The organism is Arthrobacter sp. EM1 (assembly GCF_029964055.1).
Classification (GTDB): Bacteria; Actinomycetota; Actinomycetes; order Actinomycetales; family Micrococcaceae; genus Arthrobacter.
The window spans coordinates 2927917-2983522 of record NZ_CP124836.1 but is presented as its reverse complement, the minus strand read 5'-3'; the positions used below and the strand labels follow the sequence as shown (position 1 = coordinate 2983522).

At 66.4% G+C, this 55606-nt stretch carries 58 protein-coding genes and 1 pseudogene (2 of these 59 running past the window's edge); 38 read left to right on the top strand and 21 right to left on the bottom strand.

The genetic code is table 11. From position 1 onward, the window contains the following. A protein-coding gene (locus QI450_RS13790; protein WP_226775476.1) for a DEAD/DEAH box helicase crosses the window boundary here: on the bottom strand, nucleotides 1-420 show its start. Its footprint begins 1968 nt before the window's first position; only the first 420 of its 2388 coding nucleotides appear in the window; its start codon is at nucleotides 418-420; its stop codon lies beyond the left edge, outside the window. Between the two features lie 57 nt (nucleotides 421-477). Further along, nucleotides 478-1170, bottom strand: coding sequence for a GNAT family N-acetyltransferase (locus QI450_RS13785; protein WP_226775477.1), 693 nt, complete (start codon nucleotides 1168-1170; stop codon nucleotides 478-480). Nucleotides 1171-1384: 214 nt separating this feature from the next. Between QI450_RS13785 and QI450_RS13780 the strand changes: the two genes are divergently transcribed. Beyond that, nucleotides 1385-2278 (top strand): rhodanese-related sulfurtransferase, encoded by an 894-nt coding sequence (locus QI450_RS13780; protein WP_226775478.1) that lies wholly within the window; start codon nucleotides 1385-1387, stop codon nucleotides 2276-2278. 39 nt (nucleotides 2279-2317) lie between these two features. On the opposite strand, the gene QI450_RS13775 is transcribed toward QI450_RS13780, so the two are convergent. Further along, nucleotides 2318-2800, bottom strand: coding sequence for a hypothetical protein (locus QI450_RS13775; RefSeq protein WP_226775479.1), 483 nt, complete (start codon nucleotides 2798-2800; stop codon nucleotides 2318-2320). A gap of 163 nt (nucleotides 2801-2963) precedes the next feature. On the opposite strand from QI450_RS13775, the gene QI450_RS13770 reads away from it, so the two are divergent. Continuing rightward, nucleotides 2964-3815, top strand: coding sequence for a TipAS antibiotic-recognition domain-containing protein (locus QI450_RS13770; RefSeq protein ID WP_226775480.1), 852 nt, complete (start codon nucleotides 2964-2966; stop codon nucleotides 3813-3815). Between the two features lie 35 nt (nucleotides 3816-3850). After that, complete coding sequence (locus tag QI450_RS13765) at nucleotides 3851-5485, top strand: methyltransferase (RefSeq protein ID WP_226775481.1); 1635 nt, start codon at nucleotides 3851-3853, stop codon at nucleotides 5483-5485. A 27-nt stretch (nucleotides 5486-5512) separates the two neighbouring features. Here QI450_RS13765 and QI450_RS13760 read toward each other — a convergent pair. After that, nucleotides 5513-6769 (bottom strand): annotated as a pseudogene (locus QI450_RS13760) (MFS transporter); the annotation flags it as partial. A gap of 78 nt (nucleotides 6770-6847) precedes the next feature. Here QI450_RS13760 and QI450_RS13755 point away from each other — a divergent pair. The 8 genes from QI450_RS13755 (at nucleotide 6848) to QI450_RS13720 (ending at nucleotide 15559) form a co-directional block, all read left to right on the top strand. Continuing rightward, on the top strand, nucleotides 6848-7516 hold the full coding sequence (locus tag QI450_RS13755; protein ID WP_226775482.1) for a winged helix-turn-helix domain-containing protein: 669 nt from the start codon (nucleotides 6848-6850) through the stop codon (nucleotides 7514-7516). A 182-nt stretch (nucleotides 7517-7698) separates the two neighbouring features. Beyond that, a complete protein-coding gene (gene topA / locus QI450_RS13750; RefSeq protein WP_226775483.1) occupies nucleotides 7699-10437 on the top strand; it encodes a type I DNA topoisomerase in 2739 nt (912 codons plus the stop codon). Between the two features lie 129 nt (nucleotides 10438-10566). After that, nucleotides 10567-11607 carry a type IV toxin-antitoxin system AbiEi family antitoxin domain-containing protein gene (locus tag QI450_RS13745; protein WP_226775484.1) on the top strand — a complete coding sequence of 347 codons (1041 nt, stop codon included), beginning with the start codon at nucleotides 10567-10569 and terminating at the stop codon, nucleotides 11605-11607. Between the two features lie 111 nt (nucleotides 11608-11718). Beyond that, entirely contained in the window at nucleotides 11719-12168 is a 450-nt protein-coding gene (locus QI450_RS13740) for an SseB family protein (RefSeq protein WP_226775485.1), read from the top strand. A gap of 61 nt (nucleotides 12169-12229) precedes the next feature. Continuing rightward, nucleotides 12230-13273, top strand: coding sequence for a Ppx/GppA family phosphatase (locus QI450_RS13735; RefSeq protein WP_226775486.1), 1044 nt, complete (start codon nucleotides 12230-12232; stop codon nucleotides 13271-13273). Nucleotides 13274-13374: 101 nt separating this feature from the next. Beyond that, a complete protein-coding gene (locus tag QI450_RS13730; protein ID WP_226775487.1) occupies nucleotides 13375-13716 on the top strand; it encodes a YciI family protein in 342 nt (113 codons plus the stop codon). A gap of 367 nt (nucleotides 13717-14083) precedes the next feature. Beyond that, nucleotides 14084-14917: a pyrroline-5-carboxylate reductase gene (gene proC, locus QI450_RS13725; protein ID WP_226775488.1), complete on the top strand. Its 834-nt coding sequence runs from the start codon at nucleotides 14084-14086 to the stop codon at nucleotides 14915-14917. 57 nt (nucleotides 14918-14974) lie between these two features. Continuing rightward, a complete protein-coding gene (locus QI450_RS13720) occupies nucleotides 14975-15559 on the top strand; it encodes an HhH-GPD-type base excision DNA repair protein (RefSeq protein ID WP_226775489.1) in 585 nt (194 codons plus the stop codon). Between the two features lie 76 nt (nucleotides 15560-15635). On the opposite strand, the gene QI450_RS13715 is transcribed toward QI450_RS13720, so the two are convergent. Both QI450_RS13715 and QI450_RS13710 read right to left on the bottom strand, forming a co-directional pair. Beyond that, nucleotides 15636-16274, bottom strand: a complete 639-nt coding sequence (locus QI450_RS13715) for a TrkA family potassium uptake protein (RefSeq protein WP_024365693.1) — start codon at nucleotides 16272-16274, stop codon at nucleotides 15636-15638. Between the two features lie 40 nt (nucleotides 16275-16314). After that, nucleotides 16315-17748 carry a potassium transporter TrkG gene (locus tag QI450_RS13710; RefSeq protein ID WP_226775490.1) on the bottom strand — a complete coding sequence of 478 codons (1434 nt, stop codon included), beginning with the start codon at nucleotides 17746-17748 and terminating at the stop codon, nucleotides 16315-16317. 102 nt (nucleotides 17749-17850) lie between these two features. Between QI450_RS13710 and QI450_RS13705 the strand changes: the two genes are divergently transcribed. Together QI450_RS13705 and QI450_RS13700 are read left to right on the top strand one after the other, a co-directional pair. Beyond that, the gene (locus QI450_RS13705; protein WP_226775491.1) at nucleotides 17851-19074 is read left to right on the top strand and encodes an acetoin utilization protein AcuC; all 1224 of its coding nucleotides are present in this window, start codon (nucleotides 17851-17853) and stop codon (nucleotides 19072-19074) included. A gap of 98 nt (nucleotides 19075-19172) precedes the next feature. After that, nucleotides 19173-19670, top strand: coding sequence for a metalloregulator ArsR/SmtB family transcription factor (locus QI450_RS13700; protein WP_226775492.1), 498 nt, complete (start codon nucleotides 19173-19175; stop codon nucleotides 19668-19670). 13 nt (nucleotides 19671-19683) lie between these two features. On the opposite strand, the gene QI450_RS13695 is transcribed toward QI450_RS13700, so the two are convergent. Then, nucleotides 19684-21012: an alpha-hydroxy acid oxidase gene (locus QI450_RS13695; protein WP_282468031.1), complete on the bottom strand. Its 1329-nt coding sequence runs from the start codon at nucleotides 21010-21012 to the stop codon at nucleotides 19684-19686. Between the two features lie 123 nt (nucleotides 21013-21135). Between QI450_RS13695 and QI450_RS13690 the strand changes: the two genes are divergently transcribed. From QI450_RS13690 to QI450_RS13670, 5 genes are all read left to right on the top strand, one after another. Next, complete coding sequence (locus QI450_RS13690) at nucleotides 21136-21861, top strand: FCD domain-containing protein (RefSeq protein WP_226775493.1); 726 nt, start codon at nucleotides 21136-21138, stop codon at nucleotides 21859-21861. Between the two features lie 269 nt (nucleotides 21862-22130). Next, complete coding sequence (locus QI450_RS13685) at nucleotides 22131-23243, top strand: 3-deoxy-7-phosphoheptulonate synthase (protein WP_226774183.1); 1113 nt, start codon at nucleotides 22131-22133, stop codon at nucleotides 23241-23243. A 186-nt stretch (nucleotides 23244-23429) separates the two neighbouring features. Continuing rightward, nucleotides 23430-23642 (top strand): helix-turn-helix domain-containing protein, encoded by a 213-nt coding sequence (locus QI450_RS13680; RefSeq protein WP_024365616.1) that lies wholly within the window; start codon nucleotides 23430-23432, stop codon nucleotides 23640-23642. Nucleotides 23643-23842: 200 nt separating this feature from the next. Then, entirely contained in the window at nucleotides 23843-23941 is a 99-nt protein-coding gene (locus tag QI450_RS13675) for an AURKAIP1/COX24 domain-containing protein (protein ID WP_003792170.1), read from the top strand. Between the two features lie 14 nt (nucleotides 23942-23955). After that, nucleotides 23956-24081, top strand: coding sequence for a hypothetical protein (locus QI450_RS13670; RefSeq protein ID WP_282358640.1), 126 nt, complete (start codon nucleotides 23956-23958; stop codon nucleotides 24079-24081). Between the two features lie 68 nt (nucleotides 24082-24149). Here QI450_RS13670 and QI450_RS13665 read toward each other — a convergent pair whose 3' ends face one another. Further along, nucleotides 24150-24968, bottom strand: coding sequence for an HAD-IB family hydrolase (locus QI450_RS13665; protein WP_226774184.1), 819 nt, complete (start codon nucleotides 24966-24968; stop codon nucleotides 24150-24152). A 112-nt stretch (nucleotides 24969-25080) separates the two neighbouring features. Between QI450_RS13665 and QI450_RS13660 the strand changes: the two genes are divergently transcribed. Both QI450_RS13660 and QI450_RS13655 read left to right on the top strand, forming a co-directional pair. Next, nucleotides 25081-25341 (top strand): glutaredoxin family protein, encoded by a 261-nt coding sequence (locus tag QI450_RS13660; protein ID WP_226774185.1) that lies wholly within the window; start codon nucleotides 25081-25083, stop codon nucleotides 25339-25341. Nucleotides 25342-25425: 84 nt separating this feature from the next. Next, nucleotides 25426-26121 (top strand): redox-sensing transcriptional repressor Rex, encoded by a 696-nt coding sequence (locus QI450_RS13655; RefSeq protein WP_226774186.1) that lies wholly within the window; start codon nucleotides 25426-25428, stop codon nucleotides 26119-26121. Nucleotides 26122-26185: 64 nt separating this feature from the next. On the opposite strand, the gene QI450_RS13650 is transcribed toward QI450_RS13655, so the two are convergent. Then, nucleotides 26186-26974 (bottom strand): hypothetical protein, encoded by a 789-nt coding sequence (locus tag QI450_RS13650; protein WP_282468030.1) that lies wholly within the window; start codon nucleotides 26972-26974, stop codon nucleotides 26186-26188. A gap of 371 nt (nucleotides 26975-27345) precedes the next feature. Continuing rightward, entirely contained in the window at nucleotides 27346-27894 is a 549-nt protein-coding gene (locus QI450_RS13645; RefSeq protein ID WP_226773292.1) for a YceI family protein, read from the bottom strand. Between the two features lie 211 nt (nucleotides 27895-28105). On the opposite strand from QI450_RS13645, the gene QI450_RS13640 reads away from it, so the two are divergent. The 5 genes from QI450_RS13640 to ccsB are packed head-to-tail and all read left to right on the top strand — an operon-like array spanning nucleotide 28106 to nucleotide 33144. Continuing rightward, nucleotides 28106-28771: a histidine phosphatase family protein gene (locus QI450_RS13640; RefSeq protein WP_226773293.1), complete on the top strand. Its 666-nt coding sequence runs from the start codon at nucleotides 28106-28108 to the stop codon at nucleotides 28769-28771. Nucleotides 28772-28773: 2 nt separating this feature from the next. Then, entirely contained in the window at nucleotides 28774-29394 is a 621-nt protein-coding gene (locus QI450_RS13635; RefSeq protein ID WP_226773294.1) for a TlpA disulfide reductase family protein, read from the top strand. A gap of 14 nt (nucleotides 29395-29408) precedes the next feature. Beyond that, nucleotides 29409-30164, top strand: a complete 756-nt coding sequence (locus QI450_RS13630) for a cytochrome c biogenesis CcdA family protein (RefSeq protein ID WP_226773295.1) — start codon at nucleotides 29409-29411, stop codon at nucleotides 30162-30164. Beyond that, nucleotides 30164-32035: a cytochrome c biogenesis protein ResB gene (locus QI450_RS13625; protein ID WP_226773296.1), complete on the top strand. Its 1872-nt coding sequence runs from the start codon at nucleotides 30164-30166 to the stop codon at nucleotides 32033-32035. Before QI450_RS13630 ends, QI450_RS13625 begins: the two co-directional genes overlap by 1 nt. Then, entirely contained in the window at nucleotides 32035-33144 is a 1110-nt protein-coding gene (gene ccsB, locus QI450_RS13620) for a c-type cytochrome biogenesis protein CcsB (protein WP_226773297.1), read from the top strand. Before QI450_RS13625 ends, ccsB begins: the two co-directional genes overlap by 1 nt. A gap of 234 nt (nucleotides 33145-33378) precedes the next feature. On the opposite strand, the gene QI450_RS13615 is transcribed toward ccsB, so the two are convergent. Beyond that, nucleotides 33379-33795 carry a PLD nuclease N-terminal domain-containing protein gene (locus tag QI450_RS13615; protein ID WP_226773116.1) on the bottom strand — a complete coding sequence of 139 codons (417 nt, stop codon included), beginning with the start codon at nucleotides 33793-33795 and terminating at the stop codon, nucleotides 33379-33381. A gap of 110 nt (nucleotides 33796-33905) precedes the next feature. Between QI450_RS13615 and QI450_RS13610 the strand changes: the two genes are divergently transcribed. After that, complete coding sequence (locus QI450_RS13610; RefSeq protein WP_226773117.1) at nucleotides 33906-34214, top strand: DUF4229 domain-containing protein; 309 nt, start codon at nucleotides 33906-33908, stop codon at nucleotides 34212-34214. Between the two features lie 52 nt (nucleotides 34215-34266). Here QI450_RS13610 and QI450_RS13605 read toward each other — a convergent pair whose 3' ends face one another. The 5 genes from QI450_RS13605 to QI450_RS13585 all read right to left on the bottom strand — a co-directional run bounded on the left by QI450_RS13605 (nucleotide 34267) and on the right by QI450_RS13585 (nucleotide 38687). Then, nucleotides 34267-35148, bottom strand: a complete 882-nt coding sequence (locus QI450_RS13605) for a 1,4-dihydroxy-2-naphthoate polyprenyltransferase (protein WP_226773118.1) — start codon at nucleotides 35146-35148, stop codon at nucleotides 34267-34269. Nucleotides 35149-35197: 49 nt separating this feature from the next. After that, the gene (locus QI450_RS13600) at nucleotides 35198-36352 is read right to left on the bottom strand and encodes an AMP-binding protein (RefSeq protein WP_226773119.1); all 1155 of its coding nucleotides are present in this window, start codon (nucleotides 36350-36352) and stop codon (nucleotides 35198-35200) included. Between the two features lie 10 nt (nucleotides 36353-36362). Next, nucleotides 36363-37316 carry a 1,4-dihydroxy-2-naphthoyl-CoA synthase gene (locus tag QI450_RS13595; RefSeq protein WP_226773120.1) on the bottom strand — a complete coding sequence of 318 codons (954 nt, stop codon included), beginning with the start codon at nucleotides 37314-37316 and terminating at the stop codon, nucleotides 36363-36365. 21 nt (nucleotides 37317-37337) lie between these two features. Further along, nucleotides 37338-37778 carry a VOC family protein gene (locus QI450_RS13590; protein WP_226773121.1) on the bottom strand — a complete coding sequence of 147 codons (441 nt, stop codon included), beginning with the start codon at nucleotides 37776-37778 and terminating at the stop codon, nucleotides 37338-37340. A gap of 150 nt (nucleotides 37779-37928) precedes the next feature. Then, entirely contained in the window at nucleotides 37929-38687 is a 759-nt protein-coding gene (locus QI450_RS13585; RefSeq protein WP_226773122.1) for a CPBP family intramembrane glutamic endopeptidase, read from the bottom strand. 143 nt (nucleotides 38688-38830) lie between these two features. Between QI450_RS13585 and QI450_RS13580 the strand changes: the two genes are divergently transcribed. Next, on the top strand, nucleotides 38831-40477 hold the full coding sequence (locus QI450_RS13580; RefSeq protein ID WP_226773123.1) for an ABC-F family ATP-binding cassette domain-containing protein: 1647 nt from the start codon (nucleotides 38831-38833) through the stop codon (nucleotides 40475-40477). A gap of 273 nt (nucleotides 40478-40750) precedes the next feature. Continuing rightward, nucleotides 40751-42211: an amino acid permease gene (locus QI450_RS13575; protein ID WP_226773124.1), complete on the top strand. Its 1461-nt coding sequence runs from the start codon at nucleotides 40751-40753 to the stop codon at nucleotides 42209-42211. Nucleotides 42212-42372: 161 nt separating this feature from the next. Here QI450_RS13575 and QI450_RS13570 read toward each other — a convergent pair whose 3' ends face one another. Beyond that, on the bottom strand, nucleotides 42373-42549 hold the full coding sequence (locus tag QI450_RS13570; protein ID WP_226773145.1) for a CsbD family protein: 177 nt from the start codon (nucleotides 42547-42549) through the stop codon (nucleotides 42373-42375). 134 nt (nucleotides 42550-42683) lie between these two features. Between QI450_RS13570 and QI450_RS13565 the strand changes: the two genes are divergently transcribed. The 5 genes from QI450_RS13565 to QI450_RS13545 all read left to right on the top strand — a co-directional run bounded on the left by QI450_RS13565 (nucleotide 42684) and on the right by QI450_RS13545 (nucleotide 46921). Beyond that, nucleotides 42684-43142 carry an SRPBCC family protein gene (locus QI450_RS13565; protein WP_226773125.1) on the top strand — a complete coding sequence of 153 codons (459 nt, stop codon included), beginning with the start codon at nucleotides 42684-42686 and terminating at the stop codon, nucleotides 43140-43142. Beyond that, on the top strand, nucleotides 43142-43819 hold the full coding sequence (locus tag QI450_RS13560; RefSeq protein ID WP_226773126.1) for a pentapeptide repeat-containing protein: 678 nt from the start codon (nucleotides 43142-43144) through the stop codon (nucleotides 43817-43819). Before QI450_RS13565 ends, QI450_RS13560 begins: the two co-directional genes overlap by 1 nt. A 155-nt stretch (nucleotides 43820-43974) precedes the next feature. Continuing rightward, the gene (locus tag QI450_RS13555) at nucleotides 43975-45204 is read left to right on the top strand and encodes an acetyl-CoA C-acyltransferase (RefSeq protein ID WP_226773127.1); all 1230 of its coding nucleotides are present in this window, start codon (nucleotides 43975-43977) and stop codon (nucleotides 45202-45204) included. Further along, nucleotides 45204-46031 (top strand): enoyl-CoA hydratase/isomerase family protein, encoded by an 828-nt coding sequence (locus QI450_RS13550; protein ID WP_226773128.1) that lies wholly within the window; start codon nucleotides 45204-45206, stop codon nucleotides 46029-46031. Before QI450_RS13555 ends, QI450_RS13550 begins: the two co-directional genes overlap by 1 nt. A 2-nt stretch (nucleotides 46032-46033) precedes the next feature. Beyond that, entirely contained in the window at nucleotides 46034-46921 is an 888-nt protein-coding gene (locus tag QI450_RS13545) for a 3-hydroxyacyl-CoA dehydrogenase family protein (protein WP_226773129.1), read from the top strand. A gap of 9 nt (nucleotides 46922-46930) precedes the next feature. On the opposite strand, the gene QI450_RS13540 is transcribed toward QI450_RS13545, so the two are convergent. Beyond that, on the bottom strand, nucleotides 46931-47164 hold the full coding sequence (locus QI450_RS13540) for a DUF6480 family protein (RefSeq protein ID WP_226773130.1): 234 nt from the start codon (nucleotides 47162-47164) through the stop codon (nucleotides 46931-46933). Nucleotides 47165-47191: 27 nt separating this feature from the next. Then, nucleotides 47192-47632 (bottom strand): SRPBCC family protein, encoded by a 441-nt coding sequence (locus QI450_RS13535; RefSeq protein WP_226773131.1) that lies wholly within the window; start codon nucleotides 47630-47632, stop codon nucleotides 47192-47194. A 117-nt stretch (nucleotides 47633-47749) separates the two neighbouring features. On the opposite strand from QI450_RS13535, the gene QI450_RS13530 reads away from it, so the two are divergent. Genes QI450_RS13530 through QI450_RS13520 form a run of 3 tightly spaced genes read left to right on the top strand, consistent with a single transcriptional unit; the run spans nucleotide 47750 to nucleotide 51774 of the window. Further along, the gene (locus QI450_RS13530; RefSeq protein ID WP_226773132.1) at nucleotides 47750-48364 is read left to right on the top strand and encodes a GNAT family protein; all 615 of its coding nucleotides are present in this window, start codon (nucleotides 47750-47752) and stop codon (nucleotides 48362-48364) included. A gap of 17 nt (nucleotides 48365-48381) precedes the next feature. Next, nucleotides 48382-49062, top strand: coding sequence for a tyrosine-protein phosphatase (locus tag QI450_RS13525; protein ID WP_226773146.1), 681 nt, complete (start codon nucleotides 48382-48384; stop codon nucleotides 49060-49062). A gap of 9 nt (nucleotides 49063-49071) precedes the next feature. Further along, nucleotides 49072-51774, top strand: a complete 2703-nt coding sequence (locus QI450_RS13520) for a S1 family peptidase (RefSeq protein WP_226773133.1) — start codon at nucleotides 49072-49074, stop codon at nucleotides 51772-51774. Between the two features lie 40 nt (nucleotides 51775-51814). Here QI450_RS13520 and QI450_RS13515 read toward each other — a convergent pair whose 3' ends face one another. Next, nucleotides 51815-52231, bottom strand: coding sequence for a PaaI family thioesterase (locus tag QI450_RS13515; RefSeq protein WP_226773134.1), 417 nt, complete (start codon nucleotides 52229-52231; stop codon nucleotides 51815-51817). Nucleotides 52232-52393: 162 nt separating this feature from the next. On the opposite strand from QI450_RS13515, the gene paaZ reads away from it, so the two are divergent. Together paaZ and QI450_RS13505 are read left to right on the top strand one after the other, a co-directional pair. Next, nucleotides 52394-54505: a phenylacetic acid degradation bifunctional protein PaaZ gene (paaZ, locus tag QI450_RS13510; protein ID WP_226773135.1), complete on the top strand. Its 2112-nt coding sequence runs from the start codon at nucleotides 52394-52396 to the stop codon at nucleotides 54503-54505. A gap of 240 nt (nucleotides 54506-54745) precedes the next feature. Continuing rightward, nucleotides 54746-55153 (top strand): VOC family protein, encoded by a 408-nt coding sequence (locus QI450_RS13505; protein ID WP_226773136.1) that lies wholly within the window; start codon nucleotides 54746-54748, stop codon nucleotides 55151-55153. Between the two features lie 61 nt (nucleotides 55154-55214). Here the strand turns inward: QI450_RS13505 and QI450_RS13500 are convergent, their stop codons facing one another. Further along, nucleotides 55215-55606: the 3' end of a DUF427 domain-containing protein gene (locus tag QI450_RS13500; RefSeq protein WP_226773137.1), read on the bottom strand. 466 nt of this gene lie beyond the right edge of the window; 392 of the gene's 858 nt are visible here — the last part of the coding sequence; its start codon lies beyond the right edge, outside the window — the gene reads right to left on this strand; it ends in the stop codon at nucleotides 55215-55217.

Sequence of the window (55606 nt, the reverse complement as noted above, 5' to 3'; positions counted from 1 at the left end):
GGTGGGAATCTTCAGCGCCCGGATGGCAGCCAACTGGTCGGCAGCCAGAGCCTTGGTGGGGGAAAGATACAGTGTGACCGCGCCGTCGTCGTGGATCTTGCCCGGGTCGGCGAGGACCCGCAGTTCCGACCGGTGGATGGCATCTAGTGCCGGCAACTGGTAGGCCAGCGATTTGCCGGAGGCAGTGCCGGTCGCGATCACCACGTGTTCGCCGGCATGGGCGAGGTCGGCGGCCTGGATCTGGTGCCGGTAGGGCTCGTGAATGCCGAGCGAGCCATAGGCGTTTACCACGTCGGTGTGGGCCCAATCGGGCCACGGGGCATGCACGGCCTCGCGGGCGGCGATGGTACGCACATGGCGGAGCTGTTCCGGGTCCGGGCCGCGGCCCAGCAACGGAATCAGGGACTCATGCGGGTTCACTCAGCCATTCTTTCACCCGGCCTCAAATCGGCTTGGCGCGGGCGCTTCAGCTGCGCTTCAGCCGACCGACAAGTCGGCGCCTTCGTCCGAGGCGGACAGCATCAGGACCTGGCAGACCGGCGTCCAGCCGAGGTGCGAGTACAACTGCTGCCCGTCCAGCGATGCGAGCAACAATCCGGTTTGCACGTCGTGTTCGAAAGCCTGGGCGGCCAGGGCCCGCATGATGAAGCTGCCAAGACCCCGGCGCTGGTACCGAGGGTTGGTGACGATCTTGTCGAAGATTGCGGTGTGGTCCACAACGAACAGACGCCCGCTCGCGGCCACTTCATCACCGGCATAGACGACAGTATGGTGGACGCCGTCAGCCCGGGACGGTACCCAGCGAAGGTCATCATCCGGTAGCCATGGGTCCTCGGCGTCCTGGGTCTCCATGTCCACGATCATCATGCTCTGCGAGGCTGATGTGACGTTGAGGCCGTGTTCTTTCGCGAGACTGGTATACTTCGCCGGGTTATTGCTCAAAATGGTCAGGATCCGTGCGGGCACTTCCAGCGTGGCGGCGGCCAGCTGCGCAAACTCCGGATCCGAGGGATCATGGGCGAAATATTCCCACTCGGTGGTGGTGTCATCCCTGAAGGCTGCAGGAAACCTGCCCTCTCTGCGTGTCTCGTAACCCCGGCAGCCAGCCCAGCCTGCCACCCAGGTTTCCAGCAGATGGGTGGTGTCCTCAACCATGCGCTCAAGACTCATGTGATGAGCGTATTGCAGCCCTGCCGCAAGCAACAGGGTTCCGGTCCGGGAACCGGTCCAGCTGACCCAATTGTGACCGGCAGGGTTACCGGTCGGACGAAAGGGGCGGGTACGCACCGGTGTCCGGACGGCGGGTACGGGCGGCCAGCTTGCGGCGGAGCGGCTGGCACGGCTGACGGATCACCGGGCCTGACCCAGCCGGTACCCTTAAAATGTGGCTCTGAACAGAATTGTGCTTTTTTACGGCTTCACCCCGCTCCCGGACCCGGAGGCTGTCCGGCTCTGGCAGCGTGCCCTCTGCGAGAAACTTGGGCTCACGGGCCGCATCATCCTTTCCAAGGACGGCATCAACGCAACCGTTGGCGGTGAGATCGGCGCGGTCAAACAATACGTTAAAACCACGCGCGAATACCCGGGGTTCCATGGCGTCGACGTGAAATGGTCCGAGGGCGGCGCCGCGGATTTCCCCCGGCTCAGCGTCAGAGTCCGCGACGAGATTGTCTCCTTCGGCGCGCCCGGGGAGCTCAGGGTAGATGCCAGCGGTGTGGTCGGCGGCGGCACGCACCTCAAACCCGCGGAACTGCACGAGCTTGTGGAATCGAGGCGGGAGGCCGGCGAGGAGGTCGTCTTTTTTGATGGCCGCAACGGTTTCGAAGCCCAGATCGGCAAATTCAAGAACGCCGTCGTCCCGGATGTGGCCACTACCCACGACTTCATCAAAGAACTCGATTCGGGCAAGTATGACGGGCTTAAGGACAAGCCCGTGGTCACGTACTGCACCGGCGGCATCCGCTGCGAAGTCCTCTCCAGCCTGATGGTGAACCGTGGTTTCACAGAGGTCTACCAGCTCGACGGCGGGATTGTCCGATACGGCGAAACGTTCAAGGACGAAGGCCTCTGGGAGGGGTCCCTTTACGTGTTCGATAAGCGTATGCACCTTGAATTCAGTGCCGAGGCCAAGACCATCGGCGAATGCGTCCGCTGTGCGGCGCCGACGAGCAAGTTTGAGAACTGCTCCAACGCGGCCTGCCGCACGTTGACGCTGTATTGCGCGGAGTGCGCTGCCAGCCCTGCAACGCTCCGGTGTCCGGACGGCTGCGCGGCCTAAATCCCGCGCTCCGCATACCAGACCCGCCGGGTCCTGCCGCTACGGCGCGGGTGTCAGCTGGTAGGCGTAAAGGAGCGGAGCGTCGACGCTGGACGTGCTGATCTGCACCGTTCCGGCGGCCGGGACTTTGATCCGTGACGTCTCGCGGCTGCCGTTGCAGGCGGCCCCGGCCTCGGTCAGCCTGGCGCCGTCCAGGGAGACTTCGAAGAAGGCCTTGCCGCCGCCGTCGCAGCTTATGGTCAGCACGTAGTTTCCCGCGCCGATCCCGGTGGCGGATTTGACGATCGGATCCCGCTTGAGGATTTTCCCGGCGTCGTCGAGCACAATTCCGCCAGCAGCGGGAAGGGCCGTGGCCTTCCAGGCGGTCACGTCGGTTGATTCGACGGAGCCCGCTGCGGAACATGCTGTCGCGGCCAGGACGACGGCGGCACCTGCCGCGGCGCTGAGGGCACCACGCCGAAGGGATCGGGCGGGCCGCACGCGGGTCAGGGAACGCCGGAGGCCAGGAATATGAAGGAACATTCCTCAAACTTACCGCCGTTGACGCCGGCACCGGATTCCGCATCGACCCGGTGGCCGCCAGCGCTTGGCCCGCCGCAGCACACAGGGCTTGACGTTGACGTAACGTCAACCTCTAACATCGAAGGAACGGCCCGGAAGCGGCTGCAGCCCAAGGGTCAGCCAGATGGAATGGTCCGTGCAGCACATCGCCAGGATCGCCGGGACCACCAGTCGGACGCTGCGTCACTATGACGACCTCGGACTGCTTAAACCCAGCAGGACGGGTAACAACGGCTACCGGTTCTACGACCAGGCTTCCCTGCTCCGGCTGCGGCGGATCCTGTTGCTGCGGGACCTCGGGCTTGGGCTTCCGGCCATCGCCGAGGTCCCCGGCCACGAGCCCGATGCCGAAAAGGCGCTCGACCGGCACCTGGACTGGCTGCGGCAGGAACAGCAGAGGCTGGCCCGCCAGATCAGCTCGGTCCGGCGCACGATTGCAGAGCTGAAAGCAGGAGGAGAGATTATGGCAGCGACGATGTTTGACGGTTTTGACCACACCAAGTTCCAGGATGAGGTGGAGCAGCGCTGGGGCGCGGAGACGTACGCGACGAGTGACGCCTGGTGGCGGGGGATGAGCCAGGCCGAGAAAGACGCCTGGAAGCAGCATTCCCGGCAGTTGGGCAACGACTGGATTGCGGCAGCGGAGTCGGGTATCCCGGCCGACGGCAGCGAGGCGCAGGAGCTGGCCCGCCGACAGGTCGAATGGCTTGTCGGCATTCCCGGAACACCCGCAGCACCCGCAGCACCCGGAACACCCGCAGCACCCGCAGCACCCGGAACACCCGCAGCACCCGCAGCACCCGGAACACCCGCAGCACCGTCCGCCGGCGGCGGCGGCGGCGACGTCAAAGGCTACGTCACCGGTCTGGCCGAGATGTACGTTGCCGATCCCCGCTTCGCCGCGAATTACGGCGGCGAAGCGGGGGCATCCTTTGTCCGTGACGCCCTCCGCATCCACGCCGGCAAACACTTCTAGGATAGACACCGCCGGGCCGGGACTAAACTTGTCCGGTGACTCCTTCAACGCACTTCACGGCCGGCACCACCCCCGACGCCCCGCGCAGCGATCTGCCCGGCCTGCTCGATTCGCTGGCCGCGGACCTGCGCCGCATCGGCTACACCGTTGACGGCGTGGCAGAACTTCTCGGCGCCGCAGCGCACGGCGCCCTAAGCCGTGACCAACTCGTTCCGGCGCTGATCAGCACGGAAAAGGCCCGCTCGGGGGAGGGAACGACGGGGGCACTCGCCGCCGTCGTCCGGTTCTGGCTGCTGGCCGAACCGCAGACCGGTGCCACACTCGATGCCGCGCTGCCCGGCATCCGCACAGCAGGCCTGCTGGAGCTCGGTCTCGTGGAGCCTTCCGAGGGTGGCCTGATACGGGCGAAAGTCGATCTCCGGCCGTACGGCTGGGACGGAACCCCGGGCGAGGACTCCGATGGCCGCGGCGGGGCGGAGCTCTGGGTGGCCAGCGACCTCGCCGCCCACCAGCAACCCGGTGTGCTCCGCCGCGACCATGTGCTCGGAATCGGGCAGGCATCCACTACCCTCGTGCAGGTTACCGCCCGGCGGCATGTGGCCCGGGCCCTGGACCTCGGGACCGGCTGCGGTATCCAGACGTTCCACTTGCTGCACCACGCCGACCACGTGACTGCTACCGACATTTCCGCACGGGCCCTTGCCTTCACCCGCTTCAACCTGCTGCTCAACGCCGGTGGGCTGCACCTTGACCCCCTCGACCTGGAAGCCCGGGTGAGCCTGCGCCAGGGCTCGCTGCTCGATCCGGTGGCGGGCGAGGAGTTTGAGCTGGTGGTCTCCAACCCGCCGTTTGTGATCACGCCGCGAAGCTCGGGGGAGGCCGCCGCAGACCAGTTCACCTATCGCGACGGCGGCCTGCCGGGCGATGACATCGTCGCCGGGCTGGTCCGGGACCTTCCGTCGGTCCTGACGCCCGGCGGGACGGCCCAGTTGCTGGGAAACTGGGAAATCCCGGCCGGGGCCGAGTGGGCCGAACGGCCGCAGGGCTGGGCCGGACCGGATGCGGACGTCTGGTTCATCCAGCGTGAGCAGGTCAGCCCGGAACAGTACGCAGAAACCTGGCTGCAGGACGCCTCCTCGGCGCGTGACCGGCTGCTCTACCAGGATTCCTACGCCGCCTACCTTAACGACTTCGCTGCCCGCGACGTTGATGCCATCGGTTTCGGCATGATCTGGCTGCGGCGCCCCGCCGGAGGTTCCCCGGTACTGAGGCGCTTCGAGGAGATCACCTATCCGATTGAGCAGCCCGTTGGTCCGTACCTCGGTGCGGCCGTGGAACGCGCAGACTGGCTGGCGGCCCACGAGTTGGCCGCCACGCACCTGTTGGTGGCGGAGGACGTTACCGAGGAGCGGCACCAGCGCCCCGGCGCCGAACACCCCGGCGTGATCCTGCTGCGCCAGGGTGCCGGCTTGCGCCGCACCAACCTGCTCAGCACCGAGCTCGCCGGTTTTGTCTCAGCCTGCGACGGGGATCTGTCCGTCAGCCAGATCATCGGCGCCCTTGAGGCGCTGCTTGGCGGCGGCGAGGGGTGGGACAGCCGGGCCTTCGACGCCGGGCTCCGCGCCGAAGTGGCGAATCTGGTCCGGGACGGCTTCCTGCTTCCGGCCTGACGCGGCCGGAGCGATTGGCGCGGCGTCGCTGCCGAAGCGCGGCAAGACATATGCGGCGACTGCCAGCCCGGCCAGCACCCCGCAGGCGCCGGCGACGAGGAAGCTCGCCCGGATGGGGAACAACGCGCCGAGCAGCCCGCCCAGCGCCAGCGCCCCGATGGAGACGGCCCGGGTCAGTCCGCCGATGACCGCCATCGCCTGGCCCCGGCCGCTTTCGGCGACCCGCAGGATCACAATCGCCCCGAAACACGCGTTCAGCGCACCACAGGCCGCCCCCATCGCGGTGTAGGCGGCAAAAAGCAGTTCCAGGCTGGGCACCAGCGCCATGATTCCCAGGAAGGCGGAGGTCAGGGCCATCGAGACCAGCAGTGCGCGCAGGCGGGTTGCGGCGGTCTTGATGCGGCTGGCAAGCACCGCCCCGGAGGCCATCCCGAGTCCGAAGAACGCGACCAGCAGCCCGTACTGCGTTTCGGTGGCGCCGAACTCGTCACGGGCGAGAAACACTTCAAGGACATTGGTCGCCTCACCGACCGCAATGAAGAACAGCACACCCAGGATCAGGGACCAGACCAGGCCGTCCCGCCGGATTCGGCGCAGGCCGTCCAGCAAAGCGGGGTTCGTCTTGCCCGCCCGCTCGGCGGCCGTGCCCCGGCGCGTCCGGATGAGCAGGGCGCCGGCGGCCATCGCCAGGTAGCACCCGCTGGCCACGGCAAAGACGAGGCCGGATCCGCCCCAGCCGCTGAGCAGGCCTCCCGTTGCCGGTCCCGCCATGCTGGCGATCATAATGGTTGCCTGCATGGTGCCCAGAGCCCGGGGGGTCCGGTCTTCACCGACGAGCCGGGGCAGCAGGGCCTGCCAGGTAGGGCCGGCCACAGCCTGCGCGGCGTCGAGGAGGAAGGTCATCGCGAAGAGGGCCGGAAGGTAATTTTCCACGTACTGCAGGCTCAGCCCCATGCCGGCGACAGCCGCGGCACTGACCACGGCGGACGCCGTCGCCAACGTCCGGGAATCACGCGTGTCCGCCAACCGGCCGGCCCACGGGGCGAGCAGCGCCAGCGGGAGCGCGGAGCAGAACAGGTAGGCTGCCACCAGCCAGGGCCCTGCCACGGCGGTCTGGCCGGTCGCGGCCAGGTTCTGCAGGTGCAGCATCACGCTGATGATGACGGCGCCCGCGCCGGCCGTGGCGACAAAGCGGGAGCCGCTGGCAAGGACGAAATCGCGGTTCCGCCAGAGCGGCTGCGCAGCACGGGATGCACCCGGCGGGGTCTGAAGGGCCTGTTTCATTAATAGAAAAATACCCGCGGGGGATTAGCATGTCAAGCATTTCTTTCATAGTTTGGCCGTGCTCGGTAGACTGGTGGAGTGAATGCAGAAACCCCCATTGCTGACTCACCGGTCCCTGCGGGCACAACGCGCCGGCAACGCCCGGAGAAGAACGTCGAGATCACCGACCCGAAGGCGATCCGGGCGCTGGCCCATGCGGCCCGGCTGGAGGTCATTTCCGAACTGTATGCAACCCAGGTCAGCCGGACGGCCACGGAACTCGCCGCCCAGACGGGGCTCACGCCGAGCGCGATGAGCTACCACCTGCGTGCCCTGCAGAAATGGGGGATTGTGGTGCCCGCCGCCACCGCCGGCGATGCGCGTGAGCGCCGCTGGCAAGCCGCGGGGACCGACTTCACCATCAATTCAGGCGGCGGAGTAGCGAGCCCCGAGTTCGCCGTGCTGGACCTTGAACTGGACGCTTACCGACGTCGGGTTAAGGCCTATGCCGGCACCCGGGACGAGCAGCGCCGGCGCGGCGACCCCGTGGACGGAGCCTCTTCGGTGGTGCTGGCCAGCAATCTGCTCTACCTGACGACTGACCAGCGTGCGGAGCTTAACAGCCGGCTTTTTCAGCTGCTGCGCGACTATGAGCTTGAGGACCCGGACCAGGTCCCCGAAGGGGCGGAACGGATGGCGACCATGTGGTCGATGATCCCGGATGACCGGGGCCGGCCTCCGCAACGGGCCACGCAGAGTCCTGGCTGAAGGCGTTGCCGGGCCGGGGCTGCTGCGCCCCGCCGCGCGTTGCCGGGCCGGGGTTCATGACGCCCGGAAGTCGTGCCCGCATGCCCGCCATTTCGGGCCGAATGCGCGGGAATCCGCAAAATATGGTGAACTAGGCGGGTATGGGCGCATCTGCCCGAGCAACCTTTTTCTGTAGGAGCACAGTGCCAAGCAAGGCCAAAACCGGCAAGAAACTCGTGATTGTGGAGTCTCCCGCCAAGAGCAAGACCATCGCCAAGTACCTCGGCGAGGGCTTCATCGTCGAGGCCTCCGTTGGTCACATCCGGGACCTCCCGCAGCCCTCGGAATTGCCCGCGGAACTGAAGAAGACCTCGGTGGGGAAGTTCGCCGTCGACATTGATAACGACTTCAAGCCGTACTACGTGGTCTCCCCGGACAAGAAGAAGAAAGTCGCGGAACTCAAGGCCCAGCTTAAGGACGCCGACGCTCTTTACCTCGCAACCGACGGGGACCGCGAGGGCGAGGCCATCGCGTGGCACCTGCTGGAGGTCCTCAAGCCCAAGGTTCCGGTCTACCGCATGACCTTCGGCGAAATTACCAAGGAAGCCATCCACCGGGCGATGGACAACCTGCGCGATGTCGACCAGGACCTCGTGGACGCGCAGGAGACCCGGCGTGTGCTGGACCGTCTCTACGGCTATGAGATCTCCCCGGTGCTCTGGCGCAAAGTGGCCCGCGGGCTCTCCGCCGGCCGGGTGCAGTCGGTTGTAACCCGCATGGTGGTGGCGCGGGAGCGTGAGCGGATGGCTTTTACAGCCGCCTCGTACTGGGACCTGACCGGCCAGTTCGGCGCAGGGTCCGGTTCGTTCAAAGCCAAACTGGCCCTCGTCGACGGCGCCAAGGTCGCCAGCGGCCGCGACTTCAACGACAGCGGCGAGCTCACCTCCCGCAACGCCGTGCACCTCAATGAGGAGCTGGCCAGATCCCTGGCCGCGGGACTGCAGGGCGCCGACTTCCGCGTCCGCTCCGTCGATACCAAGCCGTACACCCGCCGGCCGGCCGCGCCGTTCACCACGTCCACATTGCAGCAGGAGGCGGGCCGCAAGCTGCGCTTCTCCTCGAAAAGCACCATGCAGGTGGCCCAGCGGCTCTACGAAAACGGCTACATCACCTATATGCGCACGGACTCCTCCGCGCTGAGCAATGAGGCCGTCACGGCCGCAAGGCGCCAGGCCTCCGAACTGTACGGTGCTGAATACGTCCCGGCTTCGCCGCGCGTCTACAGCGGCAAGGCGGCCAACGCGCAGGAAGCCCACGAGGCCATCCGGCCCGCCGGTGACTCCTTCCGTACGCCGGCCCAGGTGGCCAAGCAGCTTTCCGGCGACGAATTCCGCCTCTACGAACTGATCTGGAAGCGCACCGTCGCCTCGCAGATGGCCGATGCCAAGGGCTCCACCGCCACGATCCGCCTTGGTGCGGTGACCTCCGGTGGTGCAGCCGAACGACGCGACGCCGAGTTCTCGGCCTCCGGCACCGTGATCACCTTCCCCGGTTTCCTTGCCGCGTACGAAGAAGGCAAGGATGAAAGCCGGGGCGACGAGGACTCCGAGGAAGCCCGACGGTTGCCCAACGTGGCCAAGGACGACGCGCTCACGGCATCGGATATCATCGCCGTCGGACATGAGACGTCGCCGCCGCCCCGCTTTACTGAAGCGTCCCTGACCGCCGAGCTGGAAAAGAAGGGCATTGGCCGCCCGTCCACCTACGCCTCGACGATCTCCACCATCCAGGACCGCGGCTACGTCCGGAAGCAGGGGTCCGCGCTGGTCCCGAGCTGGATCGCGTTCTCCGTGGTCCGGCTGCTCGAGCAGCACTTCCACGACTACGTGGACTACGAATTCACCGCCGACATGGAAGCGGACTTGGACAAGATTGCCAACGGCCAGGCGGCGGGTCCGGCCTGGCTCAAGCACTTCTATTTCGGCGAGGATTCTGATCCCGGCCTGCTGAGCATCGTCAACAACCTCGGCGAGATTGACGCGAGGGACATCAACTCGATTCCGATCACCGACGCCATCACGCTCCGGGTCGGAAAATTCGGCCCGTATTTGGAAAGCTCCGTTCCAATGGTCGATCCGAAGACCGGCGAAGTGGTTGATGCGGCCCGCGCCAACGTCCCCGAGGACCTGGCACCGGACGAGCTCACCGCGGCCAAGGCGGTCGAGCTGATGGAAACCGCTGCCCCCGAAGAGCGGGTGCTCGGCGCGGACCCGCATACCGGACACACCGTCGTCGCGAAAAATGGCCGCTACGGCGCCTACGTCACCGAGATCATCCCGGAGATGACCGAGGAGCAGCTCGCCAACCAGCCGGTCGAGTATTACAAAAACGGAAAGCCGAAGCCCGCGAAGAAGCCCGTAAAGGCCAAACCCCGCACCGGGTCGCTGTTCGCATCGATGAGCGTCGAATCCATCAGCCTGACTGAGGCCCTGGAGCTTATGAGCTTGCCCCGGGTCCTCGGACAGGACGCCGAAGGCAATCCGATCACGGTGCAGAACGGCCGCTTTGGCCCGTATTTGAAAAAGGGCACAGACTCCCGGTCCATCGGCTCGGAGGAGGAAATCTTCACCATCACCCTCGAGCAGGCCCTGGAGATCTACTCCCAGCCGAAGCAGCGAGGCGCCCGGGCAGCCGTGCCGCCGCTGGCAGAGTTCGGTCCGGACCCGGTCTCGGAGAAGAACATCGTGGTGAAGGAAGGCCGCTTCGGCCCCTACATCACCGACGGAGTCACCAATATCACAGTTCCCCGCTCCACCTCGGTGGAGGAGCTTACCCGCGAACAGGCTGTCGAACTGCTCGCGGACAAGCGGGCCAGGGGGCCGGTCAAGCGCACGACGGCGGCTCGCAAGGCTCCGGCCCGCAAAGCCGCAGCCAAGAAGTAGCCTGCCTCGCGGGTTCCGTCCCGGCTCGACGTGTCAAAACGTCGGCGGCGGACGGGGGCCGCGAGCGGTTGTCCACATGGCCGGCGGGAGGGGTGCCCGGGCCCTGGTAACCGCGAAATGCTGGGCGGCATGGGACCCTCCGAGCCATACCCGACCGACCAGCTTGCCGTGGCTATGGGCCAGCGGGCACCTAACGCAGGCCCAGGCCGGCCAGCGCCCACCGGACCACCAGCACCGGCGGGCGCGCCCGCCCTGCGGGCCGGGGTACTGCCGGTGGGCAGGCTGTGGCGCACCGAGGAACTGCGGGACCATGGAATTTCTGCCAGCCGGGTGCGGCAGTTATTGGAGCAGGGTGCCATTCTCCGGGTCCGTCGGGGGTGCTATGTCCTGGGCAGCTTCTGGTCCTCCCTGGACCGGGACGGGATTTCCCGGACCAGGATCGACGCCTACGCACACAGGACGCTGACAACCTCCACCGGCAGCTTTGTTTTCAGCCATACGACGGCAGCCAGGCTCCACTGCCTGTTTCTCTGGCAGGTGGACGATACGATCCACCTCACGGTGCCGTTCCTGCCTTCGTCCGGTGGCCACGCGGGCGACGTCATTGCGCACACTCGTCCGGTGCCGGCAGAAGATGTCACGGAAATCCAAGGCTACCGGGTGACATCCCTCGCGCGCACCGCACTCGAGTGCTGCCTGATCCTCAACTTCCGCCAGGGCCTGATTCTTATGGATCATGCCCTTCGGCTTGGTCTCGACCCCGGGGAGCTGGAGCGCCAGGCGGGCCAGCTCCGCCGGGTCCCCGGCATCGGTTCGCTTCGGAAGGTGCTCGCTTGTGCGGACGCCCGGTCCGAGTCGCCCGGTGAGACCCTCGCCCGGGACCTGATTCGACGGCTGCGGTTGCCCGCACCCGTGCTGCAGTTCGAAGTCCGGACCAGGTTGGGGCTGTTCCGGACGGATTGTGCATGGCCGGACCGGCGGGTGGCACTGGAATTTGATGGCCGGCGGAAATACTTTGATTACGCGCCCACGGCGGAGGCAGTCTTCCAGGAGCGGCGCCGAGAAAAGGCCTTGATGGAACTCGGGTGGAAGGTGGTCCGGGTCGAGTGGCGGGACCTGTTCCGCGAAAGCGAGTTCAAAACCAGGCTGCTCCGGGCCCTGGACTCGTGAAGTGCTCGCGGGTTCAGTCCGTGCTCGCGGTGTCAAAACGTCGACGGCGGACGGAACCCGCGAGTCACACTCTCGTTTGCGGACCGGGGCGCAACGTGATCGAGTAGGAGTATGACTGAACAGCCCGATCACTTGGACCTCCAGCCGCTCAACGACCTCGAAGAGAAGCTTGCCCGGGGCGAACAGCCGGACGCCAACCCCGTTGACGTCATTCTGGCTTTCCTCAACAACGAGGTCTACATCGTCAGCTCCGAGGCGCTCGAAGGGGCCGACGCCAAGGTTGAGCCGCTGGTGCTTGCCAACTCCGCTGGAAGCCCCGTCCTGGCGGTGTTCTCGCACCCCAGCCGCGTCTCCGAGCAGTACCTGACGGCCGCACCCAACGTCCTTGGCACCCAAGGCGCCGCGATCCTCGGAAACCTTGGCGAGGATCTTGGGATGGTCATAAACCCCGGTGCTGCCTTCGGCTTTGAGATCGACCCGGAAGGCGTAGCCAACATCCGACGCGACTTCAAGCCCGCCGACGAGCCGGACGAGGCCTCCGGCCGGGACCACCAGCCGTAACCAGGGCCCGGCCGCTGCCGGCCCGTTAGGCGGGCGGCGCTCCCCGGGGAATAATGGCCCTATGCGTCTAGGCGTCCTCGATATTGGCTCAAACACTGTCCACCTCCTGCTTGTGGATGCCCACCCGGGGGCGCGTCCGGTGCCGTTCGCCTCGCATAAGCGCCCCCTGTCCCTCGTGCAGTTTCTCGAGCCCGACGGCAGTATCAACGACGCCGGCCAGCGTGAGCTGATCGAGTTCGTCCTCGAGGCGTGGGAATTCGCGGCCAAGCACAAGGCCGAAGACTTGCTGGCGTTCTGTACCTCCGCCATCCGCGAGGCTGCCAACGGGTCCGCAGTGCTGGCCCGGGTCAAGCATGAGACCACCGTGACGCTGCGGGAACTGACCGGCAGCGAAGAGGCCTCCATGACTTTCTTCGCCGTGCGCCGCTGGTACGGCTGGGGCGCCGGACCCGTGCTGAACCTGGACATCGGCGGCGGTTCTTTCGAGATGGCGTACGGCGAGGACGAGCTCCCAGAATATGCGACGTCGGTCCCGCTTGGTGCGAGCCGACTGACCCGGGACTGGCTGGAACAGGACCCGCCCTCGGCCAAGAGCGTGAAGGAGCTTCGCCGCTACATCCGGGCCACACTCAAGCCGGTGGTGCGCGACTTCGCGAAGCTGGGCAAGGCCAACCATGTCGCTGGCACGTCCAAGACGTTCCGCTCGCTGGCCCGGATCGCCGGGGCGGCGCCCAGTGGCGCCGGGCCATACGTTAAGCGTGAGCTCTTCGCGACGGATCTGGGCTTGTGGGCGCAGCGTATCTCGGCCATGGAGGTTGAGGACCGGCTAAACCTTCCGGGTGTTTCCGAAGCGCGCGCTCCCCAGCTGCTGGCTGGGGCCCTGGTGGCGGAGGCCGCCCTCGAAATGTTTGAGTTTCGCAGCCTGGAGATCTGCCCGTGGGCTCTTCGCGAAGGCCTCATCCTCCGCCGGTTGGATCAGCTGGTCTTCGAAGGTCCGCTGCAGCCGGCGCCCCATGTGACCCAGTCCGGCCACCCTGCTGAGCCGCAGTTGCCCGAGCCGGAGCCGGCGGAGGTAAACAAGTCCCGGCCCGCGGTCGTCCGGTGAACGATTTCCTGGCCGCGGGTTGTCGATCCGGCCGCCGGCCGTTCGTCTAGTAGTTGAGAGGCCGGCAGGGAGCCGGCCGATTCGCCAGGGAGGACAGCACCATGGCGCAGTACCTGCTCAGCCTCTACCAGCCCGTAAGCCCGGCCCCGGCCCCGGAAGTCCTTGGGCCCATCATGGCTGACCTTGCGGCCCTGAACCGCGAAATGAGGGCGGCCGGAGTCTGGTTGTTCGCCGCTGGCCTTCATCCCACCGATACCGCCACGGTCGTGCGGCAGCAGGGCACCGAGGTGCTCATCACGCACGGTCCCTTCGCCGAAGCCAAGGAACATCTCGGTGGGTTCACCGTCATCGACGCAGAGGATCTCGACGCCGCGCTGGTTTGGGCAGGCAAACTGGCCCGCGCCACGACCCTCCCCATCGAAGTACGACCGATCCAGCACTAGGCACCACCGGCAATGGCCTGCGACCCCGAGCCCGAACCACCTCCTGAGTCCGCTGGGACGCCGGCGGCGGAGGCGGATATTGCCCGGGTAATTGCGGCTGCCGCGTCCGGGCCGCGGTACCGGGGGAGGGGGTATCCCCCGCGGTGAATGACGACGTCGTTTAACGAACGAAGGCACCGGCCGTCCGCTGCGGGAAAATGGGGGGAAACCCGCTGCAGACGACCGGTGCCCGGCAGGCATCCGCATGCCTGCTGCATCACTCGCACCCTCAATGAGGTAACTACGACGTTAGTCACGGATGTTGTGAAGACGCTGGCGCAAGGGTGAGAACTGGCTGTGAATCGGGCCCGACTGCCATGATGGGTGCATGAGTAACCGAATCGCATTCCTGGGCTGTGGATCAATGAACGAGGCCATCCTTGGCGGACTGATCGCGGGCGGTGCTGACCCGGCGGACATCGTCGCCACCGTCCGCCGCGCTGACCGCGCCGCCGAACTCGCGGAACGGCATCACGGCATTACAGCCATCGCCGGGGCGGAAGAGCCGGACAACAACAAACAGGCTGCCACCGGGGCCGACGTCGTGATCCTGGGCGTCAAGCCGGTGGGGATCGCGGACCTTGCCCGCGAGATCGGCGAGGCGCTGGCACCGGACACGGTTGTCATCAGCGTCGCGGCGGCCGTGTCACTGGAGCAGCTGGAAGCCGCGCTGCCGGCTGGCCAACCAGTGATCCGGACCATGCCCAACACCCCTGCGAAGCTGGGCCGCGGGGTGGTGTCCGTGTCGCCGGGCACCCACTGCTCCCCGGCCCAGCTGCAACTGGCCAAGGACGTCCTGGCCGCCGCCGGCACCGTCGTCGAGATCCCCGAACACCAGGTGGACGCGCTGTCCGCGATCAGCGGCTCCGGCCCGGCGTACGCGTTCTATCTGGCCGAAGCCATGGCCGACGCCGGCGTCGAACTGGGACTTGACCGTGAGCTCTCGCTGCTCATTGCCCGGGAAACCGTCGCCGGGGCAGGCTTTATGCTGGCCGAGCCGGACGCAGATCCGTCGGCGCTGCGCAAGGCCGTCACCAGCCCCAACGGCACTACCGAGCGGGCCATCGCCACTTTTGACGCGCGCGGCCTGCCCGGGATCATTGCCGACGGCGCGCGGGCAGCCGCCGAACGGGCCGGGGAAATCACCAAACAGCTGGCCTAGCTGCGACGCCGGCGCAAGCCAATGACGGAAACCGGACCTGATGGCAGGATAGGACCCATGGAACTGCACATCACAGGGGATCCCGCAGCGGACAAACTCCTCAGCGACGACGCGTTCGCGCTGCTCACCGGCATGCTGCTGGACCAACAGGTGACAATGGAGTCGGCCTTTGCCGGTCCCGAAAAGATCCGGACGCGCATCGGGTCGATGGACCCCGCGGCGATCGCCCGGTACGCTCCGCAGGAGTTCGTTGAGGTGTTCAAGGAGCGCCCGGCCGTCCACCGTTTTCCCGGATCAATGGCCGGCCGCGTCCAGGCCCTGGCCGAAACGGTGCACAGTGACTGGAACGGGGACGCCACCGCCATCTGGACCAAGGGGGACCCCGACGGGCCGGAAGTGCTGCGCCGGCTCAGGGCATTGCCAGGGTTCGGCGAGCAAAAAGCCAAGATCTTCCTGGCGCTGCTGGGAAAGCAGTGCGGCCTCCAGGCCAAGGGCTGGCGCGAGGCCGCCGGCCATTACGGCCAAAAAGACGCCTTCCTGTCCGTCGCCGACATTGTTGATCCGGAGTCGCTGAGCAAGGTGCGCTCCAGCAAACAGGCCGCCAAAGCCGCCGCCAAGGCTGCGAAGACCGGCGGGAACTGATCCTTCGCGATACCTTGCGTGGCATCCGTAATCCGTGGCTGAGGTGGGCCCGGCGCCGGACGCGGCTTGAGCTGCCCTACGGCCGGGCCGCGAACCGCTCCAGCAGGTCCACGTGGCCGGAAACGATGAGCATGTCCCGTGAAGAAACCTTCGTCTCCGGACGGGCGTAGGTGAAGTCCTCGCCCGGGGACTTCACCCCTACAATCGTGACCCCGTACTTTGACCGAACCTTCGATTCGTCCAGGGTAAAGCCCACGGTCTCACGCGGCGGGTACATCTTCACGATCGCGAAGTCGTCGTCGAACTCGATGAAGTCCAGCATCCGCCCGGAGACCAGGTGCGCCGCCCGGACACCCGCATCGGCCTCCGGGTAGATCACGTGGTTGGCGCCGATCCGGGTCAGGATCTTGCCGTGCGAGGGCGTGATGGCCTTGACCCACAGGTGCTCGATGCCCAGGTCCACCAGGTTCACCGTGATCAGCACCGACGATTCGATCGAGGTGCCCACTCCCACCACGGCGGAGCTGAATTCCTGCGCGCCAAGCTGGCGGAGGGCGTCAATGTTGGTGGCGTCGGCTTCGACGACGTGGGTCAGGACGCCGGACCATTTCTGTACGAGGTTCCGGTCGCGTTCGATCGCCAGCACCTCACGGCCCTGCTTGACCAGTTGTTCTGCGGTGGAGGCGCCGAAACGGCCCAGCCCGATCACCAGCACGGGTGCATTGTGGGCGGGACGGTTGGCGGCGCTTGAGGAACTAGCCAATGATCGGTCTCTCTTCCGGGTAGTGGAACAGCTGGCTGCGCTGGCGCAGCGCCAGTGCAGCCGCAAGGGTAACCGTCCCGACGCGACCCGCAAACATCAGGACGGTGAGGACGTAGACGCCGGACGGGGGAAGTTCGGCACTGAGATTCGTGCTGAGGCCCACCGTGGCGAAAGCGGAAATCGTCTCAAAAAGCACCCGGTCCAGGGACGCGCCGCTGATCTGAAGCAGCAGCATGGCGGACACCGCAACGAGTGTGGCCCCCGCGACGATGACCGAGATGGCCACGCGCATGGTTCCCTGCGGGATGGTGCGGCCGTACACCTTCACATCCGAATCGCCGCGGGCCTCGGCGACGATTGCCAGGAACATTACGGCGATGGTGGTCACCTTGATGCCGCCGGCCGTGGATGCCGAGCCGCCGCCGGCGAACATCAGCGCATCGGTCAGCAGCATGGTGGTGGAATCCATCTGGTTCTGGTCCACCAGGTTGAAGCCACCGGAACGGGTCATCACGGATGCGAACAGCGAATGAATGACCTTGTCCCCGACGTTCATTCCTCCGATGGTCCTCAGGTTCTGCCATTCCATCAGGCCCCACAGGAGGGTGCCGCCGACCAGCAGGATCACGGATACCTGGATGGTTAGTTTGGTGTGCAGGTTCCATTTCTTCCAGTTCAGGCCGTTCTGCTGGAGCACCATCACCACAGGGAAGCCCAGGCTGCCGAGGAAGACACCAATCATCAACGGAACGAGGATCCACAAATCCGTTTCGTACGGCACGATGCCGTCCGAATGGGGCGTAAACCCGGCGTTGTTGAACGAGGAAATAGCGTAGAACACACCGTGCCAGACAGACTGGCCGAAGCTTTCGCCGAGGGCCAGGAATCGGGGGATGAGAGCCAGCGCCAGGACGCCTTCGATGGACACTGAAGTGACAATGACGATCCGTAGCAGGGTGCCGACCTCCCCGAGCCGGCCGGCGTTGTTCATGGCCTCCTGAGCGATGAGCTTGCCGCGGACGCCGAGTTTCTTGCTGACCATCAGGGCCAAGAGCGAGGCGAGCGTCAGGGTGCCGAGGCCGCCGACGAAAATACCGACCAGGATCACAAGCTGGCCGAAGAAGGACCAGTGCACGGCGGTGGACACCACTGTCAGGCCGGTGACGCAGACGGCCGACACGGCGGTGAACATCGCCTGGTGCAGGGCGGTGGGGTCCCCGGTCGCTGAGGACACCGGGAGGGAGAGCAGCGTAGTAAATACCAGTATGACCATGCCGAACGCCGACAGGGCCAGCCGTGCCGGGGAGGTGTTGGCGATGTTGTCGATGAAGTCGCGAACGCGGGTGAAGATCCACAGGCCTTCCCGCTCCGGAGTGCCGGGGTGCCAGTTGGCCGGGCTCGTGGACCTCGACTGGCTTTGCGTCATGGGTGGCTTATCCTCGCTTGAAACTGCTTCCTTGAGTAGTAAACCACTAAACCCCGCGCAATGACGGTGGGCAGGCCTCCACGCTCGGGTAGCCTGTGACTGATGACATATCTGCCGGGGCTCGCGCAGTCCGCACTGCCGACGACGGTGGTGTGGGATCCTGCCATGACCGCCTACAACTTCGGCCACAGCCACCCGATGGCCCCGGAGCGGATGGAACTTACCGCCAGGCTCGCCCAAAGCCTCGGACTTTTGGACTTGGACCACGTCACCGTAGCGGCTCCGGAAGTCGCAAGCGATGCCGAACTGTGCACCGTCCACAGCCCGGAATTCGTCGCCGCCGTGCGGCGCGTAAGTGCGGATCCCGGGACCCCGGACATCGAACGCGGGCTCGGGACCGAGGATGACCCGGCCTTTGCCGGCATGCACGAGGCCAGCGCCCGGCTGGCCGGCGCCTCACTCCTGGCCGCCGCCGCGATCCTCGACGGCAGCGCCGTGCGGGCGGTGAACTTCGGCGGGGGCATGCACCATGCTGCCCGCAACCGTGCGAGCGGTTTCTGCATCTACAACGATGCGGCCCTCGCCATCCAGCGGCTGCTCGACGGCGGGATGCAGCGTGTGGTGTACATCGACATCGACGCCCACCACGGCGACGGTACGCAGAGCATTTTCTGGAACGATCCGCGTGTCCTGACTATTTCCCTGCACGAGACCGGGCTGACCCTGTTCCCGGGCACGGGTTTCGCCAATGAAATCGGCGGACCCAACGCGCAGGGCAGCGCCGTGAACGTCGCCCTGCCGGCCGGAACAGGTGACGGCGGCTGGCTGCGGGCCTTCCACGCCGTTGTGCCGCAGCTGGTGGGCGCCTTCCAACCGGAGGCCATCGTCAGCCAGCACGGCTGCGACTCGCACCGGTTGGACCCGCTGACGCATCTCAACATCAGCGTCGACGGCCAGCGGGAGGCCGCCACCGCGATCGGCAATCTCGCGGCCCGCTATTGCGAGAACCGCTGGATTTCCACCGGCGGAGGCGGCTACAACGTTATTACTGTGGTGCCTCGGTCCTGGAGCCACCTGATCGCCATCGCGGCCGGGCGGCCTGTCTCGCTACATACCCCGGTACCGGAGGACTGGCGCCGCTACGTCTTGGACAAGTACGGCGCCAAATATGGTGTCGCCGCACCGGAAATCATGGGCGACGGCGTCGACCTCTGGTGGCGCTCCTGGGAAGTCGGCTTCGACCCGAACGACGACGTGGACCGGACCGTGATGGCCACCCGCAAGGAAGTCTTCCCGCTCTATGGCCTGGATCCCTGGTTCGACTAGGGCAGTTCCCGAAGCGGGACCGGTGCGCGGCCTGCCGGCGCCACCGGGCCCGCGATTTAGTGGATGCCATCCGGCGTATATGTCGCTAGTGTGGAGGAATGGTGACAGACGACGTATTTGCCGTCATTGCTGAGGCAACCCGGCGTGACATTCTGGTTTCCCTCCGCGAGGGGGACAAGGCAGTGGGGGAACTGGTCCAGGAACTCGAGGCCAGCCAGCCCACCATTTCCAAACATCTGAAAGTGCTCCGCGAGGCGGACCTGGTGAGCATGCGTGCCCAGGGCCAGAAGCGTTACTACGCGTTGAACCCCAAACCGCTGGCCGGTGTCGCCAGCTGGCTGGAGACGTTCGACGTCGGCCGTCCCGCCGACGCTGAAACGTCCGCCCTTGCCGCTGCAGTGCCTGCCTCGGTGCCGGCTGCCCCTGCGCTGTCGGAACTCCCGGCTGGCAGCGCACTGAGCCCCGCCGTCGTCCTCCCCGTCGGCACCGCCGGGGACGACAAGCGGCCGCAGCAGATCGGCCGCTCTGTTGGCCGCGCCGCCACCCGAGCCGCTGACCTGCTGGCGAACCTGCCGAAGTTCGGCCGCAGGAAATAGCTGGGCGGGCGGGCTACTTGGCGAGCAGCCGCACGTGGTCCGGGGTCAGCTCCGAGATCCGGCTGACGCCCAGCAAGGCCATGGTCCGGAGCATATCCGTCTCCAGGATCGCGATGGCCCGGTCCACACCGGCCCGGCCGCCCGCCATCAGTCCGTAGAGGTAGGCGCGGCCGATCAGGGTGAAATCGGCGCCCAGGGCCAGGGCAGCGATGATGTCCGCCCCGCTCATGATGCCGGTATCCAGAATGATCGCTGCGTCGCTGTGGTCCGCCTGGAAGGCAGTTGCGACCTCCGGAAGAAGATGGAACGGGACCGGAGCCCGGTCCAGCTGCCGGCCGCCGTGGTTGGAGATCACGACGCCGTCGGCGCCGTGGTCAACCACCTTGCGGGCATCCTCGACCGTTTGGATGCCCTTGACCACAAGCTTGCCCTTCCAGGTTGCGCGCAGCCAGTCCAGGTCCTCGAACGTCAGTGTGGGATCAAACATCGAATTGATCAGGTCCGCGACGGTGCCGGTATAGCGCGAGAGCGAGGCAAATGTCAGCGGCTCATGGGTCAGGAAATTGAACCACCACGCCGGCCGGTAGGAGGCATCTGCAACCGTCTTCAGCGTCAGGGCCGGCGGGATCGTCATGCCGTTGCGGACGTCCCGGAGGCGGGCGCCCGCGACGGCGGTGTCCACGGTAACCATCAGGGTGTCGTTTCCGGCCCTGGCCGCGCGTTCGATCAGCTCCAGCGAGCGGTCCCGGTCCGTCCACAGGTAGAGCTGGAACCAGTTCCGGCCTCCCGGTGCGGCAGCGGCCACGTCCTCGATCGAGGCAGTGCCCATAGTGGAGAGTGTGTAGGGGATTCCGGCCGCAGCGGCGGCCTGGGAGCCGGCGTACTCGCCCTCGGACTGCATCATCCGGGTGAAGCCAGTTGGCGCGATACCCACCGGCAGTCGGGATGGCTTACCGAGGATCTGCGTGCCAAGGTCCACCTGGGAGACGTCGCGCAGGATGCCTGGCCTGAACTCAATATCCAGGAACGCCTGGCGGGCACGGCGCAGGGTGATCTCGGCTTCGGCCGCGCCGTCCGTGTAGTCGAACGGGGCCTGCGGGGTGCGGCGCTTGGCCATGTCCCGGAGATCCCAGATGGTGCTGGCCCGGCCCAGCCTGGCGGCACGGCCGAACCCGGGCTTCTTGAACTGCATCAGCGGGGCGAGGTCCGAGTACTTCGGGACGCGGCGCTTGAGGGCCGCGGGAACGCTGCCCGGGGTGGCCACGGCGGGACGGCGGTCAGCGCCGGTGTCTGTTGGCTGGGTGGGAGCCTCGGGGTTGCCGGGCTCGATGGTCTGCGTCATTGCTGCCTCCGGGCAGGTCTCGTCGTCCTGGGTGTCGGGTCCACACAAAGAATATGCCGGCGGGGAATGTGGTCCGACCACATTCTAAGTCTATGGTCCAACCACATCAAGTAGGCTGGTGATATGCGCACCCACCAGCTTGTCCTGACCTGGATTGAGGGCCAGCTCTCCAGCGGTCGGCTCGCCCTGGGCGGACGCCTGCCGCCCGAACGCGCCCTGGCCGAGCAACTCAAGGTCTCCCGTACCTCCGTCCGTGAGGCCATCCGGGTTCTGGAAGCCATGGGAGTGCTCAGGGCCGGGGTCGGGTCGGGCCCGGAGGCGGGCACTATTGTCATCGCAGACCCCACAGCAGCCCTGGGCGCCGCCCTCCGGCTGCACGTGGCCACCTCCCACCTGCCGGTTAAGGACATCGTGGAGACGCGTGTGCTGCTGGAGTCCTGGGCCGCAGCCCGCGCCCGTCCGGATTCGCCGGCACTCGCGGAGGCGGCAAGCCTGCTGGAAAAAATGGAGGACTGTGCCGGGACAGAGACGTTCCTGGCGCTGGATGTGCAATTCCACCTGGCGCTGGCGGATGCCGCGGGCAACGCCGTGGTCAGCGCGATGATGGGCTCCCTCCGCGAAGCCATCCAGGACTACGCCGGCGGGTTAACCGGCAACCTTCCGGACTGGAACGCCACGGCTGCACGGCTTCGCGTGGAACACCGAAGCATACTTTCCGCCATCACCGGCCGCGACGGCGGCCGGGCGGCCCGGCTGGTGGCGGACCATATCGAGGGTTACTACGCGGAAGCCGGGGTGCGGCCCGGGGTGCGACCCAGTGTGGGACCCAGTGTGGGATCCGGGGTGTGATTCGGCGTGTGATCCGGCGTGTGGTCTGCTGCGAAGGCGGCAATGTTACGCGCCCGTTTTTCCGTCACGGCAAGCGCCGGGCTATTGTCGGGCCATGACTAATCGTTGGTATGCGTATTTTTCGTTGGCTCTGGAGGGGCCCGCGTCTAGCTAACACGCAAGCAACCTTCCTTCAGAGCCAACAGGGCAGAGATTATTCTCTGCCCTTCGCCATTTCCCGGCGGGTTCTGATCAGGGCCCGCTCCGCACCTCGGAACAGGACCCGCCCCATGAGTATCGAAGCAGCCCCAGAGTCCCACCAATCCACCTCGAACCTGCGCGTGAGCGAGTTCACCCCGCTCCCCACCCCGCAGGAGATCGCTGCTGATTTGCCGCTGGATGCCCGACTGGCCGACGTCGTGGCCCGCGGCCGGGACGAGGTCCGCGCCGTGATGGACGGCGTCGACGACCGCCTGCTGGTTATTGTTGGCCCCTGCTCCATCCACGACCCCGAGGCTGGCCTGGAATACGCCCGCCGGCTGGTCAGCCAGGCCGAGAGGCACCGCGAAGACCTGCTGATCGTAATGCGCACCTACTTCGAGAAGCCCCGCACCACTGTGGGGTGGAAGGGCCTAATCAATGACCCCCGGCTGGACGGCAGCCACGACATCGCCGCAGGCCTGCGAGCGGCCCGGTCTTTCCTGCGCCAGGTCACCGGGCTCGGTCTCCCCGCCGCCACGGAGTTCCTGGAACCCATCAGCCCGCAGTACATGGCGGACCTCGTCGCCTGGGGCGCGATCGGTGCCCGCACCACGGAGAGCCAGATCCACCGCCAGCTGGCGTCCGGGCTGTCGATGCCGATCGGCTTCAAGAACGGGACCGACGGCGACCTGCAGGTGGCGCTCGACGCGTGCAGTGCCGCGGCAGCCGCCCAGGCGTTCCTCGGGATCGACGGTGCAGGCCGGGCCGCACTGGTCGCCACCGCCGGCAACCCGGACACCCACATCATCCTCCGCGGCGGACGCGGAGGACCGAACTACTCCGTCGTGGACATCGAGGTCGCCACCGCCAAATTGGCCGCCACGCGGCTGAACCCCCGGCTGATCGTTGATGCGAGCCATGCCAACAGCGGCAAGGATCACCGCCGGCAGGCTGAAGTTGCCCTGGAAATCGGCGCCCGGCTGGCGGGCGGCGGCAGCATGGGGGGAGCCATTGCCGGCGTGATGCTGGAGAGCTTCCTGGTCGGCGGGGCGCAAAGCCTTGACGTTGCCGAGCATGCCGCCGGAACGGACAAGTTGGTCTACGGCCAGAGCGTGACGGACGCCTGCATGGACTGGGATGTTACGGAATCGGTGTTGGCGTCGCTGGCGGATTCCGCTCGTGTGCGCCGGACCCGCGCCTAAACATTGGCGCGCCCGGACAGCCAGGGGAAATCAGTCCGAGCGCCGGCAGCTTAGCGGTAACTCTTTCACATTGGCACCATCAGCCCCTAGAGTATCTAACACATGGTTGTTTGATGGCTCAGCATCGGCACACCGCCATGTCGTTCAGATGCGGCTGCCGTTCGCTTGAGTAAAGGAAACAGGGAAATGTCTTCGGAGGCTAACTTCTCCAACGCCCGCTTCTTGACCGTGGCTGAAGTCGCGGACGTGATGCGGGTGTCCAAAATGACCGTGTACCGGCTTGTTCATTCCGGCGAGATGCCGGCAGTCCGGTTCGGGCGCTCCTACCGGGTGCCGGAAACCGCCGTGGAGCAGTACCTCAAGGGCGCTGTCGTCGACGGACACACGGAAACGGCCTGATTCCCTGCGTTCTTTTCACCGGAAATCACAGCGTCCGGCCGCCCGGGCCGGTCTGCGGTCGTAGTCTGCCCCCGATAGGCGGTACCCTGTTAAGGAACGTTTTACGTCATTGTAAGAACCTGTCAGTTGTACAGTCTGCTGCTTAGCCCGCGGATCCTTTCCAACAGGCAGGTACTGCATCTAGCCGGTAAGGAACTTTCGTGGGTTCAGTTATTAAGAAGCGTCGCAAGCGTATGGCCAAGAAGAAGCACCGCAAGCTGCTTCGCAAGACGCGCCACCAGCGTCGCAATAAGAAGTAGAAATACTTCGCACTATGTCAATGCCCGTTGCCTTCCCGGCAGCGGGCATTTTCTTTGGCTTGTCGCGCCAGCTGGCGACGCCGGACGCGCGCTGGCGCAGGCGCCGCAAGGAAACGCGAGCGACGTACGGATTCGCGTAGCGCTCGGCCCGAAGTGCACCGCCCGGGTAGAAGCGCGTCGGAAAGCGGCGTGGCAGGGATGTCCGCGGTCAGATAGAGGGGCCGCGGAAGCGGGAGAACCCCCGCCAGAGGCCGTAGACGGCGCCGCCAACCGTGGCGGCCTTGAGCCCCAGGGTGGCGGCGCGGCGGCCGGAACGGAAGTCGTAGACCGGCCAGTTGTGTTCGCGGGCGTGACGGCGGAGCCGGGAATCCGGGTTGATGGCCACGGGGTGGCCCACCATGCTCAGCAGCGGGATGTCGTTGTGCGAATCGCTGTAGGCCCAGCACCGGGCCAGGTCCAGGCCCTCGGCATCGGCTACCGCCCTGACGGCCACCGCTTTGGCGGGACCATGCAGGATTTCGCCGACCAGCCGCCCGGTGTAGGACCCGTCCACGATTTCGCCCACGGTGCCGAGGGCTCCGGTGAGGCCCAGCCTGGTGGAGATCACCGTGGCCACCTCGATCGGCGTCGCCGTGACAAGCCAGACCCGGCGGCCTACCCGGAGGTGCTGCTCCGCCAGCGCCTTGGCGCCCGGCCAGATCCGGGATTCAATCATTTCGTCATAGACTTCTTCGCCGAGTGCCTCGATGTCCGCAACGGTGATACCGGCGGCGAGCGCCAGGGCGGTATCCCGGACGGCGTGGACGTCATCCATTTTCTCGCCGCGGAGCACAAACATCAGTTGCTTCCAGCCGATCCCGGCCGCCTCGCGGAGGGTGAATGCCCCGCGCTGGTGCATTTTGCGGGCCACATGGAACAGGCTGGCCCCGCGCATCAGGGTGTTGTCGACGTCGAAGAACGCGGCTTCGCCGTGCTGCGCCGCGGCAGCAGGTTCTGCGGCCGCGGCGGCGTACTTCTCTTCGGACATGCCACGAGTCTAGTCACCGACGGGTCCGGTTTTGTCCCGGCGGCTCACCGCGGAGTGGCTTGGCTCCGCGGCGGCGTCGACGCCGGACGGGCCGCCGGGCTACCGTGGAGCCATGCCAAGCCCCGACGTCGTCCTCATCACCAAAGCTGACTGCCACCTGTGCTCGGCGGCGCGCGCCGCCGTCGACCGCGTCACAAAGAGCCTGGGAATCGGATGGCGCGAACAGCTGGTGGACGACGACGCCGAACTGCGGGAGCGCTTTGCCGAGGAGATTCCCGTGGTGCTGGTGGATGGTGTCCAGCGGGACTTCTGGAAGATCGACGAAGTCCGGCTGGACCGGACGCTGCGGCGGGCGCTGGGCCAGCAGCCCTGACCCGTCGCCGGAGCCGGGCGCTTTGTTCGCCGAACTGCGGGGGCCCTAGAGTGGAAGTCACAACGCGACTCAATGGAGCAGATAGTGACTTCGCTGGATTCATCCCCTGAGGCCGTGCCGGGGGGATCAGGGACTGCCGCCAAGCAGATTCCGCCCGCGGCCGTGTCCCGGCTGACCATCTATCTGCGCGCCCTGACCACCTTGCTTGCGGAGGGGGTTGACCGCGTCTCGTCCGAGTCGCTGGCCGAGGCCTCGGGCGTCAGCTCCTCCACCCTCCGCAAAGACCTTTCCTACGTCGGGTCCTACGGGACCCGCGGCGTGGGCTACGAAGTGCAGTTCCTCAACAGGCATATAGCAGCGGCCCTGGGCCTGACGCACGACTGGAAAGTGGCCATCGTCGGCGCCGGAAACCTGGGTAAGGCGCTGGCCCGGTACGGTGGCTTCGAATCCCGGGGCTTCGATATTGTGGCGATCTTCGATGCGGACCAGATGGTGGTGGGCAGCGAAGTGGGCTGGCTGCGGGTCAGCGACGCCGCCGACCTGGAGCCGGTACTGCAACGCACGGGCGCGAACATGGTAGTGCTGGCCCTGCCGGCCGCCGTTGCACAGGACGTCTGCGAGCGGGTGATTGCCGCCGGGGTGCGAAGCATTCTCAGTTTTGCCCCGGTGATGCTGCAGGTTCCGCCGGGGGTCAACCTGAGAAAAGTGGATATGGCCACCGAACTGCAGATCCTCGCCTACCACGCACAAAGGGCGCAGGACCCGGAGGTTGCTGGCTAGTTAAAGTCAGCCCGTCCGGCTCCCGCGCCCCTTGCGCCGTTGCCCGGCTAGTAGCTGGTGCGCGCTAGTTCGGTTTGCCCGGCTGCCCATAGGGGTTGGCGAACGGCTGCTGCTTGCTGAAGTACGGGGCCGTTGCCGGCAGGTACAACATCACGATGCCGGCGATGCCCAGCAGGACTGCCAGGGTGCCGATGCTGAGCGGGAAGAGGCTGAACAGGGAGAGGGCAGCGAAGACGGTGCCCAGGATCCTGGCCCAGTTTTTGCCTTTGCGCACGTTCAAGGCCACGAGGGCATAGAGCCCGGCGCTGATCACTGCGAAGACCACGATGCTGCCCACCAGGGCACCCCTGAGGTCTTCGAACCGGATATCAGCCCCGCTGGCAGACATCTGCTGTTCAAACATGGCCCGCGTTCCGGGAGTGTCCAGGGTGCCGACCGCCAGCAGCAGGGAGATGATCCACACCGCGCCCGATGCGACGATGAGCCAGAAAGCGGTGTTGACCAGCTGCGGCATGGCGGGTTTGGCCTGCAGCTGCCCGGAGGGGTACTGGGCATAGGGGGACTGGTTGTACTGCGGCTGGTTGTACTGCGGCTGTCCATACGGCGGCGGGTTCTGGCCGTACTGCGGGGCCTGCGGGGAGTTTTGGCCGTACTGCGGGGCAGCCTGCTGGCCGTAGGGCGGTGCCGAGGGCGCCTGGCCATACTCCGGAGCGGCAGGCGACACCTGGCCGTACTGCGGGGCGGAGGGCGGCTGCTGGCCGTGCTGGGGATCGTTCTGGCCGTAGTGGGGCGCCGGCTGTTCGCCGGGGGCGGGGGAGTCCGGGTTTGACGGCGGGACGGGCGGGATACTCATGGGCGTTCCTTTGCATGGCACTCTGGTTCGGATACCGGAAACAGATTCCTGCCCTGCCCCCAGCCTGGATTCCTCCCACCGTACCGCGGGCCGGTGCCCGCGCGGATCATTCTCGAGGCGTATTCTCTGCGCGTGGCCGGGCCGTCACCTGGCCGTCAACGGGCCATCACCGGGGCTCTCCGGCATGGCGAACCCGGGAAGCTCCGGCTAGCAGTCCCGACCCGGAGGCCATGGGGTGGGTGCCGCCCAAACGCGGCCGATTCGACAAAGCCCCGGCCGCCGACTTAACGCAACACCCCGCTCCGTCACGGGGATGAAGCGGGGTGTAAGCGGCCGGCGCCGGAGCCGGCCGGCCGGTGGTTAGCTGCCGGCTAGGCTGCGGGGGCGATGAAGGCCAGTTCGAGGTTGACGGCCACCTTGTCACTGACGAGGACACCGCCGGCTTCGAGGACCGCGTTCCAGGTCAGGCCGAAGTCCTTGCGGCTGATTGTGGTTTCTGCGGACAGGCCGGCGCGGGTCATGCCGAAGGGGTCGACGGCAACGCCGTTGAACTCGGTCGCCAGGGCCACGGGGCGGGTGACACCCTTGATGGTGAGCTCGCCCTGGAGTTCATAGCTGTCGCCCTTGGGCACGATGCCGGTGGAAACGAAGGAGATTTCCGGGAACTTCTCGACGTCGAAGAAGTCTTCGCCGCGCACGTGGCCGTCGCGGTTTGCGTCGCCGGAGTCGAAGCTGGCGGTCTTGATCGTGGCGTGGACCGTGGACTCGGCCACGTTCTCGGCGAGGCCAAGGGTGGCCTCCGCATCCTTGAACTGGCCGCGGACCTTGCTGATGCCGGCGTGGCGGACGGTGAAGGCAATCTCGCTGTGCGAGTTGTCAAGGGTCCAGGTGCCGGTGGTGACGTTAGTGGGAAGTGCCATGGTGTTTCTCCTTGAGTCGGGTGGGTCGTACGGTAGGTCTGATCGTCAGCTGAAACTTCATTGGTTGAAGTCTCAACTAAGCGCTGCACCCAGTATAAACATGCATTTGCATCTTTTATTCCAACCCCGGGGAACATTTCTGAAAACTCTTGAGTTCTACTTCTTGTAGAAGATTTCGTCATTAGCCCTGCCCTTTGAGAAACTGGTACACATGCCCCAAGCCACTGTCCATTTGCTCCGCCACGGCGAGGTCTACAACCCCGAGGGCGTCCTGTACGGCAGGCTGCCCGAATTCCACCTCTCCGATCTTGGCCGGGAGATGGCCCGGACGCTCGCTGACCACTTCCGTGCCAGCTCTGCCCAGGGGGCAAAGATCGTCCACCTCGCCGCCTCGCCGCTGACCCGCGCCCAGGAAACGGCGCAGCCCATCGCCGAGGCGCTAAACCTCGACATCACCACCGAGGCGCGGATTATCGAGGCGGCCAATTATTTCGAGGGCCTCCACGTCGACAAGGCGGAGATCCTCAAGCCGAAGCACTGGCCGATGCTGCGCAACCCGTTCCGGCCCTCCTGGGGCGAGTCCTATAAGGACCAGGCGGCCCGGGTTATGGCCGCAGTACAGGACGCCCGGCTCCGCGCCATCGAACTCGGTGGAACGGGCGCAGAGGCCATCCTCGTCAGCCACCAGCTGCCCATCTGGGCCACCCGGCTCAGCGCCGAGGGTAAACCGCTCTGGCATGATCCGCGCAAACGTGAATGCACCCTGACTTCGGTCACCTCGTTGGTGTTCGGCGACGCCGGGAACCTCCTGCGGGTCGAGTACAGCGAACCCGCGGCAGCCCTTCTTCCCGGTGCCTCCAGCACCCCTGGAGCTTGAGCATGAACCGAAACCACACGGCCGCGTCGCCCGTGAGCCGCCGCAACGTCCTGACGGCCGGCGGCGCGGCGCTCGCCGTCGTGCTGGGACTCTCCGGCTGCGCGCAGGAGGACGCCCTGGCCCAGCAGGCCAGGGCGGGCGACAACAAGAACTACGTGGCCGGCGACGGGTCGGTCACGGAATTCGCGGCCGCCGACCGCAAGAACCCCGTTGCCATCAAGGGCACACTCTTCGACGGTACCGAGGTAACGGCAGAGGCCTTCCCCGGGCAGGTCACCGTGCTCAACTTCTGGTTCGCGGCCTGCGCTCCGTGCCGGGTGGAGGCGCCCGCGCTCGAAGAGCTGCATCAGGAGTTCAAGAGCCAGGGCGTTCAGTTCTTCGGGGTCAACCTCCGGGACGAGAAGGCCACCGCGGACGCCTTCGACAAGACGTTTAGCCTGAGCTACCCGAGTTTTAATGACAAAGACGGCGCTGTGCTCCTGGCCGTGTCCGGTCTGGTCCCCCCGGGAGCCGTGCCCACCACTCTTGTGCTCGACAAACAGGGCCGCGTGGCGTCCCGTGTGCTTGGCGAGATCCAAAAGGGCACCCTCAAGTCCCTTATCGCCGCTGCCGTGGCCGAGTAGCGGGCAGGAGCACTGTGAACAGCCCCTTCGCTGAAGCCATCCTGAGCGGTTCACTGCTGCTTGCCATCCCGGTGGCGCTGCTGGCCGGCTTTGTCTCTTTCCTTTCCCCGTGTGTGCTTCCGCTGGTCCCCGGTTATCTGGGCTACGTCACGGGACTGACCGGCGTTGACCTGCAGAAGCAGAGGCGCGGCCGCATGCTGGCGGGGATCGGGCTCTTTGTCCTGGGTTTCTCGGTGGTCTTTGTCCTGCTCGGCGGGGCGTTCGGCCAGCTGGGGACGCTGATCACCGGAACCCAGAATGCCTGGATCACCCAGGTGCTGGGCCTCCTAGTGGTCGTTATGGGTGTGGTGTTTATGGGTGGCTTCGGCTGGCTCCAACGCGACGCCAAGATCCAATCGAAACCGCCGGCCGGGCTGTGGGGCGCGCCGCTGCTGGGCATCACCTTCGGCCTCGGCTGGGCACCGTGCATCGGCCCCACCTACTCCGCGGTCCAGCTGCTGAGCCTCTCCGGTGGTTCCTCGGCGGCCAAGGGAGCCTTCCTGGCGTTCGTCTACAGCCTGGGCCTGGGGATCCCCTTCCTGCTGATCGCGCTGGCGGTGCGCCGGGGCGTTGGCGTGATGTCCTTCTTCCGCAGGCACCGGCTCGCCATCCAGCGCATCGGCGGCGCAATCCTGGTGGGCCTTGGCCTGCTGATGGCAAGCGGCGTATGGGGGCACTGGGTTTCCGAGTTGCAGTACTGGTTCCAAACCGATGTGAAATTGCCGATCTGATGAGCGAGCGAGTGAACGTAGAGAAGAAGTCCCCGCCCCCCGGCACCACGCCCGAGGGCCCCGAACCCGATGCCGCCGCGGGCGGGAAGCCGGGAAAGCGCGGTGCTTCCGGCACCGGCGGTCCGGTGGCGAGCGCCAAGACCGAAGCAGTCCTGCCCACGCTGGGCGCGTTGGGCATGCTCCGCTGGGCCTGGACCCAGCTGACCAGCATGCGCACGGCGTTGTTCCTGCTGCTGATGCTGGCAGTGGCGGCCGTTCCCGGTTCGCTCTTCCCGCAGCGGCCCGCCAACCCTTCGACCGTGACCCAGTACATCAAGGACCACCCGGATTACGGCAAGGTCCTCGATACGTTGCAGCTGTACGACGTGTACTCCTCGGCATGGTTCTCCGCGATCTATATCCTGCTCTTCGTTTCCCTGATCGGTTGCGTCGTCCCGCGCGCCATCGCGCACTACAAGGCCATGCGGTCCCAGCCGCCGCGGACGCCCGCACGGCTGTCCCGGCTGCCGGAGTACGGCACGCTCGTGATTCCCGCCGACGCCGGGATCCCGGCGTCGGGCGCAATATCCGACGCCGCCGGGCTGCTGGCGAAACGCGGCTACCGCGTCGATGTGCGCGACCGCGACGGCGCCCGTCCCTCGCTGGGGGCCGAGCGCGGCTTCCTGCGCGAAGTCGGGAACCTGCTGTTCCACACCTCGCTGATCGGCGTGCTGGTTTCCGTTGCGATTGGCGGGCTGTTCGGCTACAGCGGCCAGCGGATCCTGGTGGAGGGAGACACCTTCGTGAACACCCTTGTCGGCTACGACCAGTTCACCCCCGGCACCAACTTCCAGAGCGGCCAGCTGCAGCCCTACTCGGTGCAGTTGGATAAATTCCAGATCACTTTTGACCGCGAATCCAAGGGCAAGTTCGGCCAGCCGATCGACTTCACGGCCGACGTGACCACCAAGGAGACCCCCGATGCACCCGCCAAGAAAGAGGTGCTGAAGGTCAATGACCCGCTGAGCCTGGGCGGCACCAGCATGTACCTGACGGGCAATGGTTACGCCCCGGTGGTGACTGTCCGCGACGGCGCCGGGAACGTCGCGATGCAGGGCCCGGTGGTGGCCAAGCTGCAGGGCGAAAATTACTACTCATCGGTGGTGATCAAGGTCCCCGATGCCAAGCCGGATCAGCTGGCTTTCGCCGGCTTTTTCCTGCCCACGGCCTTCGTGACCGATGCGGGCGTCTCCTTCAGCGGCGATCCCGAGCTGATCAACCCGCAGCTGACCCTGAACTCCTACTTCGGCGACCTGGGACTCAACGACGGAGCGCCGCAAAACGTCTTCGAACTCGATGTCAAAAAGCTGACTCCGCTCAACGCCCGGAATCTGCCGACAAAGGGCATCGTCCTCACCCCGGGAACCACGCACACCCTGCCGGACGGCAAGGGCACCATCAGCTTCGACGGCGTGAAGCGCTATGTCGGCGTCGACATTCACCATAATCCCGGCCAGCTGTACGCCCTGATCTTCGCGCTCCTGGCAGTGGCGGGCCTGGTGACGTCGCTTTACGTGAACCGCCGCCGCGTCTGGGTCCGGGTTGGTTCGCACGAGGACGGCCGCACCATGGTCGAATACGGCCTCCTGGCCCGGGGCGAAGACCACCGGCTGGCCGGGGAAGCCGCCGCGATCCGCAAGCTGCTCGCCGGGGCCTGGGATCTCGGCGGCGACGGGGCAGATTCCCAGCCTGTTCCCAGCGCAACGGCGGATAATGGCCGGGCGGCCACCGGCGCGGGCGCCGACGCTGACACACAGACCTTTACGGAACAACCCGCAACCGACGTCATCCAGTCCACAGCAGGCTCGCCTGAGTCAAAGAAGGATCAGTAATGTTCCCCATCAACGAAACCATGGGCCAGTACAGCGAGCTGTTTATGCTCCTCGCAGCCGGCACGTACACGGTGGCATTTATCGCCTTCGCGTGGGACCTGGCCAAGAGCAGCAAAACACTTCGCGCGGTGGACCTGAAGGCCGCTGAACTCTCGGCCGCCGAAGCGGCGCGCGTACCCGTTGCCGCCGGCGTAGGCGCCTCCAGCGCCGGCGTGGACCGGGCAGATGCCGACGTGGCCGGGCCGATCGGCCGGGCTGAGCGCCCGACCTCGAACGTCTCCGGTGCTGCAGCCGGGAACGCGGCGGGCATCGGCGGAACCGCGGACGGGGCGATGCGCTATTCTGCCGAACGCCGGGCACCTGCCCGGGTCGCCGTCGCCTTGACCGTGTTGGGCGTCGCCATTCACGCCGCCGGTGTCCTCACGAGGGCGCTCGGTTCCGGCCGGGTGCCATGGGGCAACATGTATGAGTTCCTGACCACGGGCGCATTCGTGGCCGTCGCCGTGTTCCTGGTGGTCCTGATCCGCCGCGACCTGCGCTTCCTGGGCACCTTCGTGGTGGGCCTGGCGATCATTATGCTCGTGGCTGCCTCCGTGGCCTACTGGACGCCGGTGGGGCACCTCGTTCCGGCACTGCAGAGCTACTGGCTGCTTATCCACGTGTCCATCGCGGTGATGTCCTCGGCGCTGTTCACGCTGACGTTCGCGATGTCGGCACTCCAGCTGGTCCAGACGCACCGGCAAAAGTCCATTGCCGCAGGCGGCCGGGACAAGCTGGGGTTTATGCGCCTGGTGCCCTCGGCGCTGAGCCTTGAAAACCTCTCCTACCGGATCAACGCCATCGCCTTCGTCGGCTGGACCTTTACGCTGATGTTCGGGGCCATTTGGGCCGAGAAGGCCTGGGGCCGGTTCTGGGGCTGGGACACCAAGGAAGTTTGGACCTTCGTGATCTGGGTGGTCTACGCCGGCTACTTGCACGCCCGTGCCACCCGTGGCTGGACCGGCACGCGCGCGGCCTGGCTGTCGATTGTCGGTTACCTGTGTGTGGTCTTCAACTTCACGATCGTGAACCAGTTCTTCAACGGCCTGCACTCCTACTCCGGGCTCTAGCCCGCCCGCCGGCCCGCCCGCCGGCCCGCCCGCCGGCCCGCCCGCCGGACCAAATGGTGCCGGGCCAGGGCTTTACGGATGTGCCAGGGATGGCCGCTGTGCCAACCGGCATGGCGGCCATCTTTGTCAGCGCCGCCCGCACCCTGGCAGCGGCGGAAGTTGTCACGCCGGCGCCGGATTGGAGTGGCCGTGACGGATTAGAAGCAGCCTGGGCCCGGTCTCGTTGGGCCCGGACTATTTGACTTCGTCGGTACCCTGCGGGTCGCTGCTGCCGTGGGCCTCGCCGGACCCGGAGCCGCGTGCGCCCTTGCCGTCATCGTCGGTGCGCTCTTTGGCGTCCAGTTCGGCTTTTAGCTTCCTGAGCCGCTCTGCTTCGGCCTGGCTGCGGCGGCGGAGCTCGAGGTTGCGCAGAAAATCCGGGTCGTCGTCGGGCGCGCTGGTGTGGCTGTAGGCGGCGCGCACGGGGGCGGTGCCGCGGGGCCGGCCGATGAGGAACCACAGGATGGCGCCAATGACCGGGAGGACGATCTGCACCACAACCCAGGCCGGCTTCGAGATGCCTTTGGTCTGGCGGGGATCAGTGCGGATCACATCGACAAGTCCATAGACGAATACGACGAGAACAGCGACAACGACCACTACACGGAGCATGTAAACAGTCTAGTCGCCGCCGGCGCTCCCGGCGCTTCCCGGCCCACACCACAGAACGCCGGCTGCGGCCCCGGTGGGGCGGGGCCGCTTCCGGCGGCTAAACTGGGACCGTGGCCTTCCTGAAATACTCCCTGATCCGTCTGGTGCTGTTCGCACCGTTGTTCGCCCTGTTCCTCTACCTGCGGCTTGGTGTGCTGCTCGCGGCCCTGTGCGCCGGCATGATGGCCTTCGCGGTGAGCTACCTGTTTTTCCAGAAGCAGCGCGCTGCCGCCACCGCCTCGCTCCACAGCCGCTTCTCCGGAAAGGCGAAGCCGCTGCGCAGCGCCGGCGAAGTGGCGGACGCCGACGCCGAAGACCGGCTCGTCGACGAACACCCGGACGTAACGGTGCGTACGGACAGCCGGCCCAAGGACTCCTAGGCCCCTGGCGGCTGCCGACACCGCCGGTCAGGTCCCGGCCGTGGACGGTGGCTTAGAACCCGCGGCTGAGGATCAGGCCCAACGAGAACAGCACCGCATAGCCGAGGTTGATCAGGCCCGTCTGCTTGAGCACCGGAATCAGGCTCTTGCGGCGCCGGCCGGCGATCATCAGCCAGGACGGCATCAGGCTTGCCGGGATCAGCAGCAGCACGATCAGCATCCACGGCCGGGCCGGGGCCAGCACAATCGGCAGCAGGATGGCGACGGCGAGCATCAGCACGTAGCTTTCGCGGGCATGCTTGTCGCCCAGCCGCACGGCGAGGGTTTTCTTCCCGGCTTTCCGGTCCGTGGGGATGTCGCGGACGTTGTTGGCCATCAGCAGCGCGACGGCGATGAGTCCGGTGCCAATCGCACCGATGACCGCGGGCAAGCTGATCTGCGCGGCCTGCGTGTAGGTGGTGCCCAGCGTGGCGACGAGGCCGAAGAACACAAAGACGAACAAATCCCCCAGTCCGAGGTAGCCGTACGGGTTCTTCCCGCCGGTGTAGCCCCACGCTGCCAGGACGCAACCCACACCGACCAGGATCAGCCACCACGCCTGCGAGAGGATGACCAGGGCCAGCCCGAACACCATCGCCAGCCCGAAGGCGGCGAACGCGGCGTACTTGACGTGCGCGGGCATCGCGGCGCCGGAGCCGACCAGCCGAAGCGGGCCCACCCGGTCCTCGTCAGTGCCGCGGATGCCGTCCGAATAGTCGTTGGCATAGTTCACGCCGATTTGCAGCAGCAGGGCCACCAGCGCCGCCAGGACGGCGTTGACGGGACGAAACGCGTTCAAGGCGTACGCGGCAGCGGTCCCGATCAGGACAGGCGCAATAGCGGCCGGCAGGGTGCGCAGTCGGGCGCCTTGGATCCATTGAGCGGCTGTAGCCACGTGTCAGTACCTCGTGTTGGTTTGGCGGTGCCGGGAGTGCCCGGCTTGTCTATTTTCCCTGATGCAGCTCCGAGAGCCGAACCGACATGGCAAGACGGTCAGGTTTCCCGTTGGGCAGCAGCAGCAGTTCAGCGGCGGCAAGGACGGTTTTTGGCGCCAGCGTGCCCAGCGCCGCGGCCCATCGGGATCCTGCGGCGAAGTTGGCGAAGCCCTGCGGGCTGGTGTCCGCCACCGCCACGAAGGCGGCGAGGGCCTGGCCCCACTCGGCCGAGGGGACCCCGGCCACAAACGCGGCCCGCACGCCGTCGAGTTTCTCCAGTTCCGCCTGCACATGGGCGGCGGAAACCTTCACCCCGCCGGTGATAACAACGTCGTCGGCCCGCCCCAGGATCCGCAGCTTCCCGTCGCCGTCCAGCTCGCCAAGATCGTTGGTCCGGTACCAGCGGACGCCGTTGTCCGCCACGAATGCCGCCGCATCGAGTTCAGGGGCGCCCAGGTAGCCGGCTGCAATGGTTGCCCCGCCGAGCAGGACCCGCCCGTCCTCCGCAACGCGGACCAAGACGCCTTCCAGCGGGACGCCGTCGTACACGCAGCCGCCGCAGGTCTCGGCCGAACCGTAGGTGGTCACCACCTGCAGGCCGGCGTTACGGGCTGCGGCAAGCAGCGCCGGGGGCACCGGTCCGCCGCCGAGCAGGATCCCGTTGAACCGGCGGAGCGCTGCGAGGGTGTCAGCCGACGGCGCGTCCAGCAGCCGCTGCAGCTGGGTCGGCACCAGCGAGGTGAACCGCTTCTGATCGGTGAGCTCGGCCGCTGCGGCTGTGAAGGCCTCCGGTGTAAAACCTCCGCTGAGGTCCATCGCCCACGGCCGGGTTCCGGCAAAGAGCGAACGGACCAGCACCTGCACGCCGGCCACATATTGCACGGGCAGGGCGAGCAGCCACTGGCCTTCGCCCTTGAGCGCCAACGCGGTGGCCATCGAGGAGGCAGCCAGCGCGTCAACGGTCAGCACTGTAGCCTTCGGCACGCCGGTGGATCCGGAGGTTCGCACCACAACGGCGGCGTCTTCGATGCCGGGCGTTTCGGGGAAGGCCAGCACCGGGGACCCGTCGGGCCCGTCGGCGAGCTCGACGGCGGGTCCCTCCCCGTGGAGGGCCGCGGCCAGCGCCGCGAGGGCGGCTTCGATGTTGACAGCTCCGGAAGTCACGACGGCCGCCTTAGAAGTAGTAGGGGAAGCTGGACCAGTCCGGATCGCGCTTTTGCAGGAAGGCTTCCTTGCCCTCCACGGCCTCGTCGGTCATGTAGGCAAGCCGCGTCGCCTCGCCGGCGAAGACCTGCTGGCCTGCGAGGCCATCGTCGGCCAGATTGAAGGCAAACTTGAGCATCCGGAGGGCCTGCGGCGACTGCCTGGCAATGTCGGCGGCGTATTCCAGCGCCACATCCTCAAGCCGTGCGTGATCCACGGCCTCGTTCACCGCGCCCATCCGGACCATGTCCTCTGCGGAATATTCGCGGGCCAGGAAGAAGATTTCGCGGGCGGCCTTCTGGCCGATCTGGCGGGCCAGCAGCGCGGAGCCGTAGCCGGCGTCGAAGCTGCCGACCGTGGCATCGGTCTGCTTGAATTTGCCGTGTTCGCGGGAAGCGATGGTCAGGTCTGAAACGACATGCAGGGAATGCCCGCCGCCGGCGGCCCAGCCGTTGACAACGGCAATGACAACCTTGGGCATGGTGCGCATGAGCCGCTGGACCTCAAGGATATGCAGCCGGCCGGCGCGCGCCGGGTCGATGGTTTCGGTGGTCTCGCCGTCTGCGTACCGGTAGCCGTCGCGGCCGCGGATCCGCTGGTCACCGCCGGAGCAGAACGAGTGGCCGCCGTCTTTGGCGGAGGGGCCGTTGCCGGTCAGCAGCACAGTGGCCACATCCGGGCTCATCCGGGCGTGGTCCATGGCGCGGTAGAGCTCATCGACAGTGCCGGGGCGGAAGGCGTTACGGACCTCGGGCCGGTTGAACGCGATACGCACCGTCGGCAGGTCCCGGACCACGGCACCGTCCGCGGAGCGCTCCACCTGCCGGTGGTAGGTCATGTCCTGGAAATCGTCGAAGCCGGACACGGTGCGCCAGCGGGTGGGGTCAAAGACGTCGGATACCTTGGCGGGGATTTGGTTGCTCACAGTCAGAGTCTAGTAATCGCCTCAGCTGATGCAGAACTCGTTGCCTTCAGGGTCCGCCATGGTGTGCCAGGAATGCGGTCCTTCGCTGGCGGTCCAAAGGAAGCTGGCGCCGCGGGCTTCCAATGCGGTGCGGAACGTGTCCTTGTCGGCGCCGGCCAGGTTAACGTCCCAGTGGATCCGGTTTTTAACTGTCTTTTCCTCCGGGGCCGTCTGGAAGAGGATGCGGCGGGCAGGGGCTGTGGCGTCGAGTTCCTCAGGCGGGCGGATGGCGGCACCGTCACGCCAAACGAGCTTGCCGTGGTGGACCTTGGTCTCCGCCTCGGTGGCGAAGCCCTGCTCGATCATGGAGCGGATGAAGCCCTCGTCCTGCGGCTCCACCGCCCACGCGAGGGTCTCGGCCCACCAGCCGGCCAGCTCATGCGGGTTCCGGCAGTCGACTGCGATCTGAATGTTGAGTGTCATGGAATGAAACTACGACGTCGGGACGCGCAGCGGTAGGGCCCGGACCACGCCAGCTGCGCGAGTTGACACCTCGTGGCAGTGTGTGTGCCCGCGACTGCCTTGATCTGCACTTTCGACGGCGGTACGGACCCGCAGCGCTGCTGCCTGCGGCTAGCCCTGGACCTTCTGGAGCTGCTCCATCACATCCGGCGGGATGGCGTAGAGGAAAATGACCGCGAGCAGGTTCTTCGACGCGTGGACAAAGTAGGAGAACATCACATTTTTGCCGGTCCAGACGTAGACGAATACCAGGACGGCGCCCATCGCGAGATACGGCATCAGGACCGGGAGGGCCAGCGCCTCCTGGCCAATGATATGCAGGGCCGCAAAGAACACAACTGACAAGCCGGCGCACACCCAGACGTTGACCCTGCGGCTGAGCTTGCCGATCAGCAGGTGGCGGAAGATGTACTCCTCCACAAACGGACCCACGATCACCAGCAGCGGCACCATCAGCCAGGCCGGCACCTGCTGCATCAGCGCCTGCAGGCCCGCCTGGTTGGCGGACGTCTGCGGCGGGCCGGTTACGGCGACGAGAATCGCGGTGAGAATCATCATCGCCACCACGGCGAGAGGGACCATCAGCAGGCTGAACCACGGCCGGGTGGCGAGGACCCTGAGGTCCCGAGCGGCGATGCGCCGGACGGCGGCCAGTGCCAGGATGCCGATCCCGCCGTAGAAGATCAGGTTCACCGAGTACGACGCCACCGCCGGGTTCGGCGAGAGCCGCAGCATCAGCGGCGCCAGCAGTGAGCCGAACACGGCAAAAAATCCGGCGACGGCGACGTAGAGGCCGGCCGTGAGGTAGTCGAGCCGCGAGAACCTGTACAGTTCCGGCCGCGGTGTTGGTGTGCGAAGAGCGGTGCCCATGCCTCCAGCCTAGCGCCACGGCCTGCCTGCTGACCGACCGGTACTTCCGCCGGCGCCGCAGTACCTCAGTAACCGCCGACGGTGTCATACTTGACGACTCAAGCCGCCGCCGGGCTGGCCGTGCACCTACTTGCGAGGACTCCTTGAGCGAACATCTCCGCCTTTCGGGCGTATCCCATGGTTACGGGGACCGCCAGCTTTTCGCCGGCGTCGACATTGCCATCAGCGCCGGTGAACATGTGGCAATCGTCGGCGAAAACGGCGCGGGCAAATCCACGCTGCTCCGGATTTTGGCCGGGCTCGAGGCCCCGGACGAGGGCACCGCCGTCAGCCAGGGCCGCGTGGGCTACCTTGCCCAAACCCTGGGCCTGCCTGATGCGTTCACCGTGTCCAACGCGATCGATGCCGCGCTGGAATCCCTCCGCGAAATGGAGGCCGAGCTGGAGCGCCTGGAAGACGGGCTGGCCGGAGCGGAAGCAGGCGAACTGGAGCGCTACGGAAACCTGCAGACGCAGTACCAGTTGCGGGAAGGCTACGCCGCGGAATCCCGGGTAGAGGCGGCGCTGGACCGACTTGGCCTCGGCGGTCTGGGCCGGACGCGGACCCTGGGCTCGCTCTCCGGCGGGGAGCAGGAACGCGTGGCGCTGGCCTGCGTGCTGGCCGATCCCGCGGATATCCTCCTCCTGGACGAACCCACCAACCACCTCGACGCCAGCGGCACGGCCTGGCTGGAGGCGCGGCTGGCCGCGCACCGAGGAACCGTGGTGGTGGTCTCCCACGACCGCGTCCTGTTGCGCAAAGTAGCGTCAACAGTGATTGAAGTAGATGCCGAACGCCTTACGGTCAACCGGTACGGCAACGGCTACGAAGGCTATCTGCGGGAGAAGTCGGCCGAGCGCCAGCGCTGGGCGCAGCAGTACCACGGGTGGCTGGACTCGATGGCGGCCGAGCGGCTCCAGGCGGACACCGTCGCGGGGACGATGGGCTACGCCCGCCAGCGCGACAATGACAAAATGGGGTTCGACTTCAAAGCCGGCACGTGGCAAAAGGCAGCCACCAGCAAGGTCCGCAATGCCCAGGAGCGTCTCCGCCGGCTGGAGGCAAACCCCATCGACCGTCCGCCGGTGCCCCTGAAACTGGCAACGAACCTTCGGGCGGACGTTGCGGCGGGTCCCGCCCTTGAAGCGACGGGAGTGACGGTACCGGGCCGCCTGGAACCGACGGACCTCCGGGTGGAGGCGGGCCAGAAGATCCTCATTACCGGTCCCAATGGCGCCGGCAAGTCCACGCTGCTCGCCGTCCTGGCGGGCACGCTGGAACCGGCCACAGGCACCGTAGTGCGGCACGGCCGGATCGGATACCTGCAGCAGGAACTGGAGCTCCCGCAGCACCCCGGGATGCGTCTCCTGCCCGCTTTCGCCGCGGGCCTGGGCGGCAACATCGATGAGCACGCCGAGGCGCTGCTGCGGCTCGGGCTTTTCCGCACCAGCGAATTCCACGTCCCGGTGGGGAGCCTTTCCGCAGGGCAACAACGCAGGCTGGCGCTCGCCCGCCTGCTCCTGGGCGGGTATGGAACGATGCTCGTGGATGAGCCCACCAACCACCTGGCGCCCGTGCTGGTGGAACAGCTCGAAGCGGCTCTTTCGGACTTCGCCGGGACGCTGATCCTGGTCAGCCACGACCGCGCCCTGGGGGAGTGGTTCAGCACGTGCTCCGGTCACGACACCGGGCGGGGCGCCGGAGCCGGAAACTGGCTCCGGTACGGGATGCGGGATGGCGCCCTGGTCTGATGGACGGATCCTTGGGGATTCAGCGGATGATAATCGAAGATTATTCGGGATTACAGCAGTAATGAGGTCGATAATTAGTACAAGTGCCTGCCCGGTGTTGTTCCCGTCACGGTTTGGTCTCAAATGCCAGTAGAATAGACGAGCCGCGCGAGCTTCGACCTTGTGAGGTTCGGTACACGTCTTGGCCCCTGTTGGGGGTCGGGGCCCGTTCATTTGTGTATGCGAACCCGCTGTCCCTGTCCCGGCCTTACAACGAACTGCAAGGAAACAGCTGTGCCATCAACTACCCCCACAGAACTTAAGAACCCCGAGGCGCAATCCGCCGTCGTCGACTCAACTCTCAGCGCCGAGGGCTACAAGAAGTCGCTCAGCGGCCGCCAGGTCACCATGATCGCGATGGGCGGCGCCATTGGCGTCGGACTCTTTATGGGCGCCGGCGGGCGCCTGGCCTCCACCGGTCCGTCGCTCATTTTCTCCTACGCCTTGGCCGGCGTCATCGCGTACCTGCTGATGCGCGCCCTGGGCGAGCTGATCATGTACCGCCAGACGTCAGGCTCCTTCGTCAGCTATGCCGGTGAAATGTTCGGCAAAAAGGGCGCTTATGTCTCCGGCTGGATGTACTTCATCAACTGGGCCATGACCGGCATTGCCGAGCTCATCGCGATCGGACTGTACTTCCAGTTCTTTTTCCCGAACGTGCCGGTTGAACTGTCCGCCATCGCAGCGCTGTTGCTGCTAGTCGGCGTCAACCTCCTGAGTGTCAAGGCGTTCGGCGAATTCGAATTCTGGGCCTCCGTCCTCAAGGTCGGTGCGATCCTCATCTTCTTGGCCGTCGGTACTTTTATGGTGATCACCAACGCCCAGGTGGGCGACGGCAACGCCTCGGTCAGCAACCTGTTCGCCGCTGAGGGGGGCATGTTCCCCAAGGGCGGGCTCGTGATGATCCTGGTGCTGAACGCGGTGATCTTCGCCTACAACGGCATTGAGCTCGTTGGCGTCACTGCCGGTGAAATGCAGGATCCGGCCAAAGAAGTGCCCAAGGCCATCCGCGCTGTTGTCTTCCGGATCGTGGTGTTCTACGTCGGTTCCGTGACGCTGCTGGCCATGCTGCTGCCGTCGGACCAGTACGTTGCCGGCACCTCGCCGTTTGTCACAGTGTTCGGCCAGATGGGCCTCGGCTGGATGGGCGATGTGATGAACATGATTGTCATCACCGCCGCCCTCTCCTCGTGCAACTCGGGCCTGTACTCGATCGGCCGGATTTTCCGGACCATGGCCAACAACGGGCATGCTCCGCAGTGGCTGACCAGGATGTCCAAGAGCCACGTGCCGTACGCCGCCATCCTGGCCATCGGCGGCGTTTACCTAGTCGGGATCCTGCTTAATATCTGGCTCGGCGGCTCGTATGCCTTTGACCTGGCGCTGAACTCGGCCTCGGTCGGTGTGATCTTCACCTGGGCTGCCATCTTCGCCAGCCAGATAGCGCTGCGGAAAACCAAGGGCAAGGTCTCCTCCCTGCTGGCGCCCGGCGGAGTCTGGGCCAGCTGGGCAGGCTTGATTGCCCTGCTGCTTATCACGGTGCTGATCGGCTTCGACACCATGACCAGCAAGGGCGGCGAAGTCTTCCACCTTGGTCTTTGGACATTGGCGACCATCCCGTTCTTCGCACTCCTGCTGTGGCTCGGCTGGCAGAAGGTCAAGGACAACGAACCGAAGAACGCGCTCTTCAACTAGCCTTCCGGGCAAGTGCGCAGGCGACGGCGGTCCTCCGGTGAGGGGCCGCCGTCGTTCGTTTAAGCTGCGGCGGCGCGAGTGGCACCAGAGCCCTGGGCCGGCACAAAAAAGCGGCGGTGGACATCCCCCAAAGGAATGTCCACCGCCGCCTTTTGTACGGACTAATCCTTCTTGAAGGCGTCCTTGACGTTTTCGCCGACCTTCTTTGCGTCGGCTGCGACCTGGTCCTTCTGGCCCTCGGCACGCATTTCGTCGTTGTTGGTGGCGTTGCCCGCAGCTTCCTTGGCCTTGCCGCCGAGGTGCTGTGCTTCGTTCTGAACCTTGTCGCCGATACCCATGGTGTAAACCACCTCTCGTTTCCGGTTGAAATACAACGTCTCCCCACCATAACACAAAGCATGCTTAGTAATTCAAGGGCCCGGCCGCGAACGAGGGATGAAATGCGCACCGGAGCCGGGCTAGGCTCGATGCCATGGACCACACAACCAGCCTGACCCAGCATGTCAACGCGTCGACGGACAAGGTATGGGCCGTCATTTCCGACATCCCCGGTTCGGCCGCGACACTTTCCGGCATCACCTCGATCCAGATGCTCTCGCAAGGCCCCTACAGCGAGGGGACGCGCTGGAAAGAAACCCGCACCATGATGGGGCGGGCGGAAACGGTGGAAATGTGGGTGGCCCGGGCCGATCCGCCCCGGAGCACAACGGTGAAGGCCGTGCAGGGACCGACGGAGTACACCACACGCTTTACGCTTGCCGAGCGCGACGGCGGCACGGACCTGACGCTGACGTTTAGCGCCGATGTGCTGAACCCTTCCCGGATGACCGGGCTGTTAATGGCACTTTTTGGAAAGCTGGGAATGCGCATCACCCGAAAGGCGCTCGCCAAGGACCTGGCAGAAATCGCGGCCAAGGCCGAGTCGCTCTGATGGGGCGCAGCACCGGGACGCCCCCGCCGCCCAAGGTGACGGCGCCGCGGCTCAGTCCGGTCCGGCTGACGGACCTCAGGGACGACCCGTCGCCGGCACTGCGTTCCGGTGAGCGCTACGACGGCGTCCGGTACGGCAAGTTATCCGCCGACGGCCTGGAACTCGGCGGCACCGACTTTGCCGAGTGCGACTTCCGCGGCGTTTCGTTCAACGAGACCCAGCTGCGGGGCGCCTCTTTCCGGGATTGCATCCTGGCCGAGGTGTACGCCCCGGTATTTATGGCGGCCCGAAGCACCCTGCGCGACGTCGAGATCGCCAACCCGCGCTGGGGTTCAGCGGAACTGTACGAGAGCGGCTGGCAGTCAGTACGGATCGACGGCGGCAAACTCGATTATCTGAACCTCCGTGGTTCCAAGCTCACGGACGTGCAAATCAGCGACTGCATCATCAACGAGCTGGACCTGGGTTCCTGCCTGGCGACGCGGGTAGCCCTGAAGAACTGCACCATCGGCACCCTCGACCTTGCCGGCGCCAGGCTGAAGGACTTTGACATCCGGGGCACGGACTTCCGCGCCATCGCCGGACTCGAAAGCCTCGCCGGCCTTGTGATCGACGATTACCAGCTGGGCCTGCTGGCGCCATTAATGGCCAGTCACCTCGGCGTCGTCGTCGCGTAATCCAGCCCGGCCCCGATTGACCCCCTTGCGGTGCCGTGTAATCTTTATAGAACGAACGGTCGGTAAATTGGCGCGCTAGCGGTCCGAACCTGGTTCCGCCGCCGATGAGAGTTCTTTTCGATGACAGTGCTGTTTATCGCGTGAAGGGTGTACCCATGGCATCAGCAGTTGCAGGACCTCAGGCATTTCTCGTAGGCGGTGCCCGCACCGCTGTGGGCCGGTATGGCGGAGCACTCTCCGCGGTCCGCCCCGATGACCTGGCCGCCTTGGTGATCCGCGAGGCCGTCGCCCGGGCCGGGCTGGACCCGGAGGCCATCGATGAGGTCATCCTTGGCAACGCCAACGGCGCCGGCGAGGAAAACCGCAACGTCGCCCGGATGGCCACCATCCTGGCCGGACTGCCGCTGCACATCCCCGGCATCACCGTGAACCGGCTCTGCGCCTCGGGCCTCAGCGCCATCATTATGGCCAGCCAGATGATCAAGTCCGGAGCAGCGGACATCGTGATCGCCGGCGGTGTCGAATCCATGAGCCGCGCCCCCTGGGTCCAGGAGAAGCCCCAGGCCGCCTTCGCGAAACCGGGGCAGATCTTTGATACGTCCATCGGATGGCGCTTCGTCAACCCGCTCTTCCAGCAGGGCGAACTTTCCCGGGACGGGAAGATGACCTACTCCATGCCGGAAACGGCGGAAGAAGTCGCCCGCGTGGACGGGATCACCCGCGAGGACGCCGACGCCTTCGCCGTCCGCTCCCATGAACGCTCCCTCGCGGCCATCGCCGCGGGCCGCTTCGCCGACGAGATTGTCCCGGTAACGGTTACGACGCGCAAGGGAAAAACCGTTGTCGACACCGACGAGGGGCCCCGGGCCGGCACCACAATTGACGTTCTCGCGGGCCTTCGCCCCGTCGTCGCCGGCGGTTCGGTAGTCACGGCCGGAAATTCCTCCACCCTGAACGACGGCGCCTCCGCCATCATCGTCGCGTCCGAAGCAGCCATCAAGAGGCTTGGCCTGACGCCTCGGGCCCGGATCATCGACGGCGCCTCCGCCGGCTGCGAACCGGAAATTATGGGCATCGGCCCGGTTCCGGCGACCCGTAAAGTGCTGGCGCGGACCGGCCTCAGCGTCGGCGACCTCGGCGCCGTCGAACTCAACGAAGCCTTCGCGACCCAGTCGCTTGCGACCATGCGGCGGCTCGGCCTGGACCCCGAGATCGTAAACCGCGACGGCGGCGCGATCTCGCTCGGGCACCCGCTGGGTTCCTCCGGTTCACGGCTCGCCATCACCTTGCTGGGGCGGATGGAGCGCGAGGACGCCAGGATCGGTCTCGCCACGATGTGTATCGGCGTGGGCCAGGGCACCGCGATGTTGCTGGAGCGGGTCTAGTGCCGGCCGCCGCGACGGGCCTCGACCCGCGCGATTTCAGCACGCTGCTGATCGACGAACGCGAAGACCGGCTGGTGGTGCTCCTCAACCGGCCCGAGGTCCGCAACGCCATCGACCAGCAGATGGTCGATGAGCTGCACGCTGTCTGCGCCGCGCTGGAACGGTCGCCGAAGATGCTCATCATCGCCGGTACCGAAGGTGTCTTCGCCTCGGGGGCGGACATCGGCCAGCTGCGCGAACGCCGCCGCGACGACGCGCTCCAAGGCATCAACTCCACCATCTTCGTGCGTATCGCCAAACTCCCAATGCCCGTCATTGCAGCCCTGGACGGCTTTTGCCTGGGTGGCGGCGCCGAGCTGGCGTACGCCGCGGACTTCCGGATCGGCACCCCGTCCGTGCGGATCGGCAACCCGGAGACGGGCCTGGGCATCCTCGCCGCAGCCGGCGCGAGCTGGCGCCTGAAGGAGCTGGTGGGGGAACCGGTGGCCAAGGAAATGCTGCTGGCCGGCACGGTGCTACGCGCCGAGCGGGCCCTTGCCGTCAACCTCATGACCGAGATCCACGAGGCTTCCGGGCTGATGGCGGCCGCCCATGCCCTGGCCGACAGGATCGCGGGCCAGGATCCCCTCGCGGTCCGGATCACCAAATCGGTGTTCCACGCGCCGGCCGAGGCCCACCCGCTGATCGACCAGCTGGCGCAGGGCATCCTGTTTGAATCGCAGGCCAAGTTCGACCGTATGCAGGCATTTCTGGACAAGAAGTCAGCGAAGAAGCCTGCACAGCAAGACGCCAGGACCTCCGCGCAGGAAAACCGGAAGAAGAATTGACGATGAACAACTCCGCACACTCCGCTAACCTTCCCGGCGGCGCCCTGCCAGACTTCGTCGGGGTGCTGGGCGGCGGCCGGATGGGCGCCGGGATCGCACACGCCTTCCTGGTCAACGGCGCCAACGTCCTCGTCGTCGAGCGCGACGAGGAGTCCGCCGAGGCTGCCCGCGAACGGGTGGAATCAGCAGCGGCCAAGAGCATCGAGCGTGGCGCCACCGACGGGAACCTGGACGAGATGGTCTCGCGGCTCGCGGTGACGGTGGACTACAACGACTTCAAGGACCGCCAGCTGGTCATCGAGGCCGTCCCCGAGGACTGGGACCTCAAGGTCAGCGCCCTGCGGGGGATTGAGGCCCGGCTCGGTGCCGACGCCTATCTCGCCTCGAACACGTCGTCGCTGTCCGTCAACGGCTTGGCCCGTGAGCTGAAGCGTCCGCAGAACTTCCTCGGCCTGCACTTCTTTAATCCCGTGCCGGCCTCGACCCTGATCGAGGTGGTGCTCGGCGAGCACACCTCAAGCCAGCTGACCCAGGCGGCCCGCGGCTGGGTTGAGGCGCTGGGCAAGACCGCCGTCGTCGTCAACGATGCCCCCGGGTTCGCGTCCTCACGGCTGGGCGTCGCGATTGCCCTCGAGGCGATGCGGATGGTGGAAGAGGGAGTGGCATCCGCCGCGGACATCGACAACGCCATGGTCCTGGGCTACAAGCACCCCACCGGACCCTTGCGGACCACTGACATCGTAGGCCTGGACGTCCGCTTGGGCATCGCCGAATACCTCGCCTCCACGCTCGGGGAGCGCTTCGCCCCGCCGCAGATCCTGCGGGACAAAGTCGCCCGAGGAGAACTCGGCCGCAAGTCCGGCAAGGGCTTTTTCAACTGGACCGAGTGAACTGACCAGCTACCCGAGGATCCCCACGATGTAGCCGACGAAGAAAAGCAACACAAAGAGCACCACCACGGCGATCATAAGGATCCAGAGGTACTGGCCGAACCCCCGGTCCTCGCGGATCCGCGGCCCCTGCGGTCCCACCGAGGTCCCCTCGCCCGGTGGCGTCTCACCCGGAGGCACACCGCCTCCGGGTTCCAAGCCGGTGAGGTTGTTCTCCAGGGGATCCGGATTCTGGGATGTCACGGTGTGCTCCTGTTTCAGCTCGGGCCGCTACTGCGACGCCTGTGAGTCTAGGGCTTTTTTCATGCCGGCCATGGCGGGGTCGGCCAGGGACTGGAACGCTGGTTTCATAAACGGTTCTGCGACCTTAAGCCATCCCTTGAGCCGGAATTCCGCCGTATAACGGACTTCCGAACCGGATCCCGAAGGCTTAACGTCGATCGTATCGACGGAAATGACCGTCTTGTTTTCGCCGCGCAGCTTGATGAGGGTACCTGCCAACTCCACGACCTCGTAGATCAGCGTTTGGCGCTTGCCGCGGAACTCCGCTTCGGCGTGATAGCGGTGCCCCACGGCGACCGGCCCGTCGGAGAGTTTCTTGGCCACCGGTGTTCCCGGGTCCCACTCCGGCGTGTGTTCGAAGGCGGAGAGGTACGCGAAGGCCTTGCCGGCCTCCAACGGGGAACGGACCGTGCCGGTGACTGTGATCATGGCCCCAGCCTATCCAGAACTCCCTGCATTGTGACCGAAACAGTGGAAGAAACGTTGGTGGGCCAACTGGTTCCCGGCCCCGGCATTTAGGCCGGCCCGCGCATTTATGATGGTGCAGTGACTACCCCCGCAATCGCTCCCATCACCCTGACCGGAAAATACGTCGTGCTGGAACCGTTGCGCCCGGACCACCACGACGGCCTCGTCCAGGCCGCCAGCGACGGCGAACTGTGGAACCTCTGGTACACGTCAGTGCCCGGCCCTGACCAGATGGCCGCCGAGATTGAGCGGCGCCTGGCCCTGCAGGACAGCGGCGACATGCTGCCCTTTACAACGCGGCTGCTTGACCCCACCACCGGCGGACCGGGCCGGGTGATCGGCATGACCACCTACATGAACATCGATGCCGCCACGCCGCGGGTGGAAATCGGCTCCACCTGGAACGCGGCGTCCGCCCACGGCAGCGGCAGCAACCCGGACTCCAAACTGCTCCTGCTCCGGCATGCCTTCGAAGCGCTGGGCTGCCCCGCCGTCGAGTTCCGGACCCACTGGCTCAACCACCAGTCCCGCGAGGCGATCGCGCGGCTGGGCGCGAAACAGGACGGTGTGCTCCGCAGCCACACCCGCAGCAGCGACGGCGCGCTCCGGGACACGGCGGTCTTTTCCATCCTGGAACACGAGTGGCCCATGGTCCGGAACGCCCTCGAGGTCAGACTGGCCAAGTTACGGTGACGACGGCGCCCGAGGCGATGGAGTGGGCCGGCGCGGTCAACGCCTGGCACATCGCCGGCGGAGTGTTCCGCATGGGCCGGCGCGAATGGCTTACCGAGGCGGGCTGGGAGCAGGTCTACAACGCCGGCGTCCGGACGGTGATTGATCTGCGCAATCCCGAGGAGATCCGCCGCCGCCCGACCGATCCGCGGGTGGGCGCGGCAAGCCTGTCCGCCTTCGACGTCGTGCACGCCCCCACCGAGGACCCCGGCAACAGCGAATTCCGGAAGCTCTGCGTTCCCTACCTCAACGATCCGGCCTACTACGCGGACAACGCCCGGATCTTCCCGGAGAAGCTTGCCGCCGTCTTCAAAGCCGTAGCCGATGCGCGCGGCGGAGTTGTGATCCATTGTTCCGCCGGCCGGGACCGCAGCGGGATGATCGCTGCCATGCTCCAGGACCTTGCCGGAGCAGGAGAGGCCGTCATTTCCAAGAGCTACGAGCAGGCAATGCGCGGCATCAACGAGCACCACCGGATGTCGGCGGTCCCGCATCCGCACGAGCGGTACCTGCCCGAGGAAGTCCTCGCGCCGCTGCTCGAACAGCGCTTGGAAAGCCTGCAGCACTTTGTCCGCCAGGTGAAGCCCGGTGACTTCATCCGTCACAATGGCCTAACGGACCGGGATCTGGGCGCCATCGTGGCCAAATTGGGGCGCTAGAGTAACCGGGTGAAGACTCCGACGTTTCAGCTGACAGTGCGGGCGGTCGCGGCTGCCGCGATCGCGCTCGCCGGATCGTTCTACGCCGTTCCTGCCCTGGCCGAAGCCGGCGGGACGGACCCCGCTCCGTCAGCCGCTCCCGCAGCATCCGCGCAGGCGTCCCCTGCCGCACCAACGACGCCGGCAGCTGCGGCCGCTGGTTCCACCACGACCGCAGCTGACGCTCCGGGCGCGCCAGCCGTCACCGCAGCGCCGGGAATCAGCGATGCCGGACTCGCCGAGGCCATCCGGCGCGACCTGGGCATCACGCTCGAGGAGTTCAATGCAGCAGGCCAGCTGGGCCGGACCGCGGCCGATGCCGTTCCGTCGCTGCGGGAGTTGCCCGGCTACCTGGGCATCAGCCTGCGGGCCGGAAAGATCCACATCGAGGGCAGCGGCCCCGAGCTGCGCGCCCGGGTCGATGAGCTGAACGGCAACGGCGCTGCGGATGTGTTTGTGCTCGAGGCGCCTTCCGCTGCGTCGCCGGCCGCGCCCACGGACGTGCCCACGGCTGCACCCACTCCCGCGCCCACTCCTGCACCTTCGACGGCTCCCACTCCCGCACCTTCGGCGGCCGAGCTGGTGGCGTCCAACACCGAGCAGCTGTTCCAGGACTACGTCCGCGAGGTGGGGCCGGCCGGTCTGCAAGCCGTGGCCTACTCCGCCGGCCGGTTCGTTATCCGCACCGGCGGAACAAACGCTGCCGAAGCCGAGCTTTCCCCGGCCCCCGACCAGCCGAGCGAGCCGACGATTAACTCGGCGCCAGGGAAAATCTCCGCGGCCAGCTTTGTGGCCCGCTATACCAACGTCCGACTCGAACAGGCGTTGCCGCTCACCACCGAAGCGGACGTTTACGGCGGGGAAGGCTACATCATTGACCGGCGGACGATTTGCTCGACCGGGTTCGGCGCGTTCAGCGCGGCGGGGCTGCCCCTGGTGCTGACAGCTGGTCACTGCGCCGAAGACGGTACGGCACGGGTGGCCGAACTCGAGCCGCCTGTCTCCGCCACAGCCGGCGGGTCGGCGCCGCTGCCGGGCACCCGCGCCCCGCTCGGCAGATTTGGCTTCAGCCAGTTCGGCGGGCCGCTCAACAGCTGGATCACCGGCAGTGAGCAGGCCCCCGGCAACGTGGGCACCGACATCGCCGTCATCGAGTCACTCGACGGCGGAGTCAACGTGCAACCCGCCGCCACCACCTGGGCCAGTGCCGCCAACCCGGGCCCATCAGCCGTGAAGATCATTGGCGTGGTCGCACCGTTCCAGGGCCAGGAGGTGTGCCGGTCCGGCCGGACCACGGGATGGTCCTGCGGGCAGGTGGAAGAAACCGGTGTCTACGTGGTGGGTGGAAGGACGGCCGCCGCGGAGGATCTGCGGGCCTTCCGCGGCTTTTTGTCCAAAAACGTCCAATCCAGCGGCGGCGACTCCGGCGGTCCCTGGATCAGCGGCAACTTCGCCGTCGGCACCCACTCGGCCGGCGAAACTTCCGGCGAGAACTTCGCGATCGCCACCACGCTGGAGGACGCCCTGACCGCATTCCCCACCGCCGTGGAGCTCCAGCTGTTCCTGAACAAACCCGAGCTTGTGGCGCCGGTGAACCTGACAGTCAGGGCCGGGGAGGACCTCACCGGCAGGGTTCTGGCAGCCCCGGCATCGGCCGTAGCCGCCAACTCAAAGGTCCGCATCACAGTTGCCAACCAGGCGCCAACGGAGGTCCCGGTCGACTCTGCCGGCAACTGGACTTTCCGGGCTCCGCTGCCGGCCGGGCAACTGGCCTTCTCGGCCGAGACCGTGAACGGCTTCAGCCATTCTGGACCCGCGTCCTTCACCGCCACCGTCTCACCGGCGCCCCTGCCTGCGCCTGGAATAACGACGCCGGCGGACGCCGCCCTGCCGGGCCTGGGCAGTGTTGCCGGAACGGGAATGCCCGGCGCTGTCGTGACGCTCTCCGGTGACGTGGCCGGGACAGGGACGGTGGCTTTGGACGGTCAATGGACCGTTCCGGTGGAGCGGCCGGCCTTCGGGAAAGTGACGGCGACCGCCACTCTCTCGTCCCCGGGTATTGCGGACAGCCCTTCATCCAGCAAAACTTTCACTGTCATTCCCCCCGCGCCTGCGGAAACCACTGTCCCGGACGGCTGGCACTTCCGCCAGGACGCGCTTCCCTCCTCGATTTCCGGAACGGGCGTTGACGGCGCCGACGTCATCGTCTCGATCGACGGGGCACCCGTGGGCGCTGCACACGCCGGTGCCGGCGGCGCCGGGACCGGGGCCCGGGCAGTGGTCCGGTCCTTCGTTCCGCAGGTCCTCGTGGCAGGCGGGCGCTGGAGCGTCCCGTTCCCTTCAGGCCTCGCCGTGGGGGCGCACACGCTGTCCGTCACCCAATCGGTCGACGGCGTGGCCTCGGACCCGCTGCTCGTAGCGTTCACCATTGATGCCCGGGCTGCAGTACCGCCGGCCCAGCCCGCCGTAAATCCGCCGGCCCAGCCTGCCGTAAATCCGCCGGCCCAGCCTGCCGTAAATCCACCAGCGCGGCCCATTGTGGTTTCGGCCGGCTCAGGACGGTTGCCGGATACCGGTGCGGGGGTGCTGCTGCCGATGGCGGGCCTTGCCGGCGGCACAGTTTTGCTCGGCGTCGCCTTGTTGGCCATTGCCCGGCGTCGGACGGTGCGGTAGTCCGGCCGGAATCCCGGCCCCGGCGCCCGGGGTGGCCCGCTTAGCCCCTGCGGTCCAGCAGCAGGTTGGTGATCCGCAGGGTACAAAGCCGCTCGCCGGCCGCGTTGGTGATCAGCACCTCGTGGGTGGTGACGGTGCCGCCCAGGTGGATGGGGGTGGCGGTGATGGTGATGATTCCCTCGCGGGCAGACTTGTGGTGCGTTGCCGAGACGTCCACGCCAACGGCGGTCTTGCCGAGCGTGCTTGCGTGGATGACGGCAGCCCAGGAGCCCACCGCTTCGCCCACAGCCAGCGAAGCGCCGCCGTGCAGCAGCCCGAAGGACTGCCGGTTGCCCTCCACCGGCATGGTGGCCACCACCCGCTGGACGGATTCCTCGACGATCTTCACACCCATTTTTTCGTCGAGTTCCCCGAGGGTGATCTTCCATAGCTCGGTATTCCGGGGCTCGGGGGTCATAACGTCTCCTCTTTGGCCGGAAAGCCCAGGGCTCAGGCCGGTATGTGCCGCCGCAGCTAGTGTGCGGCAGGCCTCATTCATGTACTGTGGACATATTACCGAACGGACGGTCAGTAATGCTGGCCGTGTTGATCTTGCCCCTGTTGGAAGGACCCGTCAACGATGACCACCACTGCAACTGCTCCGGAACCCACAGTAGACACTGTCGGGATCGTTCCCAGCTTCGTCCGGGATTCCTGGTGGACCCCCGACGCCGGCTCCGCGGCCGGCGCCGCGTCCGTCCTGGACGCCAGCACCGGTGAACTCCTCGCCAAGGTGAGCACCGATGGACTCGACCTCGCCGCCGTCGTGGACTACGGGCGCACCACCGGCCAGGCGGAACTCGGCAAACTGACCTTCCACCAGCGCGCGCTCAAGCTCAAGGAACTCGCGCAGTACCTGAACGGTCGCCGCGAGGAATTCTATGCGCTCTCGGCCCAGACCGGCGCCACCAAGACCGACTCGATGGTCGACATCGACGGCGGCATCGGCGTGCTGTTCACCTTCGGTTCCAAGGGCCGGCGCGAACTTCCCAACTCCCAAGTGATCGTGGACGGGCCCATGGAGGTGCTGTCCAGGGACGGTTCCTTCGCCGGCGAGCACATCTACACCCGCATTCCCGGCGTCGCCGTGCAGATCAACGCCTTCAACTTTCCGGTGTGGGGGATGCTCGAGAAACTTGCCCCGGCCTTCATCGCCGGCGTGCCCACGATCGTTAAGCCCGCCACCCCGACCGGTTACGTCACCGCCGCGGTGGTCAAGGCCATCATCGATTCCGGCATCCTGCCCAAGGGCTCGCTGCAGCTGGTTTCCGGCTCGGTCCGCACCATTCTGGACCACCTCGACTACCGCGACATTGTGGCCTTCACCGGCTCCGCCTCCACCGCAAACACGCTTAAGTCCCACACCAACGTGGTCAAGGGCGGAGTCCGCTTCACCTCGGAAACCGATTCCCTGAACGCAGCCATCCTGGGCCCGGATGCCGTCAAGGGCACGCCGGAATTCGATGCCTACATCAAGTCGCTTGTTACCGAGATGACGGCCAAGGCCGGCCAGAAGTGCACATCGATCCGCCGGGCCATCGTGCCGCAGGCGCTGGTCCAGGACGTCGTTGCCGCCGTCGGGCAGCGGATCACCGAACGTGTGATCCTCGGCGACCCGCGCGCGGACGGCGTGACCATGGGCGCCCTGGCGTCCCTGGAGCAGCTCGACGATGTGCGGGCAGCGGTCCAGTCAATGCTCGATGCCGGCGGCGAACTCGCCTACGGCACGCTCGATTCGCCGAAGGTCACCAGCGCTGACGGCACAGTCGGCGTCGTCGCCGATGGCGCCTTTATGTCCCCCGTGCTGCTGAGCTGGGCGGACCCGGAAGCCGAAGCGGTCCACTCGCTGGAAGCCTTCGGCCCGGTATCGTCCGTGATTGGCTACACGGACCTGGCCGACGCCGTCCGCCTAGCCGCCCGCGGCGGCGGCTCGCTCGTAGCCTCCGTTTGCACCAACGACCCCGGGGTTGCCCGCGAACTCGTCACCGGCATCGCCGCCCACCACGGCCGGGTGCACATGCTCAACCGTGAGGACGCCCGCAGTTCCACCGGCCACGGTTCGCCGGTCCCGCACCTGGTCCACGGCGGCCCGGGCCGGGCCGGCGGCGGCGAGGAGCTCGGCGGCATCCGCTCGGTCCTTCACCACATGCAGCGCACCGCCATCCAGGGTTCACCGAACATGCTGACCGCCGTCACGGGCGTCTGGCACACCGGCGCGGACCGGAACTTCACGCTCGAGACCGAAGGCCAGCACCCGTTCCGCAAGCACCTGAGCACCCTGCACATCGGTGACGCGATCCGCTCCGGGCTGCGCGAAGTGACTCTGGATGAAATCACCAAGTTCGCCAACTCCACCGGGGACACCTTCTACGCCCACACCAACGAGGAAGCAGCGGCGGCCAACCCGTTCTTCCCGGGCATCGTGGCGCACGGCTACCTGCTGCTGGCATGGGGCGCCGGGCTGTTCGTGGAGCCCGCGCCGGGACCCGTGCTGGCCAACTATGGCCTGGAAAGCCTGCGCTTTATCACCCCGGTGGCGGCGGGCGATTCGATCCGGGTCACCCTGACCGCCAAGAAGATCACGCCGCGCGAGACCGACGGCTACGGCGAGGTGGCCTGGGACGCCGTCCTGACCAACCAGAACGACGAAATCGTGGCCACCTACGACGTCCTCACCCTCGTGGAGAAGTAGCCCTTCCGACGCTCCCTCACGTCCTGCGGTGCCGGCTCCGACGCTCCCTCACTTCCTGCGGTGCAGGCCCCGACGCTCCCTCACGTCCTGCGGTGCCGGCTCCGACGCTCCCTCACTTCGCTGAGGGAGCATCGGGTGTATTGCGGCCATAGCTGAGGGAGCGTCTGGGGGTTGGGGCGCGATTGACAGGCTCTTTCCGCCCGGCGCCGGCGTAAAATATTCCGTGTAGGAGGTGGCGAAATGACTTTAATTCTCAACAAAGCCACAACAATCCTGCCAGTCGATGATGCACAGCGCGCCCACCGCTTTTATGCGGACACCCTGGGCCTGCCGCACCGTGGAGTGACAGGCGACGGAAGCGATCTCTTTGGCAGCGACGGCGGCCCCCTGCTGCAGTTGATGGCCGTCGGGGACGGAAAACATTCCGAGCACACGACCCTGAGTTTTGAAGTCTCCGGGATCGAGCGGACCGTCCAGGAGATGGAAGCCAAGGGCGTCCAATTCCAGGACTACGACCTGCCGGAGCTCAAGACCGACAATCACATCTGTACAACCGATTCGGAAAGGTGCGCCTGGTTCCTGGATACGGAGCACAATATCCTTTGCGTCCACGAGAACATCACGACGGCGGCTGACTACCAGCTTTGACGTGCAGGATCCCACAAAATAGCGTCCCGGCCCGCCGGGACGCTATTTTGTGCCCCGTCCGTCAACGGGCGTCCGGACCGTCCGGGCGGGACCACGGCGACACCGGGCGGGGCTGGAGCACACCGTTGACCCTCAGATCGATCCGTTCGTTAAAGAAGCAGATGAGGCCGTGGATCTGGGCGGCATCCCGGAACCGCCCGTCATAGCTCCATGCAATATCCCGGCCGTGCGCGGAGTCCGGGTAGCTCCAGTAGCTGGCCTGGCCCTTGTAAGGGCAGACGCTCCGCTTGGTGCTCTCCCGCAGCAGCTCCAGCCGTACGTCCGCCGGCGGAATGTAATACCGCACTGGGAGCATTGTTTCGTAGAGCAGTTGCGCGCCATTCGTTTCGGCCAAGGTCGCGCCGTCGAGCGCCACCTGCACCTCCGCGGATGAGGCGCGGATGTCAACGCGGT

Coding starts and splice junctions, on each gene's coding strand:
- QI450_RS13785 (WP_226775477.1), bottom strand. CDS start 1,170: ATGAGTCTTGAGCGCATGGTTGAGGACACCACCCATCTGCTGGAAACC.
- QI450_RS13775 (WP_226775479.1), bottom strand. CDS start 2,800: ATGTTCCTTCATATTCCTGGCCTCCGGCGTTCCCTGACCCGCGTGCGG.
- QI450_RS13770 (WP_226775480.1), top strand. CDS start 2,964: ATGGAATGGTCCGTGCAGCACATCGCCAGGATCGCCGGGACCACCAGT.
- QI450_RS13745 (WP_226775484.1), top strand. CDS start 10,567: ATGGGACCCTCCGAGCCATACCCGACCGACCAGCTTGCCGTGGCTATG.
- QI450_RS13740 (WP_226775485.1), top strand. CDS start 11,719: ATGACTGAACAGCCCGATCACTTGGACCTCCAGCCGCTCAACGACCTC.
- QI450_RS13735 (WP_226775486.1), top strand. CDS start 12,230: ATGCGTCTAGGCGTCCTCGATATTGGCTCAAACACTGTCCACCTCCTG.
- QI450_RS13730 (WP_226775487.1), top strand. CDS start 13,375: ATGGCGCAGTACCTGCTCAGCCTCTACCAGCCCGTAAGCCCGGCCCCG.
- proC (WP_226775488.1), top strand. CDS start 14,084: ATGAGTAACCGAATCGCATTCCTGGGCTGTGGATCAATGAACGAGGCC.
- QI450_RS13720 (WP_226775489.1), top strand. CDS start 14,975: ATGGAACTGCACATCACAGGGGATCCCGCAGCGGACAAACTCCTCAGC.
- QI450_RS13710 (WP_226775490.1), bottom strand. CDS start 17,748: ATGACGCAAAGCCAGTCGAGGTCCACGAGCCCGGCCAACTGGCACCCC.
- QI450_RS13705 (WP_226775491.1), top strand. CDS start 17,851: ATGACATATCTGCCGGGGCTCGCGCAGTCCGCACTGCCGACGACGGTG.
- QI450_RS13700 (WP_226775492.1), top strand. CDS start 19,173: ATGGTGACAGACGACGTATTTGCCGTCATTGCTGAGGCAACCCGGCGT.
- QI450_RS13695 (WP_282468031.1), bottom strand. CDS start 21,012: ATGACGCAGACCATCGAGCCCGGCAACCCCGAGGCTCCCACCCAGCCA.
- QI450_RS13690 (WP_226775493.1), top strand. CDS start 21,136: ATGCGCACCCACCAGCTTGTCCTGACCTGGATTGAGGGCCAGCTCTCC.
- QI450_RS13685 (WP_226774183.1), top strand. CDS start 22,131: ATGAGTATCGAAGCAGCCCCAGAGTCCCACCAATCCACCTCGAACCTG.
- QI450_RS13680 (WP_024365616.1), top strand. CDS start 23,430: ATGTCTTCGGAGGCTAACTTCTCCAACGCCCGCTTCTTGACCGTGGCT.
- QI450_RS13670 (WP_282358640.1), top strand. CDS start 23,956: ATGTCAATGCCCGTTGCCTTCCCGGCAGCGGGCATTTTCTTTGGCTTG.
- QI450_RS13665 (WP_226774184.1), bottom strand. CDS start 24,968: ATGTCCGAAGAGAAGTACGCCGCCGCGGCCGCAGAACCTGCTGCCGCG.
- QI450_RS13660 (WP_226774185.1), top strand. CDS start 25,081: ATGCCAAGCCCCGACGTCGTCCTCATCACCAAAGCTGACTGCCACCTG.
- QI450_RS13650 (WP_282468030.1), bottom strand. CDS start 26,974: ATGAGTATCCCGCCCGTCCCGCCGTCAAACCCGGACTCCCCCGCCCCC.
- QI450_RS13645 (WP_226773292.1), bottom strand. CDS start 27,894: ATGGCACTTCCCACTAACGTCACCACCGGCACCTGGACCCTTGACAAC.
- QI450_RS13640 (WP_226773293.1), top strand. CDS start 28,106: ATGCCCCAAGCCACTGTCCATTTGCTCCGCCACGGCGAGGTCTACAAC.
- QI450_RS13635 (WP_226773294.1), top strand. CDS start 28,774: ATGAACCGAAACCACACGGCCGCGTCGCCCGTGAGCCGCCGCAACGTC.
- QI450_RS13625 (WP_226773296.1), top strand. CDS start 30,164: ATGAGCGAGCGAGTGAACGTAGAGAAGAAGTCCCCGCCCCCCGGCACC.
- ccsB (WP_226773297.1), top strand. CDS start 32,035: ATGTTCCCCATCAACGAAACCATGGGCCAGTACAGCGAGCTGTTTATG.
- QI450_RS13615 (WP_226773116.1), bottom strand. CDS start 33,795: ATGCTCCGTGTAGTGGTCGTTGTCGCTGTTCTCGTCGTATTCGTCTAT.
- QI450_RS13590 (WP_226773121.1), bottom strand. CDS start 37,778: ATGACACTCAACATTCAGATCGCAGTCGACTGCCGGAACCCGCATGAG.
- QI450_RS13585 (WP_226773122.1), bottom strand. CDS start 38,687: ATGGGCACCGCTCTTCGCACACCAACACCGCGGCCGGAACTGTACAGG.
- QI450_RS13570 (WP_226773145.1), bottom strand. CDS start 42,549: ATGGGTATCGGCGACAAGGTTCAGAACGAAGCACAGCACCTCGGCGGC.
- QI450_RS13565 (WP_226773125.1), top strand. CDS start 42,684: ATGGACCACACAACCAGCCTGACCCAGCATGTCAACGCGTCGACGGAC.
- QI450_RS13560 (WP_226773126.1), top strand. CDS start 43,142: ATGGGGCGCAGCACCGGGACGCCCCCGCCGCCCAAGGTGACGGCGCCG.
- QI450_RS13555 (WP_226773127.1), top strand. CDS start 43,975: ATGGCATCAGCAGTTGCAGGACCTCAGGCATTTCTCGTAGGCGGTGCC.
- QI450_RS13545 (WP_226773129.1), top strand. CDS start 46,034: ATGAACAACTCCGCACACTCCGCTAACCTTCCCGGCGGCGCCCTGCCA.
- QI450_RS13535 (WP_226773131.1), bottom strand. CDS start 47,632: ATGATCACAGTCACCGGCACGGTCCGTTCCCCGTTGGAGGCCGGCAAG.
- QI450_RS13525 (WP_226773146.1), top strand. CDS start 48,382: ATGGAGTGGGCCGGCGCGGTCAACGCCTGGCACATCGCCGGCGGAGTG.
- QI450_RS13515 (WP_226773134.1), bottom strand. CDS start 52,231: ATGACCCCCGAGCCCCGGAATACCGAGCTATGGAAGATCACCCTCGGG.
- paaZ (WP_226773135.1), top strand. CDS start 52,394: ATGACCACCACTGCAACTGCTCCGGAACCCACAGTAGACACTGTCGGG.
- QI450_RS13505 (WP_226773136.1), top strand. CDS start 54,746: ATGACTTTAATTCTCAACAAAGCCACAACAATCCTGCCAGTCGATGAT.